The organism is Cryocola sp. 340MFSha3.1, assembly GCF_000383315.1.
Lineage (GTDB): Bacteria > Actinomycetota > Actinomycetes > Actinomycetales > Microbacteriaceae > Leifsonia.
Genome location: NZ_KB911088.1, coordinates 167,664 through 222,750, shown reverse-complemented (window position 1 = coordinate 222,750; position 55,087 = coordinate 167,664). Strand labels below are relative to the sequence as shown.

General features: G+C 68.8%; 60 protein-coding genes and 1 tRNA gene (2 of these 61 only partly in view). 28 read left to right on the top strand and 33 right to left on the bottom strand.

Annotated features, from left to right (window positions below; genetic code table 11):
* Positions 1-1,201 carry the 5' portion of an MFS transporter gene (locus tag H284_RS0112080; protein WP_020076436.1) on the bottom strand. Its footprint begins 281 nt before the window's first position, so the window shows 1,201 of its 1,482 coding nt (coding positions 1-1,201); its start codon is at positions 1,199-1,201; its stop codon lies beyond the left edge, outside the window.
* A complete protein-coding gene (locus H284_RS0112075) occupies positions 1,201-1,638 on the bottom strand; it encodes a MarR family winged helix-turn-helix transcriptional regulator (RefSeq protein WP_231371199.1) in 438 nt (145 codons plus the stop codon). The genes H284_RS0112080 and H284_RS0112075 overlap by 1 nt, the downstream gene beginning before the upstream one ends.
* Before the next feature lie 56 nt (positions 1,639-1,694).
* On the opposite strand from H284_RS0112075, the gene H284_RS0112070 reads away from it, so the two are divergent.
* Positions 1,695-2,249, top strand: a complete 555-nt coding sequence (locus tag H284_RS0112070) for a cysteine hydrolase family protein (RefSeq protein ID WP_020076435.1) — start codon at positions 1,695-1,697, stop codon at positions 2,247-2,249.
* A gap of 13 nt (positions 2,250-2,262) precedes the next feature.
* Here H284_RS0112070 and H284_RS20195 read toward each other — a convergent pair whose 3' ends face one another.
* Positions 2,263-2,610, bottom strand: a complete 348-nt coding sequence (locus tag H284_RS20195; RefSeq protein WP_231371197.1) for a hypothetical protein — start codon at positions 2,608-2,610, stop codon at positions 2,263-2,265.
* A gap of 154 nt (positions 2,611-2,764) precedes the next feature.
* Between H284_RS20195 and H284_RS0112060 the strand changes: the two genes are divergently transcribed.
* A complete protein-coding gene (locus tag H284_RS0112060; RefSeq protein ID WP_020076433.1) occupies positions 2,765-3,301 on the top strand; it encodes an MOSC domain-containing protein in 537 nt (178 codons plus the stop codon).
* Between the two features lie 210 nt (positions 3,302-3,511).
* Here the strand turns inward: H284_RS0112060 and H284_RS0112055 are convergent, their stop codons facing one another.
* Positions 3,512-4,537 carry an aldo/keto reductase gene (locus H284_RS0112055; RefSeq protein ID WP_020076432.1) on the bottom strand — a complete coding sequence of 342 codons (1,026 nt, stop codon included), beginning with the start codon at positions 4,535-4,537 and terminating at the stop codon, positions 3,512-3,514.
* Between the two features lie 157 nt (positions 4,538-4,694).
* On the opposite strand from H284_RS0112055, the gene H284_RS0112050 reads away from it, so the two are divergent.
* The gene (locus tag H284_RS0112050; RefSeq protein ID WP_020076431.1) at positions 4,695-5,318 is read left to right on the top strand and encodes a TetR/AcrR family transcriptional regulator; all 624 of its coding nucleotides are present in this window, start codon (positions 4,695-4,697) and stop codon (positions 5,316-5,318) included.
* 25 nt (positions 5,319-5,343) lie between these two features.
* Here H284_RS0112050 and H284_RS0112045 read toward each other — a convergent pair whose 3' ends face one another.
* Positions 5,344-5,724 carry a MerR family transcriptional regulator gene (locus H284_RS0112045; protein WP_020076430.1) on the bottom strand — a complete coding sequence of 127 codons (381 nt, stop codon included), beginning with the start codon at positions 5,722-5,724 and terminating at the stop codon, positions 5,344-5,346.
* 57 nt (positions 5,725-5,781) lie between these two features.
* Between H284_RS0112045 and H284_RS0112040 the strand changes: the two genes are divergently transcribed.
* The 4 genes from H284_RS0112040 (at position 5,782) to H284_RS0112025 (ending at position 10,830) form a co-directional block, all read left to right on the top strand.
* Positions 5,782-6,993: an MFS transporter gene (locus H284_RS0112040; protein ID WP_020076429.1), complete on the top strand. Its 1,212-nt coding sequence runs from the start codon at positions 5,782-5,784 to the stop codon at positions 6,991-6,993.
* 302 nt (positions 6,994-7,295) lie between these two features.
* Positions 7,296-8,294, top strand: coding sequence for a diacylglycerol/lipid kinase family protein (locus H284_RS0112035; protein ID WP_231371195.1), 999 nt, complete (start codon positions 7,296-7,298; stop codon positions 8,292-8,294).
* Positions 8,291-9,694 carry an MFS transporter gene (locus H284_RS0112030; RefSeq protein ID WP_020076427.1) on the top strand — a complete coding sequence of 468 codons (1,404 nt, stop codon included), beginning with the start codon at positions 8,291-8,293 and terminating at the stop codon, positions 9,692-9,694. Before H284_RS0112035 ends, H284_RS0112030 begins: the two co-directional genes overlap by 4 nt.
* Before the next feature lie 125 nt (positions 9,695-9,819).
* Positions 9,820-10,830, top strand: coding sequence for an aldo/keto reductase family protein (locus tag H284_RS0112025; protein ID WP_018192559.1), 1,011 nt, complete (start codon positions 9,820-9,822; stop codon positions 10,828-10,830).
* A gap of 27 nt (positions 10,831-10,857) precedes the next feature.
* Here H284_RS0112025 and H284_RS0112020 read toward each other — a convergent pair whose 3' ends face one another.
* Positions 10,858-11,640, bottom strand: a complete 783-nt coding sequence (locus H284_RS0112020) for a hypothetical protein (RefSeq protein ID WP_020076426.1) — start codon at positions 11,638-11,640, stop codon at positions 10,858-10,860.
* A gap of 236 nt (positions 11,641-11,876) precedes the next feature.
* Here H284_RS0112020 and H284_RS0112015 point away from each other — a divergent pair, with 236 nt between their 5' ends.
* The 3 genes from H284_RS0112015 (at position 11,877) to H284_RS0112005 (ending at position 15,079) form a co-directional block, all read left to right on the top strand.
* Positions 11,877-12,212, top strand: coding sequence for a DUF4190 domain-containing protein (locus tag H284_RS0112015; RefSeq protein WP_020076425.1), 336 nt, complete (start codon positions 11,877-11,879; stop codon positions 12,210-12,212).
* Positions 12,213-12,349: 137 nt separating this feature from the next.
* A complete protein-coding gene (locus H284_RS0112010) occupies positions 12,350-13,801 on the top strand; it encodes a basic amino acid/polyamine antiporter (protein WP_029042920.1) in 1,452 nt (483 codons plus the stop codon).
* A gap of 21 nt (positions 13,802-13,822) precedes the next feature.
* Positions 13,823-15,079 carry an arginine deiminase gene (locus H284_RS0112005; protein ID WP_020076423.1) on the top strand — a complete coding sequence of 419 codons (1,257 nt, stop codon included), beginning with the start codon at positions 13,823-13,825 and terminating at the stop codon, positions 15,077-15,079.
* A 7-nt stretch (positions 15,080-15,086) separates the two neighbouring features.
* On the opposite strand, the gene H284_RS0112000 is transcribed toward H284_RS0112005, so the two are convergent.
* The 4 genes from H284_RS0112000 to H284_RS0111985 form a co-directional block, all read right to left on the bottom strand.
* The gene (locus H284_RS0112000; RefSeq protein WP_020076422.1) at positions 15,087-15,662 is read right to left on the bottom strand and encodes a dihydrofolate reductase family protein; all 576 of its coding nucleotides are present in this window, start codon (positions 15,660-15,662) and stop codon (positions 15,087-15,089) included.
* A gap of 70 nt (positions 15,663-15,732) precedes the next feature.
* Positions 15,733-16,809 carry an NAD-dependent epimerase/dehydratase family protein gene (locus tag H284_RS0111995; protein WP_020076421.1) on the bottom strand — a complete coding sequence of 359 codons (1,077 nt, stop codon included), beginning with the start codon at positions 16,807-16,809 and terminating at the stop codon, positions 15,733-15,735.
* Complete coding sequence (locus H284_RS0111990; protein ID WP_020076420.1) at positions 16,806-17,648, bottom strand: MTAP family purine nucleoside phosphorylase; 843 nt, start codon at positions 17,646-17,648, stop codon at positions 16,806-16,808. Before H284_RS0111990 ends, H284_RS0111995 begins: the two co-directional genes overlap by 4 nt.
* A complete protein-coding gene (locus H284_RS0111985; protein ID WP_020076419.1) occupies positions 17,645-19,147 on the bottom strand; it encodes a glycosyltransferase 87 family protein in 1,503 nt (500 codons plus the stop codon). The genes H284_RS0111990 and H284_RS0111985 overlap by 4 nt, the downstream gene beginning before the upstream one ends.
* 112 nt (positions 19,148-19,259) lie before the next feature.
* Between H284_RS0111985 and H284_RS21200 the strand changes: the two genes are divergently transcribed.
* Genes H284_RS21200 through H284_RS0111970 form a run of 3 tightly spaced genes read left to right on the top strand, consistent with a single transcriptional unit; the run spans position 19,260 to position 20,873 of the window.
* The gene (locus tag H284_RS21200) at positions 19,260-19,835 is read left to right on the top strand and encodes a hypothetical protein (protein WP_231371194.1); all 576 of its coding nucleotides are present in this window, start codon (positions 19,260-19,262) and stop codon (positions 19,833-19,835) included.
* A complete protein-coding gene (locus tag H284_RS21195) occupies positions 19,828-20,442 on the top strand; it encodes a molybdopterin-dependent oxidoreductase (RefSeq protein ID WP_231371192.1) in 615 nt (204 codons plus the stop codon). The genes H284_RS21200 and H284_RS21195 overlap by 8 nt, the downstream gene beginning before the upstream one ends.
* Positions 20,439-20,873, top strand: a complete 435-nt coding sequence (locus tag H284_RS0111970) for a hypothetical protein (RefSeq protein WP_020076418.1) — start codon at positions 20,439-20,441, stop codon at positions 20,871-20,873. Before H284_RS21195 ends, H284_RS0111970 begins: the two co-directional genes overlap by 4 nt.
* Here the strand turns inward: H284_RS0111970 and H284_RS0111965 are convergent.
* The 3 genes from H284_RS0111965 to H284_RS0111955 are packed head-to-tail and all read right to left on the bottom strand — an operon-like array spanning position 20,833 to position 22,813.
* Positions 20,833-21,531, bottom strand: a complete 699-nt coding sequence (locus H284_RS0111965; protein WP_020076417.1) for a methyltransferase domain-containing protein — start codon at positions 21,529-21,531, stop codon at positions 20,833-20,835. The two genes, H284_RS0111970 and H284_RS0111965, sit on opposite strands and share 41 nt — an antisense overlap.
* Positions 21,528-22,106, bottom strand: coding sequence for a TIGR04282 family arsenosugar biosynthesis glycosyltransferase (locus H284_RS20185; protein WP_020076416.1), 579 nt, complete (start codon positions 22,104-22,106; stop codon positions 21,528-21,530). The genes H284_RS0111965 and H284_RS20185 overlap by 4 nt, the downstream gene beginning before the upstream one ends.
* Before the next feature lie 41 nt (positions 22,107-22,147).
* Complete coding sequence (locus H284_RS0111955; protein ID WP_020076415.1) at positions 22,148-22,813, bottom strand: glycosyltransferase family 2 protein; 666 nt, start codon at positions 22,811-22,813, stop codon at positions 22,148-22,150.
* Between the two features lie 121 nt (positions 22,814-22,934).
* Here H284_RS0111955 and H284_RS0111950 point away from each other — a divergent pair, with 121 nt between their 5' ends.
* The 5 genes from H284_RS0111950 (at position 22,935) to H284_RS0111930 (ending at position 26,985) form a co-directional block, all read left to right on the top strand.
* Positions 22,935-23,651 carry a response regulator transcription factor gene (locus H284_RS0111950; RefSeq protein WP_020076414.1) on the top strand — a complete coding sequence of 239 codons (717 nt, stop codon included), beginning with the start codon at positions 22,935-22,937 and terminating at the stop codon, positions 23,649-23,651.
* A 10-nt stretch (positions 23,652-23,661) separates the two neighbouring features.
* Complete coding sequence (locus tag H284_RS0111945; protein ID WP_020076413.1) at positions 23,662-24,813, top strand: sensor histidine kinase; 1,152 nt, start codon at positions 23,662-23,664, stop codon at positions 24,811-24,813.
* Positions 24,814-25,046: 233 nt separating this feature from the next.
* Entirely contained in the window at positions 25,047-25,502 is a 456-nt protein-coding gene (locus H284_RS0111940; RefSeq protein ID WP_020076412.1) for a hypothetical protein, read from the top strand.
* Positions 25,503-25,558: 56 nt separating this feature from the next.
* A complete protein-coding gene (locus tag H284_RS0111935) occupies positions 25,559-25,999 on the top strand; it encodes a MerR family transcriptional regulator (RefSeq protein ID WP_020076411.1) in 441 nt (146 codons plus the stop codon).
* Positions 25,996-26,985 (top strand): NAD-dependent epimerase/dehydratase family protein, encoded by a 990-nt coding sequence (locus H284_RS0111930; protein WP_020076410.1) that lies wholly within the window; start codon positions 25,996-25,998, stop codon positions 26,983-26,985. The genes H284_RS0111935 and H284_RS0111930 overlap by 4 nt, the downstream gene beginning before the upstream one ends.
* Positions 26,986-26,989: 4 nt before the next feature.
* Here the strand turns inward: H284_RS0111930 and H284_RS0111925 are convergent, their stop codons facing one another.
* Positions 26,990-27,514, bottom strand: coding sequence for a hypothetical protein (locus tag H284_RS0111925; protein WP_020076409.1), 525 nt, complete (start codon positions 27,512-27,514; stop codon positions 26,990-26,992).
* 125 nt (positions 27,515-27,639) lie between these two features.
* Here H284_RS0111925 and H284_RS0111920 point away from each other — a divergent pair, with 125 nt between their 5' ends.
* Genes H284_RS0111920 through H284_RS0111910 form a run of 3 tightly spaced genes read left to right on the top strand, consistent with a single transcriptional unit; the run spans position 27,640 to position 30,845 of the window.
* The gene (locus H284_RS0111920; RefSeq protein ID WP_018192578.1) at positions 27,640-27,981 is read left to right on the top strand and encodes a heavy-metal-associated domain-containing protein; all 342 of its coding nucleotides are present in this window, start codon (positions 27,640-27,642) and stop codon (positions 27,979-27,981) included.
* Complete coding sequence (locus H284_RS0111915) at positions 27,978-30,212, top strand: heavy metal translocating P-type ATPase (RefSeq protein ID WP_020076408.1); 2,235 nt, start codon at positions 27,978-27,980, stop codon at positions 30,210-30,212. The genes H284_RS0111920 and H284_RS0111915 overlap by 4 nt, the downstream gene beginning before the upstream one ends.
* A gap of 9 nt (positions 30,213-30,221) precedes the next feature.
* Positions 30,222-30,845 (top strand): NAD(P)H-dependent oxidoreductase, encoded by a 624-nt coding sequence (locus tag H284_RS0111910; RefSeq protein ID WP_020076407.1) that lies wholly within the window; start codon positions 30,222-30,224, stop codon positions 30,843-30,845.
* 35 nt (positions 30,846-30,880) lie between these two features.
* Here H284_RS0111910 and H284_RS0111905 read toward each other — a convergent pair whose 3' ends face one another.
* Complete coding sequence (locus H284_RS0111905) at positions 30,881-31,540, bottom strand: FMN-dependent NADH-azoreductase (RefSeq protein ID WP_020076406.1); 660 nt, start codon at positions 31,538-31,540, stop codon at positions 30,881-30,883.
* A gap of 77 nt (positions 31,541-31,617) precedes the next feature.
* On the opposite strand from H284_RS0111905, the gene H284_RS0111900 reads away from it, so the two are divergent.
* Positions 31,618-31,953: a winged helix-turn-helix transcriptional regulator gene (locus H284_RS0111900; protein WP_018192582.1), complete on the top strand. Its 336-nt coding sequence runs from the start codon at positions 31,618-31,620 to the stop codon at positions 31,951-31,953.
* A gap of 6 nt (positions 31,954-31,959) precedes the next feature.
* Here H284_RS0111900 and H284_RS0111895 read toward each other — a convergent pair whose 3' ends face one another.
* Complete coding sequence (locus tag H284_RS0111895) at positions 31,960-32,337, bottom strand: VOC family protein (protein ID WP_020076405.1); 378 nt, start codon at positions 32,335-32,337, stop codon at positions 31,960-31,962.
* Between the two features lie 75 nt (positions 32,338-32,412).
* Positions 32,413-32,775 carry a DUF4267 domain-containing protein gene (locus H284_RS0111890; protein WP_020076404.1) on the bottom strand — a complete coding sequence of 121 codons (363 nt, stop codon included), beginning with the start codon at positions 32,773-32,775 and terminating at the stop codon, positions 32,413-32,415.
* Positions 32,776-32,878: 103 nt separating this feature from the next.
* Between H284_RS0111890 and H284_RS0111885 the strand changes: the two genes are divergently transcribed.
* Entirely contained in the window at positions 32,879-33,418 is a 540-nt protein-coding gene (locus tag H284_RS0111885) for a TetR/AcrR family transcriptional regulator (RefSeq protein WP_020076403.1), read from the top strand.
* Positions 33,419-33,450: 32 nt separating this feature from the next.
* On the opposite strand, the gene H284_RS0111880 is transcribed toward H284_RS0111885, so the two are convergent.
* The 7 genes from H284_RS0111880 to H284_RS0111850 form a co-directional block, all read right to left on the bottom strand.
* Complete coding sequence (locus tag H284_RS0111880; protein WP_020076402.1) at positions 33,451-33,744, bottom strand: putative quinol monooxygenase; 294 nt, start codon at positions 33,742-33,744, stop codon at positions 33,451-33,453.
* Between the two features lie 107 nt (positions 33,745-33,851).
* Entirely contained in the window at positions 33,852-35,483 is a 1,632-nt protein-coding gene (locus H284_RS0111875) for a DUF5597 domain-containing protein (protein WP_020076401.1), read from the bottom strand.
* A 61-nt stretch (positions 35,484-35,544) separates the two neighbouring features.
* The gene (locus tag H284_RS0111870; RefSeq protein WP_020076400.1) at positions 35,545-37,044 is read right to left on the bottom strand and encodes an NAD-dependent epimerase/dehydratase family protein; all 1,500 of its coding nucleotides are present in this window, start codon (positions 37,042-37,044) and stop codon (positions 35,545-35,547) included.
* Between the two features lie 5 nt (positions 37,045-37,049).
* A complete protein-coding gene (locus H284_RS0111865) occupies positions 37,050-39,266 on the bottom strand; it encodes a glycoside hydrolase family 3 C-terminal domain-containing protein (RefSeq protein ID WP_020076399.1) in 2,217 nt (738 codons plus the stop codon).
* Positions 39,263-40,144, bottom strand: coding sequence for an alpha/beta hydrolase (locus H284_RS0111860; RefSeq protein ID WP_020076398.1), 882 nt, complete (start codon positions 40,142-40,144; stop codon positions 39,263-39,265). Before H284_RS0111860 ends, H284_RS0111865 begins: the two co-directional genes overlap by 4 nt.
* A complete protein-coding gene (locus tag H284_RS0111855) occupies positions 40,141-42,624 on the bottom strand; it encodes a glycoside hydrolase family 78 protein (protein WP_020076397.1) in 2,484 nt (827 codons plus the stop codon). Before H284_RS0111855 ends, H284_RS0111860 begins: the two co-directional genes overlap by 4 nt.
* A gap of 47 nt (positions 42,625-42,671) precedes the next feature.
* Positions 42,672-44,006: an MFS transporter gene (locus tag H284_RS0111850; protein ID WP_029042918.1), complete on the bottom strand. Its 1,335-nt coding sequence runs from the start codon at positions 44,004-44,006 to the stop codon at positions 42,672-42,674.
* Positions 44,007-44,153: 147 nt separating this feature from the next.
* Here H284_RS0111850 and H284_RS0111845 point away from each other — a divergent pair, with 147 nt between their 5' ends.
* From H284_RS0111845 to H284_RS0111825, 5 genes are all read left to right on the top strand, one after another.
* Positions 44,154-45,128 (top strand): LacI family DNA-binding transcriptional regulator, encoded by a 975-nt coding sequence (locus H284_RS0111845; protein WP_020076395.1) that lies wholly within the window; start codon positions 44,154-44,156, stop codon positions 45,126-45,128.
* Between the two features lie 13 nt (positions 45,129-45,141).
* Positions 45,142-45,876 (top strand): RNA polymerase sigma factor, encoded by a 735-nt coding sequence (locus tag H284_RS0111840; RefSeq protein ID WP_231371191.1) that lies wholly within the window; start codon positions 45,142-45,144, stop codon positions 45,874-45,876.
* 104 nt (positions 45,877-45,980) lie between these two features.
* Positions 45,981-46,484 carry a hypothetical protein gene (locus tag H284_RS0111835; protein ID WP_155885493.1) on the top strand — a complete coding sequence of 168 codons (504 nt, stop codon included), beginning with the start codon at positions 45,981-45,983 and terminating at the stop codon, positions 46,482-46,484.
* 953 nt (positions 46,485-47,437) lie between these two features.
* Positions 47,438-48,469: an ImmA/IrrE family metallo-endopeptidase gene (locus H284_RS20895; protein WP_155885492.1), complete on the top strand. Its 1,032-nt coding sequence runs from the start codon at positions 47,438-47,440 to the stop codon at positions 48,467-48,469.
* On the top strand, positions 48,462-49,142 hold the full coding sequence (locus H284_RS0111825) for a hypothetical protein (RefSeq protein ID WP_020076392.1): 681 nt from the start codon (positions 48,462-48,464) through the stop codon (positions 49,140-49,142). Before H284_RS20895 ends, H284_RS0111825 begins: the two co-directional genes overlap by 8 nt.
* On the opposite strand, the gene H284_RS0111820 is transcribed toward H284_RS0111825, so the two are convergent.
* The 9 genes from H284_RS0111820 to kdpB form a co-directional block, all read right to left on the bottom strand.
* Entirely contained in the window at positions 49,139-49,696 is a 558-nt protein-coding gene (locus H284_RS0111820; RefSeq protein ID WP_020076391.1) for a hypothetical protein, read from the bottom strand. The genes H284_RS0111825 and H284_RS0111820 overlap by 4 nt on opposite strands.
* Entirely contained in the window at positions 49,693-50,526 is an 834-nt protein-coding gene (locus H284_RS20745; protein ID WP_155885491.1) for a bis-aminopropyl spermidine synthase family protein, read from the bottom strand. The genes H284_RS0111820 and H284_RS20745 overlap by 4 nt, the downstream gene beginning before the upstream one ends.
* A 4-nt stretch (positions 50,527-50,530) precedes the next feature.
* Complete coding sequence (locus H284_RS21295) at positions 50,531-51,085, bottom strand: ATP-binding protein (RefSeq protein ID WP_196802841.1); 555 nt, start codon at positions 51,083-51,085, stop codon at positions 50,531-50,533.
* Positions 51,086-51,427: 342 nt separating this feature from the next.
* A tRNA-Ser gene (locus H284_RS0111810) sits at positions 51,428-51,516 on the bottom strand.
* A 70-nt stretch (positions 51,517-51,586) separates the two neighbouring features.
* Positions 51,587-52,267 (bottom strand): DUF2510 domain-containing protein, encoded by a 681-nt coding sequence (locus tag H284_RS20175; RefSeq protein WP_020076389.1) that lies wholly within the window; start codon positions 52,265-52,267, stop codon positions 51,587-51,589.
* A 7-nt stretch (positions 52,268-52,274) separates the two neighbouring features.
* Entirely contained in the window at positions 52,275-52,598 is a 324-nt protein-coding gene (locus H284_RS0111800) for a hypothetical protein (RefSeq protein ID WP_018192603.1), read from the bottom strand.
* A gap of 64 nt (positions 52,599-52,662) precedes the next feature.
* Positions 52,663-53,538 carry a serine hydrolase domain-containing protein gene (locus H284_RS0111795; RefSeq protein ID WP_020076388.1) on the bottom strand — a complete coding sequence of 292 codons (876 nt, stop codon included), beginning with the start codon at positions 53,536-53,538 and terminating at the stop codon, positions 52,663-52,665.
* A 4-nt stretch (positions 53,539-53,542) separates the two neighbouring features.
* The gene (gene kdpC / locus H284_RS0111790; RefSeq protein WP_020076387.1) at positions 53,543-54,160 is read right to left on the bottom strand and encodes a K(+)-transporting ATPase subunit C; all 618 of its coding nucleotides are present in this window, start codon (positions 54,158-54,160) and stop codon (positions 53,543-53,545) included.
* A 20-nt stretch (positions 54,161-54,180) separates the two neighbouring features.
* On the bottom strand, positions 54,181-55,087 hold the end of the coding sequence (gene kdpB, locus H284_RS0111785) for a potassium-transporting ATPase subunit KdpB (RefSeq protein ID WP_020076386.1). The gene runs 1,250 nt beyond the window's last position; 907 of the gene's 2,157 nt are visible here — the last part of the coding sequence; its start codon lies beyond the right edge, outside the window — the gene reads right to left on this strand; it ends in the stop codon at positions 54,181-54,183.

The window sequence follows — 55,087 nt, the reverse complement described above, 5'->3', positions numbered from 1 at the left end:
CGGCCGAGGACGCGATCCGCTCCGGCTCGGCCTGGTGGTACAGCGTGTTCTGGATCGCGAGATTGTTGAGTCCCTGCGGGATGCCGAGCACGAGCATCGTGACGACGAGGAACCAGATCGGCGTCGTCCCGCCCATGAACAGCACGAGGATGCCGGCGGCGAGCTGCGCGATCGAACCGATCAGGAGCTTCCAGAGCACCTCAGGACGACGGCCGAACGCTAGCGCGACCCCGATTCCCGCGGCGAACACGGGCAGCAGCACGAGGCCGGCCGCGGTCGGGCTGAGCGTCCGGCCCTCCTCCAGCCACTGCGTGAACCCGTAGACGAACGTGTAGGAGATCGTCGCGGTGAGCAGCGAGCGCGTGTACGTCAGCAGCAGCGGCCCGTTGCCGCCGAGCACGCGCAGATCGATGAAGGGCGCGTCCACCCGCAGCTCCCACCAGACCAGGCCAAAGCCCGCGACCAGCGCCACGGCGACCATCCACAGGTTCGCCACCGAGATGTTCTGCAGGAAGACCAGCAGGGCGAGCATCGTCACCGCGAAGAAGAGGATGCCGAGGCCGTCGATGCGGGGGCGCTGGTCGCGCGGTGGCTCCAGGCCCGTCGTGCGCGGGAGGAGGATCCAGCCCAGGATGACGCTGGCGACGCCGAGCGGAAGGTTCACGGCGAACGTGGCGCGCCATCCCCACGCTCCGATGAGCAGACCGCCGAGGGTCGGGCCGATCACCGCGACCGTCTGCGTCGTCACCGAGAGGACCGTGAGGATGACGGCGGGCGACGCGACGCCGGTGCGCTGACCCTCCGCACGGATCATGTGCATCGCCGCCGGATAGCCCGCACAGGTGCCCAGTCCCAGCACGACCCGGGCGACCACCAGCCACCAGATGCTGTCGTGGGACGCCGGGATGAGGAGGCCGATCGCGCCCGCCACCGCCACCAGCGCGCCGCCCGCGAGGAACAGCCGCTTCACGCCGTAGATGTCGACTAGCCGTCCGACCAGCGGCTGGCCGATGGCCGTGGCCAGGTAGAGGGCGGACACCAGCCACACGGTCTCGGACGCCGGCGCCCCCAGCGCGATCCCGATGGGGGCGAGCGCCACCGCGATGATGGCGGTGTTGATGGGGTTGAGGACCGCCCCGAGCATCATCGGCGCGAGCAGGCGCCGATCGAAGCGGTGGGGCGGCGGTGGCTTGAGCGCCATCAGTCGAGGATCCGTTCGAGGATGGCGGTCGCCGCCGCGAGGGTGATCAGCTCTGCCTTCGACGCCTGCTCGGACAGCGCCTGGTCGAGCCAGGCGAGGCCCGCCTCCTTCTGGCCGGCCACCTGCGCCCATCCCGCCTCGGTCAGGTCGACGATCTGCCGACGACCGTCGTTCGGGTCCTGGCTGCGGGTGACGAAACCCAGCGCCTCCAGCGCCTCCACGATCGCCGCCATCGACTGCGGACGCACCCGCTCGGCCATCGCCAGCGCGCTCACCGTCGACACGCCACCCTTGCTCAGCCGCGACAGGGCCGATGCCTGCGATGGCGTGATGGCGTCGGATGTGGCCTCGCGCAGCTTGCGAAGAAGCCGGGCGAGCACCGCCCGGAGGTCGACGGCGATCTGCTGCGGTGTCACATCCGGTTGACCTGTGCTCATATCGACAGTCTAAACTGCACAGTTGTACCTGTCTAGATTCGCCGAGAGGATCCCCGATGACCACCGCCCTGCTGCTGATGGACTTCCAGAACGGCATCGCCGGCCGCCCCGGCTTCGAGCCGACGGTCGAGGCTGCCGCCCGAGCCCTCGCCGCCGCACGCGACCACGGCATCCCGCCGGTCTTCGTCCGCGTCGCCTTCCGTTCCGGCTACCCGGAGGTCGCCGCCTCCAACCTGGCGTTCGGCGGCCGCGCGGCGAGCGCCGGCGACGCCATGCTGGTCGACAACCCTGCGACCCAGGTCGTGGACGCGCTCGCACCACGCGGCCAGGAGCCGGTCGTGGTGAAGAAGCGCGTCTCCGCCTTCGCGGGAAGCGACCTGGAGGTGCTGCTGCGCGGCCTCGGCGCCGACGAGCTCGTGCTCGCGGGCATCGCGACCAGCGGCGTCGTGCTGTCGACGCTGCGCCAGGCGGCCGACCTCGACTACCGGCTCACCGTGCTCGCCGACGCGTGCGGCGACGCCGACCCCGAGGTGCACCGCGTGCTCACCGAGAAGGTCTTCCCGCGTCAGGCCGCCGTCACCACCGTCGACGAGTGGGCCGCGGCGCTCTGAGTCGACGCGCGCCTCACTCCAGCCGGACCACCACCGGCTCGTACGACCACGGGCCCGGGCACTGACCCCACAGGCCGGCGCGCTCCGAGTGGATCGGAATCTCATGCACGGCGTCGTGGAGCACTGCATCCTGCGTCGCCACGACCACGCGGACGGTGTCGGGCTGCACAAGGTCGCTGTCGAGGTACGGCGCTCGCTGCGGCACCTCGTAGCTCGCGTCGGCACCCGCCGCCACAACCGCCGGCTCGCACTCGGCCCCGAAGCACGCGGAAACGGTCGCGTCTGGGGGCAGCACGTGCTCGAACACCACCGCGATCGGCGAGGAGTCCAGATATCCGATCGCCGGGCACGCGTCCAACACACAGCCCGACAAGGCGAGGACCGCCGCGATCCCCGCTCCGACGGAGGATGTGACTCTGCCCCGGCGTCGTCGCATGCCAGCAGGGTAGCGCGCGGGCTTCCGGGCATGCGGGACGGGGGCGGCCTCCGATCCGGACATGGGGCACGATGGGGGGATGACGACCGCACGCGTGATCTCGGTGAACAGCGACGGCGACCACCGCTTCTCGAAGCCGCCGCAGGAGTCCATCACCCTGGTCGCCGGCCTCGGTGTCGAAGGGGATGCGCACTTCGGGGCGACGGTGCAGCACCTCTCCCGCGTGCGGCGCGACCCGACGCAGCCGAACCTGCGCCAGGTCCACCTCATCCACCGCGAGCTCTTCGACGAGGTGACGGCCGACGTCGCGCCCGGTCAGCTCGGCGAGAACGTGACGACCGATGGGATCGAGCTGCTGGGCCTTCCGCGCGGCACCCGCCTGCATCTGGGCGAGGAGGCCGTCGTCGAGCTGACCGGGCTGCGCAACCCGTGCGTCCAGATCGACCGGTTCGAGCCCGGCCTGCTCAAGGAGGTCGTGGGCACCGACGCCGACGGCGCCACGGTCCGGAAGGCCGGGGTCATGGCCGTCGTCGTGACCGGCGGCGTCGTGCGGCCCGGCGACGCCATCGACGTGCGCCTTCCGGCGGAGCCGTTCGAGGCGCTCGCACCGGTCTGAGCCGCCGACTCCCGCGCTCGAAAGGGAAATGGAACCTTTTCGCCCCGTCCGGACATCTCTCTATAGGGACACGGATCAGGACGGCGAGAAGGGGCGCCCGCTGAACGTGCATCCCTGCTCCGGGGGCCCGAACTTCCGTCCACCGGACGAGGACCGGGCCGCGCACCGTACCGGGGGGTTGGTGCGCGGCCCCCTCGTGGGCACGGAGCGCTATGCCGCCGATCGCGCGGCGGCCGGACGACGGCGGAGAGACGCGTCGCCGACCTCAGGGCCGCGGTAGACCATGTCCATCGCGCCGATGCTCTCGCCGGGCGGCACGATCGCGTCGATCCGGTCGAGCACGTCGTCCGACAGTGCGACATCCACCCCGGCGAGCGTGTCCTCCAACTGCTCCATCGTGCGCGGTCCCGCGATCGCCGAGGTGACGCCCGGGTGCGCGATGACGAAGGCCATGGCCAGGTGGGTGAGCTTCACGCCGACCTCGTCGGAGAGCTGGATGAGCTCCTCGACCGCCGCCAGCCGGCGCTCGTCGCGGAAGTGACGCATCCCCGTCCGGGTCGACCGGAAGTTGTCGTTCTCGCCTCCGGCCCGGTAGCGGCCGGTGAGCGTTCCACCGGCCAGCGGGCTGTAGACGAGGGTTCCCATGCCGTAGCGCTGGGCGACCGGGAGGACCTCGCGCTCGATCTCGCGGTCGAGGATGGAGTAGTTCGGCTGCTCGGTACGGAACCGCTCGTAGCCGCGGCGCTCCGACATCCACTGCGCCTCGACGATCTCCGAGCCGCGCATCGAGGACGAGCCAATCGCCCGCACTTTGCCCTGCCGCACCAGGTCGGTGAGTGCGGAGAGGGTCTCGTCGATGTCGGTGTCCGGGTCCGGTCGGTGCAGCTGGTAGAGATCGATGCGGTCCGTCTTCAGGTTCCGGAGCGAGCGCTCGACGGCCTGCATGATCCATCGCCGGGATGCGCCGCGGTGATTGATGTCGTCGTCGACCGGTCCCCAGAACTTGGTGGCGAGCACGACGTCGTCGCGGCGGCCGGCGATGGCCTCGCCGACGACCTCCTCGGAGTCGCCGTAGCGGTCCGCGGTGTCGATGAAGTTGATGCCGGCGTCGAGCGCGCGGTGGATGACGCGGACACCGTCCGCACGGTCGGGGTTTCCGAGCGACCCGAGCATCATCGCGCCGAGCGCGTACGGGCTGACCTTGATGCCGGTGCGGCCGAGAGTTCGATACTGCATTGCTTCTGCTCCAGATGTGATGAGGCCGTGGCACGGCCGTCTGCCGTGCTCTAGAATCCGAAGAAGCGGAACGTCACTCCGGATACGTCGAACTGTACCGGAACAGCGTTCCACTTACAACACCCGTCGTTCCAGCCTGCCCACCGGAGGAGTCGCCATGGCCGCCAGCACCCGCACCTCGGCGACCTCGGACGCCGTCGCGCCCGCGGCGAACCGGCCGAAGCGCTCCGACGCCCGCCAGAACGTCACCGCGCTGACCGAGGCCGCCAAGGCGGTCTTCGCCGAGTCCGGAGTGGAGGCACCCGTGCGCGCCATCGCCGACCGCGCGGGCGTCGGCGTCGGGACGCTCTACCGGCACTTCCCCCTGCGATCGGACCTCATCTCCGCGGTCTTCCGCGCCGAGATCGACGCCTGCGCCGACGCAGCGACCGAGATCGAGGCGACCTACCCGCCGGGCGAGGCGCTGGATCGCTGGATCATGCGCTACACGCAGTTCGTCGGCACGAAGCGCGGCCTCGCCGCAGCGCTCCACTCCGGCGACCCCGCCTACGAGCCGCTGGCCGACTATTTCTCCACACACCTCGCCCCGACGCTCGATCGCCTCCTCGCCGCGGCGCGGGCGGCCGGCGACATCGAGCAGGAGGTGGATGCGGCCGAGCTGCTCGGCGCCGTCGCCAACCTCTGCCACGGCACCGGCCCGAAGGGCGGGGTCTCGCCGCGAGCCGACCGCATGGTGCGCATCCTGCTGGCCGGGCTGCGGGCCCCTGCCGACGAGGTCTGAGCGGTCCGACGCGGCCGCCGATCCGTCAGGCCGGTTGGGCGAGGAGTTCCGGATAGCCGGCCGTCGTGAGCCACTCCCGCATCGTTTCGCGGCTCTGGGAGAGGCAGCGCAACCGCTCCTCGACGCGCGCGAGTTCCTCCGCGACCTCTCCGGCGACCGTCCGGGTGCACTGAGCGGCGGACACGGTTCCCCGCACGCCCTCCATGTCGAGGAGCATGCGGATGAGCCGGGTCGTCATCCCCGAGGCGAGCAGGCCGCGGATCCGCAGGACGGTGTCGACCTCCTCTTCGGCGTAGTCCCGATATCCGTTGGGCGACCGCGTCGACTCGAGGAGCCCCTGCTCCTCGTAGTAGCGCAGGAGACGGGTGACGACACCCGTGCGCCGGGAGAGCTCACCGATTCTCATGCCGTTCCTCCCCATCCTCTTGACCTTCTCATCGATGTCAATGTTTACGGTACGAGCATGACAGCATCCCCGGCAAGCATCGCCTCGTCTCCGACCGCCCGCACGCGGACGCCGCTTCTGCTCGGCCTCGGCCTCGCCCTGTTCGCCTCCGTCAGCACCGAACTCCTCCCTCCCGCGCTCATCCTCGGGATGTCCTCGACCCTCGGCGTCGACGCATCAGCCGTGGGCGCGCTGGTCGCGGTGTGGGCCGTGACGATCGTCATCGGCACGGTGCCCGCCATGCAGGTCACCCGGCACCTTCCCCGCAAGCCGCTTCTGGTCGTTTCGCTCGCCGTGCTCGCGGTCGCGACCGTCGTCGTCGCCGTCGTCCCCGTCTTCGCCGTCGTGGTCGTGGCACGTCTCGTCTCGGCGCTCGCGGCCGCCGTGTCGTGGTCGGTCGTCTTCGCGTACGTTCCGATGCTGACGCCGCCGGAACGGCTGGGCCGGGCCATGGCCGTCGTCCTCGGTGGCGGAACCCTCGCATCCGTCCTCGGGGTCCCGGCGGGCGCCGCCCTGGCCGCGGCGGGTGCGTGGCAATGGGCTTTCCTGGGCGCGGCCGGCCTCGTGATCGTCTCCGCCCTCGTGCTCGCCATGGGCCTTCCCCGGCTGCCGGGAGCAGCTACGGGAGGGACGCGGACCCGCTCCCTCGATCGCTCGGCGATCCCGGTGGCCGCGCTCCTCTCGGCAGGCGCGCTCCTGTTGACGGGGTACATGACCCTGTACGCGTACATCGTGCCGGTGCTGGGCGCTGCCCGGATCGGTCCGGACGGTGTCGGTACCGTGCTGCTCATGGCCGGCCTCGCCGGCGCCGTCGCACTCCTCCTCGGCGGAGCGCTGAGCGACCGGTATCCGGCGACCGCACTGCTTGCCCTGGTCGCCGCCGTCCCTGCTGGCATCCTGCTGATCACCGTCGCGCCGGCATCCGGACTCCCTCAGCCGCTGGCGACGGCGGGCACCGCGCTCGTCGGGTTCGGGATCGGCGGCCTGCCTCCTGTCCTTCAGGCACGGATGGCGAGGACGGCGTCTGCGACGTTCCGCTCGACGGCGACCGGCCTCTTCGTCGTCGTCCTGAACATCGGGATCGCCGCCGGCTCCGCGATGGGCGGCGTTCTCATCGCGACCTCAGGGCGCGGCAGCGTAGCGCCCGTCGCGCTTCTGCTGGCGGGAGCCGCGGTGGTGGCATTCGCCGCTCTGGTCGCACGTCCCGCTCACGGGCGAACTTTCCCCTAGTGTTCCGGCGACATCGGTGCGACCATATGAGGGTTCGCCCCAGACCCCGGCGATGCTGTCCCCGAATTCCTTCGGCGCGTCATCCGGGTCGGGCCCGGGTGACCGTCGTTCGGGTACACCGCCATCCGGGTCCCGCCGCGGCAGGCGTATCAACAGTGGGATGCGACGCACCCGAGCTGTCGCAGACCGGGGAGTCGCGCGACTCCCGCGAGACGGGGGCCCGGTGACCCGACGCCGGGCTCCCGTCGACGCGTGCGGCCGACGATCGCTTCCCGGCGCCCGCTTCCGCGTACGGTGGTCGAGTGAGCTCTGACCTGATCCCGTCGATGCCGGCTCGGCGGGCGGCGGTCGTGTTCAACCCGAGCAAGGTCCAGGTCGCCGCCCTACGCACCGCCGTCGCCACCGAGGAGTCCGCCGGCGCCTGGGCGGAGTCGGCGTGGTTCGAGACCAGCGCGGCCGACGACGGGCGCGCCGCCGTCCTGGATGCGGCCGCATCCGAGCCAGAGCTGATCGTCGTCGCGGGCGGCGACGGAACGCTCCGAGCGGCCGCGGAGGCCCTGGCGGGCACGGGCATCCCGATCGGCCTCATCCCCTCGGGCACCGGCAACCTGTTCGCCCGCGAGCTGGGCCTGCCGCTGAACAACCTGCGCGCGGCCGTCACCGTCGCCTTCACCGGCCGCGACCGTCCGGTCGATCTGGGTCTCGCGACGCTCGAACGACCGGACGGCGCGTCGGTCGAGAGCGCGTTCCTCGTCATGGCCGGGATCGGGCTGGACGCCCAGATGGCCGCGAAGACCAATCAGGAGCTCAAGAAGCGGATCGGCTGGCTCGCGTACTCGGACCCGATCGCCCGCAGCATCCTCGGCAACCGGCAGTTCGACCTCACCTTCCGCCTGGACGACGAGCCGGAGGTATCGACCCGCGCTCACACCGTCATCGTCGGGAACTCGGGCAGCCTCACGGCTGGTCTGCTGCTGATTCCCGCCGCGACCATCGACGACGGGATGCTGGACGCCGTCATCCTGCGGCCCGGGCGCGGCGCGGGCTGGACGAACATCGGCTACCGCCTCACCTTCAACCGCCTGCTGCACCGGACCGGTTTCGGCCGGTTCGTCGGCCGCCTGACGCCCGAGCCGCGGGCGATCCGCTACGCGCAGGCCCGCAAGCTGCAGGTGCGGTTCGAGGAACCGCAGGAGATCCAGCTCGACGGCGACCCCAACGGCTCGGTGATCGCGGCGACGCTGACCGTGACGCATCATGCGCTGACCATGCGGGCGCGGGCCGAGGCACGCGGGCGATGACCAGACCGTCGGCCTCCTTCCATCGCGGACTCGCACTCCTCGTCGCCGCCACGTTCTTCATGGAGAACCTGGACGGCACGATCATCCAGACCGCCGCGCCCACGATGGCGCGCGAGTTCGGGGTCGCCCCCGCCGAGCTGAGCATCGCGATGGTCGCCTACCTGCTCGCGGTCGCCGCGGGCATCCCGGCCACCGGATGGCTCTCCGTGCGCATCGGGATCCGGCCGGTGCTGCTCACCGCGATCGTCGTCTTCACGGTCGCGTCGGTGCTCTGCGCCTTCGCGCCGACCCTGACCCTGCTGACGCTCGCCCGCGTCCTGCAGGGGATCGGCGGCGCGCTCATGGTCCCGGTCGGACGGCTGGCCGTCCTGAGCGGGACGGAACCGCGCGACCTCCTGGATGCGATCGCCTACCTCACCTGGCCCGCGCTGATCGCGCCCGTGATCGCACCCGCGCTGGGCGGCATCCTCACCGACACCGTCGGCTGGCGCTGGATCTTCCTCATCAACGTGCCCCTCGGGATCGCGGCCGTCGTCGCCGGGCTGCGCCTCATCCCGCACTCCGAGCCGCAGCGGGGAACACCGTTCGATGTGCGCGGGTACCTGGCGATCGCGTTCGCCCTCATCCTGCTGACCGCCGGGGCGGAAGCGCTCAGCGCTGACGATCCCGCCCTCGAGATCGTGGGCGCGGTGGCGATCGTCGGCTCCGCCGGTGTCGTGTGGGCGAACATCGTCGCGTCTCGACAGCGCACGGACACCCTCTTCGACTGGAGTGTGCTGCGGCGGACGACCTTCCGCGCCGGCAACCTCAGCGGCGGCGTGTACCGGATGATCATCACAGGTGCGCCGTTCTTGTTCACCCTCCTGTTCCAGCTCGCGTACGGCTGGAGCGCGACCGTCGCCGGGCTCATGGTCATCGCCGTCTTCGTCGGCAACCTCGGCATCAAGCCCTTCACGACGCCGTTGATCCGGCGGTTCGGCTTCCGCCGCATCCTCATCTGGTCGAACGGGCTCGGGATGCTGGTGCTCCTCGCCTTCGTGGCGATCGGTCCCGACGCCCCGGTTCCCGTGCTGATCCTGCTGCTGATCGTGAGCGGGGTGTTCCGCTCGGTCGGGTTCAGTGCGTACAACACGCTCCAGTTCGCCGACATCGAGCCGGAGGAGACCACGAACGCGAACACCCTGGCGTCCGCGTTGCAGCAGGTCGCGGTGGCGCTCGGCCTCGCGGTCGTTGCGGTGTTCGTGCGCGCATCGACAGCGGTGTCGGAGGGTGTGACGGGGTCGCCGCTGCCCGGCTACCACTGGGCGTTCGCGCTGGCGGCGGCGCTGCTCGTGCTTCCGCTGGTCGGGGCGTTGCGCCTCCCGCACGACGCGGGCGCCCGGGCGATCGTGCGGCGCTGACGGGCGCCACTCCGGCATTCATCGACCGGCGGACTCAATCCGAGAAGATTCTCCTGTTGGATTCGCAGAACGGATGCGGCCTAGCATCGCGATGACCACGCTTCAGCGGTGCGAAAGGAACGACAGTGCAGTTCAGATACCTGGGAAACTCCGGCTTCAAGATCTCCGAGATCACCTACGGAAACTGGTTGACCCACGGCTCGCAGGTGGAGAACGACACGGCCGCCGCCTGCGTGCGCGCCGCCCTCGACTCCGGCATCTCGACCTTCGACACGGCCGACGTCTACGCCAACACGATGGCCGAGACCGTCCTCGGCGAGGCCCTCAAGGGCGAGCGCCGCCAGTCGCTGGAGATCTTCACCAAGGTGTTCGGCCCGACCGGCCCGAAGGGGCACAACGACGTCGGTCTCTCGCGCAAGCACATCCTCGAGTCGATCGACGGGTCTCTGCAGCGCCTCCAGACGGATTACGTGGACCTCTACCAGGCGCACCGCTACGACGTCGAGACGCCGCTGGAGGAGACGATGCAGGCGTTCGCCGACGTCGTCCGCGCCGGCAAGGCCCTCTACATCGGCGTCAGCGAGTGGACGGCCGACCAGTTGCGCGCCGGCCACGCGCTGGCCAAGGAGCTGAACATCCAGCTGATCTCGAACCAGCCGGAGTACTCGGCGCTGTGGCGGGTCATCGAGGCGGAGGTCGTGCCGACCTCCAAGGAGCTCGGCATCTCGCAGGTCGTCTGGTCGCCGGTCGCGCAGGGCGTGCTGAGCGGCAAGTACCGCCCGGGTGCGCCGCTGCCCGAGGGCAGCCGCGCCACCGACGAGAAGGGCGGCGCGGGGGCGGTCAAGCGCTGGCTGACGGATGACGTGCTGACCCGCGTGCAGGAGCTCACGCCGATCGCGCAGGAGCTCGACCTCACGCCGGCGCAGCTCGCGGTCGCCTGGGTGCTGCAGAACGACAACGTGGCCACGGCGATCATCGGCGCCTCCCGCCCGGAGCAGGTCGTCGAGAACGTCAAGGCCTCCGGCGTGACGATCCCCGCCGAACTGCTCGCCCGCATCGACGAGGTGCTCGGCGGAGCGGTCGAGCGCGACCCGTCGCACACGGCGACGCGGTCGCCGAAGACCCGGGAGGCCTGAGCCGCGGGGGCGGCCGCGGCGCACGCGCTAGCGATACGCGACGCTGAGGTTCAGCCTCGTGTCACGCAGCAGCGTCGTGTCGCCGCGGCGCAACTGCGGGTTCAGGTAGAACAACTGGTCCTGGGTGATCCCGAAGCGACCCGCGACCGCCTGCGAGTTGTCGTCGCCCCAGACGGCGTAGGCGGCGGGTCGCCCGTCGTACAGGCTCACGGTTCCGCGGGCGTACGGCCGGGGTCCGGAATCCTTCACGGTGAGGCCGGGGTAGAAGTCCGGGATGGACCAGGTGATCGGCGCTGCCGCTTCGACCGTGCCGTTTATTACCAGCTCGACGCTGTTGAAGTACGACAGATTGCCACGGTCTGTCCGCCCGCTCGAATCGAACGGCAAGACCTGGTCGCCGCTGGTCGCCTCGAGCACCCCGACGGGGTCGTCGTGCGCAGGCACGGTCGGCGCTCCGGCCGTCGCCCCGAACCGGTCGACACTGAGCGCGACGGTCGCTCCCTGCGCGGTCGTGCTGAACCCGCTGAGCACGACCTGGAACCGCAGGTCAGGTGCGACGCTGACCGTCACGTCCCCGGTTGCGTGCCCGTCGACATCGCCGAGCCTGCCCGTGCCCATCACGGTCCCCGCCGGCGGAAGGTACTGGAATTCGTCGGCGAGCCCGGTGTCGGCGGTCGGAGTCGGCATCGGGGTGGGGCTCGTCACCGCGACGGGATGCGCGGTGCGCGTCGGCGCGTCCTGGGCGGCCGCGACAGTGCATCCCACCGTCAGACCGCCGAGGAGCGCAAGGGCCGCCCCGGCCGCCGGCATCCTCTGACGGATTCCCCGCCGCATCCCCCGCACCACAGTGACACGCTGTCGGATGCGCCGGGCGAACGCAATGGCCGACCCGCCCATCCGGCGACTGGCTGAGAGCATTCGCAGACGTCGATCCGAGCGGAAAGACACGGGCGAAGCGCCGCGTGGCTACGCTGTCCACGCCTGTCAGGCTCACACCACCGAGTACGCGTCCCCCGGGGCGCCATCACGAGAAGGATTTGTCGCCCATGACCGACGACACCCCGTCGTTCCCGCCCGACGGCACGTCACGCGACGCTGAGCCGACGCTGCCCCCGCACTTCCCTGGCGCGCTACCGGCGGTCCCTGCGCCCGGACGGCTGCCCTTCAGCAAGCCGGCTATCTGGGGCTTCGTCATCTCCTGCGTCAGCCTGTTCGTCTTCGGCTTCATCGGAGCCCTTGGCGCCGTCATCTCCGCACGCGGTTTCCGCGCCGCCCGGCAGGGGATCGCCCGTGGCCGCGGGCTCGCGATCGCCGGCATGATCATCGGGACGGTCGGCTTCCTCTACTATGCGGTCGTTTTCATCCTGACGCGCTTCCCGTAGCGCCCGGAGGCTCCCCTCCCCGATTTCGGTCCTTGCCAGCCAGCGGCCCGGCGAGTTGAATGTGCGCGTCGAACCGTGTGGCGGGGAACGTGCTCACCTCCCCGCTGGACGACGCAGCGCACCCCTGGGGAGGGTCGGTGACGAGAACAGACGAGACAGCACCGCGGGAGGCCGCACCCGCCGCGAAGCTGTCCATGTTGACGATGACCGGGATGGTCGTCGGGTCGATGGTCGGAGCGGGCGTGTTCTCGCTCCCGCGTCGGTTCGCCCAGGAGACCGGGGTCGCCGGCTCGTTGATCGCCTGGTCGATCGCGGGCGTCGGGATGCTGATGCTCGCGTTCGTCTTCCAGATGCTCGCCAACCGGAAACCGGAGCTCGACGCCGGCGTGTACGCGTACGCGAAAGCCGGGTTCGGCCAGTTCCTCGGCTTCTTCTCGGCGATCGGCTACTGGGCGAGCGCCGGGATGGGACTCGTCTTCTATTGGGTCTTCATCATGTCCACCATCGGCGCGGTCGCCCCGGCGCTGGGTGACGGCGACACTCTCCTCGCGATCGGGATCTCGTCGCTCGGGCTGTGGGGGTTCTTCTTCCTCATCCGCCGCGGCATCAAGGAAGCGGCGGTCATCAACCGCATCGTGACCGTGGCCAAGCTCGTTCCGATCGTCGTCTTCATCCTGCTCTGCCTGTTCGTGCTCAAACCGCAGGTGTTCGCCGAGAACTGGGGAGGGGCCGACTACGCCGGGTCGCTGTTCGATCAGGTGACCGGCACCATGCTGGTGACCGTCTTCGTCTTCCTCGGCGTGGAGGGGGCGAGCGTCTACTCCCGTCACGCGAAGCGGCGCGCCGACGTCGGCAAGGCGACGATCCTCGGGTTCCTCAGCGTCTTCGCCACCTTCGCGTCGGTGACCCTCGTGTCGTACGGCGTGCTGCCGATGGGCGAGATCGCGCAGCTGCGGCAGCCGTCGATGGCCGGCGTGCTGGCCGCCGCCGTGGGGCCGTGGGGTGCCTGGTTCGTGAGCATCGGACTCGTCGTCTCGGTGCTGGGCGCCTACCTGGCCTGGTCGCTCATGGCGGCGGAGGTGCTGTTCGTCGCCGCCAAGGATAACGACATGCCGCGCTTCCTGTCGCGCTCGAACGCGGCCGACGTGCCCGTCCCCGCCCTGCTGATGACGGCGATCTTCGTGCAGGTGATCCTGGTGATCACCTACTTCTCGCACGACGCCTTCAACCTGGCGCTCGATCTCACCAGCGCGCTGACGCTCATCCCCTTCTTCCTGGTCGCCTGCTACGCGATGAAGCTGGTCATCACGAGGGAGACGTACGGCGACGCCCCGCGCGGCTGGGGGCGCGAGACGACCATCGCCGTCCTCGCGACCCTCTACACGGCGTACCTCATCTTCGCGGCGGGCGTGACCTTCGTGCTGCTCTCGTTCATCATCTACGCGCCGGCGACGGTGCTGTTCGTCATGGCGCGCCGCGAGCAGGGGCGACGCGTCTTCACCGGTCGGGAGCTGATCATCCTGGCCGTCGCGGTCATCGGCGCGGTCACCGGCATCGTCGCCCTCGCCGCCGGCTGGATCAGCATCTGAGGTCTCATCCAAGGAGGAACGATGACGGATTCATCCCCAGCGCCCACGTACGGCGTCCATTCCGAGGTCGGCCGGCTGCGGAAGGTGCTCGTCTGCTCGCCCGGGCTCGCCCACCACCGGCTGACGCCGAGCAACGCCGACGACCTCCTCTTCGACGACGTGATGTGGGTGGACAACGCCATCCGGGATCACGCCGCATTCGTCGCCGACCTGCGCTCGAACGACGTCGACGTGGTGGAACTCCACGACCTCCTCGCCGAGACGGTCAGCGACCCGGACGCGAAGTCCTGGCTGCTCGATCGCAAGATCGTCGCAGGCGAGGTCGGTCTCGGCCTCATCGAGGGGACGCGCGCGTACCTCGACTCGCTCGCTCCCTCCGAACTCGCCCGCTACCTGATCGGCGGACTGGCCACCTCCGACCTTCCCAACGACTACCGGACGGACTACGTCGCCCTCGCCCGGGAGTCCACCGGCGTCCGCGAGTACCTGATGCCTCCCCTGCCGAACACGCTGTACACCCGCGACACCACCTGCTGGATCTACGGCGGAGTGACGCTCAACCCCCTGTACTGGCCGGCCCGTCACGACGAGACACTGCTCATGAAGGCCGTCTACGGCTTCCACCCGGACTTCCGCGACGCCACCGTCTGGTGGGGCGACCCGGAGGCGGACTGGGGCCAGGCGACCCTCGAAGGCGGCGACGTCATGCCGGTCGGCAACGGCGTCGTCCTGATCGGGATGAGCGAGCGGACGTCGCGGCACGCGATCACGCAGGCGGCCGCAGCACTCTTCGCGCAGGGCGCCGCGACCCAGGTCATCGTCGCCGGGATGCCGAAACTCCGCGCGGCCATGCACCTGGACACCGTGTTCACCTTCGCGGACCGCGACATCGTCACCCTTTACCCGAAGATCATGGATGCCGTTCACACGTTCACCCTCGTCCCGGAAGACGCCGCCCCCGGACTCCGGGTGATCGACCACGGCGACCGCGCCTTCGTGGACGTCGTCGCGGAGGCGCTCGGCCTTCCCCGGTTGCACGTCATCGAGACCGCCGGAGACAACTACGAATCGGAACGCCAGCAGTGGGACAGCGGCAACAACGCCGTCGCCCTGCGCCCGGGCGTCGTCTACGCGTACGACCGGAACACCGCCACCAACGCGCTGCTACGCGACGCGGGTGTCGAGGTCATCCCGATCGTCGGAGCGGAGCTCGGCCGGGGACGCGGCGGCGGCCACTGCATGACGTGCCCGATCATCCGCGATCCGGTGGAGTTCTGACGCGGCGCTAACGGACCACGCGGTACTGCAGGTGCGTCGCCGCCGGAGTGAGCTGCGCCCCGACGCGCTCCAGCGCGATCGCCGCGTCGAGCGGCCCGAAGAGCGGGGTGCCGCCGCCGAGGAGCATCGGCATCACGTGGAGGTGCAGCTCGTCGACGAGGCCGAAGGGGAGTGCCTGCTGCATCACGGTGGCGCCGAAGAGGTGCACGTCTTTGTCGGCCGCGACCTGCCGGGCCTGCCGGATGGCGTCGGGAACGCCGTCGGAGACGAATGTGAACACCGCGGGATACGGCCGGTCCGGTGGGTGGTGCGTGAGCACGAAGACCGGCACCTCACCCATCGGGCCGGCGTCGCCCCATCCCCCGTCGCCCTCGTTCTTCTCGAACGACGTCCGCCCCATGACGATGGCGCCGACGCTGCCGATGACGCTCTGCAGCACCGCGCGGTCCTCGTCCGAGGCCGTCGGCCGCAACCAGGCGTGCAGGCCGTCCGCTCCGTCGCCGAAGGGATTCTCGCGACTGTCGTTCGGGCCGGTGACGTAGCCGTCGAGCGAGACGGACATGTCGCAGATCGTGCGCCCCATGGTGGCCTCCTCGCCAGGTCCGACCAATCAAGCACTCGGCGTCACGACACGTCAAGACGCGGACCCGCACTCAGACGGAAGCCCCGGCGCGTGGCCGCATCGACGCCGAGGCGAACGCTCGCACCGCATCCCGCCACGGCTGCCGCGCGCGCCAGCCGAGCTCTGCGGCGATGCGGTCGGACGACGCCGTGATGTGGCGCACATCCTCGAGCCGGAACTCACCGGTCACGACGGGAGCCGGGCCCGCCATCGCCTCCGCCAGCGCCCGGGCGAACTCCCCGATCGTGCGGACCACGCCGCTGCCGACGTTGTAGGCGCGCACATCGCCGTCCGGTCGCCCGGCCAGAGCTTCGACAGCACGGATGTTCGCCTCGGCCACATCACGCGCGTCCACGAAGTCGCGGCGCTGGCGACCGTCCTCGAAGACCACCGGCGCACGGCCCTCCTCCAGCCGCGAGCGGAACAGGGAGGCGACCCCCGCGTACGGCGTGCCGATCGGCATCCGCGCGCCGAACACGTTGTGATAGCGCAGGGCGACAGCACGCCCGCCGGTCGACCGAGCCCAGGAGCGGACGAGGTGCTCCTGGGCCAGCTTGCTCAGCGCATACACGTTGCGGGGCTCCGTCGGGTGGTCTTCGCCGATCAGCACGGGCCGCAGCGCCCGCCCGGCCCGGTCCAGCGGATCGAACCGGCCGGCACGGAGGTCGTCGACCGCTCGCGCGGGCGGCTGAACCACGCGGTCCCCGTCCTGGTACAGCCCCTCGCCGTAGACGACCATCGAGGACGCCAGCACGAGCCGGGTCGTCCCCGCCTCGGCCGTCGACGCGAGCAGCCGCGCCGTGACGCCGACGTTGGAGTCGACGTAGTCCGGGGCGTCGGCGAAGTCCACGCCGAGCCCCACCTTCGCCGCCTGGTGGCACACGGCATCCACCGAGCGCAGCAGTGTCGGCGGAATCGCGCCGGCGTCGCACACGAGCAGGTCCGTGTCGCCGCGCAGGGCGAGGAACCAGTCGGGGATGTCGGCGCTCGCGTGCACGTCCGGTCGCAGGGAGTCGACGACGGTCACCCGCCAGCCGCGAGCGAGCGCGGACTCCACCACGTGCGACCCGATGAACCCCAGCCCTCCCGTCACGAGCAGGTGCGTCACCGGGCGCCTCCGACCGCCACCGGCGCCGACAGCACGCGGCGGATCGCCTCCGCGGGGATGAGGGCGCGTGGCCGGTATTCGTCGGGCACCGCGCCGATGGTCGCCGCGATCGCGGCTCGGATGCGCGGCTCCGCCTGCGCCATCCGCTCGAGCACCAGGGCGGCATCCGCCGCGTCGGCGGTCTCCCCGGCGGCGGTGCCCGCATCCGTGTCGGTGACGAACGCGATGGTGACGAGGCCCAGGCCGAGCTCCGCCGCGAGCACGGCTTCGGGATACTGCGTCATGTTCACGATGTCGGCGCCCGCCGCCCGGAACCACGCGGACTCCGCCCGTGTCGAGAAGCGCGGGCCCTGGATGACGACCGAGGTCCCCTCCGGGATCGCGTCCTCGCCGAGACTCGCGAGCGCATTCACCGCCGCCGCCCTGAGGACCGGGTCGAACGGGTCGGCCGCCGCGAGGTGCTGCACGTCATCCTGATCGAAGAACGAGTCGGGACGCCCCGCCGTCCGGTCGATCAGCTGGTCCGGGACGACGAACAGGCCGGGTCGCGCGCGGTCGGACAGCCCGCCCACCGCGGACGAGGTGACGACCGCGCGGACGCCGAGCACGGCCAGTGCCCAGATGTTCGCACGGTAGGGGATGCGGTGGGGCGCGAGCGCGTGGTCCTCGCCGTGCCGCGCCAAGAACGCGACACGGCGTCCGGCGGCCTCGCCGATGCGGACCGGTCCGGACGGCGGCCCGTACGGGGTCTCCACGACGACGGTCTCCACGTCGGCGTCGGCGTCGAACAGCCGGTAGAGGCCGGAGCCTCCGATCACGGCGATGTCGGCTTCGGTCATGATGTCTCCTCTCGGGCAGGGGCGGTCGATGCGGGCGCGCGTTCGGCGGGGTTCGAGATCTCGGTCCGGGTCGTACGCGCGGGGTTGGGGATGCGACGCTCGGCGCGAGCACGGCGCCAGCGCACCACGGTGGCCGTCGCGACCACCGCTGCGGCCGCCGCCACCACGAGCGTCCCGAGCGGATGACCCGGCACCAGGGTCCGCAGGGTCAGCGCGATCGGTACGACCAGCCACTCCCACCGCTTGCTCAGGGCGATGAACGGGATGAGCACGAGCGCGTACCAGGGGTAGCTCGGGCTCGTGATCAGCAGCACAACGCCGACGGACACCGTTTGCGCATGCCACGGCGCACGGGGATCCGACATACGCCAGGCGAGGAACAGCGCGGCCAGGATGAGCAGCGCCGCCGCACCCGTCGCCCACAGGCCCGGAAGGAACGGAGACAGCAGCGCGAACCGCGAGCCGCTGTCGTAACCCTCCTCGTCCAAGTAGCCGGGGAGGTACCCGATGACCGCCCAGCCCGTGACGGCGACGTAGGGGATGTAGCTGACGGCGAAGGTTGCCGCGGCAGCCAGCGCCGTGGTGATCGGTCGGCGGCGCGCGAGAGCCGGCGCAGCAATCGCCGGGACGAACTTGGCCGCGGCGGCCAGCCCGATCAACACCCCGGCGAGCGCCGCACGACGTCGACTCCCGTCCGGGCCGAGGCGCCGAGCCGACCAGTGGGCCGGCGAGACGGCCGATGTCGCGGCGAAGGTCGCGGCGACGATGAAGAGCACGCCGAGCGCATCCACGTGCGAGTTGGTCACGGCCTCCGAAGCGACGAACGGCGACCAGCCCCACAGGGCGGCCCAGCGGGCATCGAGGCCGCGAGCGCGCATCCCCCACATCAGCAGCACCGTCGTTCCGAGGCTGAGCAGCAACCCGCCCACCTGAAGCGGCGCGTACTTGGCGCCGACCGGTACCACCGAGCGCACAGCCGCGAAGTACGCCTCCGCCGCGGGCGGGTAGATCGTCGGCACCTGCGGCCGGTTGAGCGCGGTGCAGAGCACGTCGCCGTCCGGCACCGACGTCGTCTGCTGGATGCGGAGCCCCTCGCAGTGCAGCGCGCCGTCCGTTCCCCGCACAGGCTCAGGGAACAGCCACGCGACGCGGTACCGGTCGAGCGCATCGGCGGCCGGCACATGCGCGTAGGGGGAGAGCCCCGCATCCTGCACGATGCCGTCCCAGGCGTAGCGTGCGGAGTCGGTGCTGAGGTTGGGCGGCCCGGCCAGCGCCGCGCAGCCGAGCGCCGCCGACCCGGCGAGCACGAGCACGAGCGCCGCGCGTCCCCGGATGCGGAGGAGCACGAGGAACGCCGCCGCCGCAAGCAGCCAAGCCGCCCCCGCCGCCACACCCAACGCGACCTTCGCCCCGGGCGCGAACCCGCCGAGGGTCGCCGTCGACAGCGCGGTGACGGCCGCCAGGGCAGCGAGCAGCACGGAGACGATGGCGATCTTCACGTTGTCGAGTGTGACCGGCCCGGCGGTGCCGCACAGCGCGATCGGGCGTCCCGTTCGGGGATCGTAATATTTGCCGGGCGTGCGGCCTCGGGCCTCCGATCAGAATCGGACCATGTCCGTCACCGAACGTGTCTCGAGCGCCCTCGCCGAGCGGATGGCCGGCGCCCGCGGCGTGCTCGCCGCACCCGCCCGCAGCGCGCGGACGACGGTCGTGATCGGCCGCCTCCTCGCCACCGCGTTCCTGGTCTGCTTCCTCACCGGCCTCTACAGCCACCTGCTGCAGGAGCCCCTGCCGGGGATGCGGTTCCCGACCTGGCCGGGCGTCTACGCCTTCACCCAGGGCCTTCACGTCTCCGTCGGCATCGCGATCTTCCCGCTCCTGCTCGGCAAGCTGTGGACCGTCTACCCGCGGTTGTTCCTGTGGCCGCCGGCGCGGTCGGCGCGGGAGCTGCTGGAGCGCGCATCCATCGCGCTGCTGGTCTCGAGCGCCCTGCTCGAGCCGGCGATCGGGCTGGTCAACACGTACCAGTGGTACCCGTGGCCGTTCCCGTTCCGGCAGACGCATTACGCCCTGGCCTGGGTGATCGTCGGTTCGCTGGCGATCCATATCGGCGTGAAGCTGCCGACGATCGTCCGCTTCTGGCGCCGCCGCAGCACAGCGACCGACCGGAGCGTCACCGATGACTGAGCCGCAGATGGTCACGCGCCGCGCGCTTCTCGGCACGATCGCCGCCACCGGCATCGCGGCGGTCGGCCTCACCGCCGGTCAGTCGTTCGGATGGCTGGCGCCGCTGAACGCCTTCGCACCGCGCGTCCAGGGTTACGGCCCGCAGCAGGTGCCCGTGAACACCACGGCGAAGGCAGCGGGAGTGGTGGATGCGGCCCAAGCCGCGGACTGGACCCTGACCGTCCGTCACGGCGACCGCACCGAGGTGCTCGACCGCGCCCGGCTCAGCGGCCTCCCGCAGGCGCGCGCCACCCTGCCGATCGCCTGCGTCGAGGGCTGGAGCACGACGGCGCAGTGGGAGGGGGTGCGGATGCGCGACCTGCTCGCGCTTGTCGGCGCGCCCGCCGCGTCCACCGTCCTGGTCACCAGCCTGCAACCGCGCGGCGCCTACCGCATGACGACGATGGGGCCCGAGTTCGCCGAGGACCCGAGCACGCTCGTGGCCCTGTCGCTGAACGGGCGGACCCTCGATCTCGACCACGGCTACCCGGCGCGGGTGATCGCGCCGGGCCGTCCTGGCGTCCTGCAGACCAAATGGCTGAGTTCGATCGAGGCGATGCCGGGATGATGCGGACGCGGGTGGCCATCGGCGCGCTGGGAGCGGCCCTGATCAGTGTCGGCGGGGTGTTCCTCGTCCTGGATCTGCAGCCCGTCCAGATCGCCGGACTGGTGCTGTGGCTCGCCGCCGTCGTGGTGCTGCACGACGCGGTGCTGGTTCCGGTCGTCACGGTGGTCGATCTCCTGCTTCGGCGCGCGTCCCGCCGTCTGCCGACGGCCGTGGTGGCGGTCGTCGAGGCCGGCTTCGCGGTCGGCGCCCTGCTCACCGCGATGGTCGTGCCCGAACTGATCGCCCAGGCTCGAGGGCCGCGTAACGCGACCGTGCTGCCCGGCGACTACGGCCTCCGGCTCGCCGTGCTGTGGATCGCGATCGTGCTCGTCGTCGTCATCGCCTCGGGCGTCATCGTGCGGCGAGCACGAAGGTCCGGCCGCCGCTCCTGACGGTCGCGGTCTGCATGTCGAGCCGGTCGAGCAGGCGGGTGGCGGCTCGCTCCCCCACCTCGGCCCACGGGAACCACCCGCTTCGGGCGCCGACGGGATGCACGAGCTGCGCCGCGAAGCGCGCGCTGCGGTCCCCGTCCGCGTGGGTCTCCACGAGCATCCGCCCGCCGGGGCGCAGCAGCTCGGAAGCGCGGGCAAGCAGAGCGGCGGGGTCCCCTCCGATGCCGATGTTCCCGTCCAGGAGCAGGACCGCTCCCCAGGTCCCCTCCGCCGGGAGCGTCTCGAAGACGGATCGGCGCAGCACCGGCAGCCCCCTGGCCCGTGCGTGCCCGACCGCCACCGCCGAGATGTCGACCCCCAGCGCGAGTCTGCCCGACTCGATGGCCGCCCGGACCATCCGGGCGGGCCCGCATCCGACGTCGAGTACGGGCCCGGACGTGAGGGCGAGCACTCGGCGTTCCGCTGCGGTCGCGGGCGCGAGGTAGGCGGAGACGTCCAGGGGTGCCGCGTCATCGTCGGCACCGTCGCTGACGACGGTCAGGAATCCGCCGCCCGCACGGAGGGCGAGATCGTAGGGTTCGGCGCCGCCCCCGCCGAAGTCGGCCGGAGTCTCCCAGGCCGACGGGAGCTCGGTCGCCGGTTCCAGGGCCGCGCTCACGCATTCACCCCGCTCGGGCGCAGAGCAGTCAGCACCCGCGCGACCGCCGGCGACCGTCGTGCGGCGATCGGCACGTCCGCCGCGGTGTCGATGTCGGTGAGCGGTGGCAGCAGCCGGACGCGCAACCCGGCGGCGCGCAGCCGCTCGAACTGGTGGGCTCCCGTCCGGTCCGTCGACATCGGCACGCCGCGGATCAGAACGCCGTCCGGCCTCCGCATCGCCAGAGCCCAGAAGCCGCCGTCGGTCGCCGGGCCGAACCAGGCATCGACCTCGGGGTCGTCGGCGAACACCCCGCCGAGGATCGCCGGCTCGACGTGCGGCGTGTCCATCCCGAGCAGCAGTAGCGGTTCGTCGATCGTGTCGAACAGCGCGGCGATGCGCTCGTCGAGCCCGCCGCCGGACTGCGGGATCACCTCCCACCCGGCAGCCCCCGGCGGCAGGGCGTCGCCGTCGAAGTACAGGATGCGGCGAGCGGCCGGCAGCCCCGCGGCGACCTCGAGGGTGTCGGCCAGGGCAGCGGCGGCGATGGACGCCGCCTCCTCAGCCGAGAATTCGGGCTGCAGCCGGGTCTTCACCCTGCCCGGCACGCATTCTTTCGCGATAACGGCGACGGCGGTCATCGCGCCGACTCCGCCAGCTGCCGACGCACATCCCGCACCGCCGTCAGGTAGCCGCGGACCGAGCCGGTCACCTTGGATCTCCCGACGCGTGGGAGGTAGTCCACGGTGACCTGCTGAAGACGCCATCCCTGCCGGTGCGCGCGCAGCACCAGTTCCACCGGGTAGCCGCTGCGCCGATCCGTGACGCCCAGTTCCAGCAGGGGCACCCGGTAAGCCGCCCGCACAGGGCCGAGATCGTAGAGGGGAACGCCGGTGCGCGAGCGGATCAGCCGTGCGAGCACCCGGTTCGCGACGCGGGCGGCGAACGGCCAGGCCGAGCGGCTCGTCGCCCGCCGGTGCCCGATCGTCAGATCGGCCGCACCGGAGTCGACCGGCCGGACCACAGCGTCGAACTGACGAGGGTCGATGGTTCCGTCGCCGTCGCACACCACCACCAGTTCGGAGGTGGCCGCTTCGAGGCCGGCCTTCACCGCGGCGCCGTAGCCGCGCCGCGGCTCGTCCACGACGCGCGCTCCGCCCCGGCGCGCGACCTCGGCGGTGGCATCCGTCGACCCGTTGTCGACCACGATGGCGCGGTAGCGCGGAGGCAGCGCCGCCAGCAGGGCCGGCAGGGCCTCCTCCTCGTTCAGGCACGGGAACACGACGTCGATGGGTTCGATCACGATTCGACGCTATGCAGCGCCGCCTCCGCCCGGCCGGTCAGAATCTTACGAAACACGGACGGTCAGGCCGGTGTCCCCGTGACCCGTCCCGACCCGCAGCCCACCGACCTATGCTGAGCGCATGACCACCCCGCTGTCGGAAGCCGCGGCGCGCGACCTGCGCGACCGCCGCGTGCTCGTGGTGGAGGACGACCCCACCGTGCGGGAGGTCGCCAGCGGCTATCTCCGCTCCGCGGGCCTCATCGTCGACGAGGCCGTCGACGGCTTCCGCGCGCTCGACCTCGCCGAGCGCACGCCGCCGGATCTGGTGGTGCTCGACCGCATGCTGCCCGGAATCGACGGGCTCGAGGTCGCTCGTCGACTTCGCAGCCGACGGCCTGTGCCGATCATCCTCCTCACCGCCCTGGGCTCCACCGACGACCGCATCCAGGGTTTGGAGGCCGGGGCCGACGACTACCTCGCCAAGCCCTTCTCGCCGCGCGAGCTGGTGCTGCGCGCGCAGTCCATCCTCCGCCGGAGCGTCGGGGCGCTCACCCCGGAGGCGCCGTTCCGCCTCGGCGACTTCTCCATCGATCCGTCGAACCGTACGGTCGCCAAGGCGGAGAACGAGCTCACCCTGACCGCCCGGGAGTTCGACCTCCTCGCGTTCTTCCTCAAGCATCCGAATCAGGTGTTCAGCCGGGAGCAGCTGCTCAAAGAGGTGTGGCGCTGGGACTTCGGCGACCTCTCGACGGTCACCGTCCATGTGCGCCGGCTGCGCGAGAAGATCGAGGACGACCCCACCAAGCCGCGTCACCTGACCACCGTCTGGGCGGTGGGCTACCGGATGAGCGTCTGAGGGTGTCCGGATGATCGCCCTCGGAGACCTCGCCGTGATCGTCGGCACCAGCCTCATCGTTGCCGTCGTGATCTCCGCCATCGCCGTGATGGTGCTGCATCTGCTGCGCCGCGCCTCCATCCTGATCCGGCTCGGCGTCGTCGTGCTCGCGGCGGTCGCGTCGATCGTCGGCGGCACGGTCGCCATCGCCCGGGCGATGTACATCTCGTCGCACGACTTCGTCGTTCTCGCCTGGGTCATCGGCGTGGCCGCGGTGGCGAGCCTGGGTGTAGCCGCTGTGCTCGGGATGGGGCTGGTGCGCACCAGCCGCACGCTCCGCGTCGCCGCGCGGGCGGTCGGCGACGGCCAGGTGGTGCCCGCGGAACGGCAGGACAGCAGCGAGTTCAGCGCCCTCTCGCGCGAACTCGCCGACGTCTCCCGACGCCTCGCGGAGTCACGCGAAGAGGTGCGGATGCTCGACGAATCCCGGCGAGAACTCGTCGCCCGGATCTCGCACGACCTGCGTACGCCCCTCGCCGCGATGCAGGCCATGGCGGAGGCGCTCGAGGACGGCATCGCCGCCGATCCGGAGCGGTACTACCGCCAGCTCCGTAGTCAGACCGACACGCTCAGTCACATGGTCGACGACCTGTTCGAGCTGTCCAAGATCCAGTCCGGAGCCCTGCGGCTGGACCTCGGACCGCTGTCGATGTACGACCTCGTCAGCGACGCCGTCGCCGACCTCGCTCCCCTCGCGGCGACCCGGTCGGTGTCGTTGAACGAATCGCAGGACGGCGACCTCACCGTGTGGGGAGATGCGCGGGAGCTCTCGCGTGTCATCCACAACCTGCTCGTGAACGCCATCGAGCACTCGCCCGCCGGTTCGGCCATCCACGTGTCGGTCCGGGAGGGAGCGCATTCGTCCGTCGTCCTCAGCGTCGTGGATGAGGGCGGCGGCATCCCTGAGGAGCACCTGCCGAAGGTCTTCGACGCCGGCTGGCGCGGCAGCGCGGCGCGATCGCCCCGCAGCGGAGTCGTGTCCGGCGGGGCCGGGCTCGGCCTGGCGATCGTGCACGGCATCGTCACCGCGCACGACGGGGATGTCTCCGTGCGGAACACGGTCGGCGGCTGCCGTTTCGACGTCCGGCTACCACGTTTCCAGCCCCGCATGGCCGGAAGCTGAGCGCTTTCACAGGGGGACAAATGACCCCCGTTTTGGTGTCCGCGCTATGGAGGACATCGGAGTAGTTTTGGGCTACCGGTGAACCCGAATCACCGGCCGCGAACGCACGAGGCTCCCAACCCGACAACCCGGTGGCCCACGCGAGCGCCTTCATAACGCGTCCCGAAACCGTGTGTGACCCGACATCACGCCGGCCCGTTCGAGGCGCCGTAACGGAAAGTACCCGAACTTCCATGTTGCGCAATATCAGCTCCACCGTTCCCAGCCGCCTTCTCACACGCCTGACCACGCTCACCAGCGGGCAGTGGATCGCCGTCACCTCGCGCCCGGTCCCGAACCGCGCGGACAGCGTGACGGTCGACTCGCCGCTCGAGGAGACGATCTCGGCGATCTTCACCGCGCTGCCGGTCAGCGACGCCACCGACACTCCGCTGGTCGGTTGGCTCGGCGACCCGGCCAATGATGCCGGGCTCGACGCCTTCTTCACCGTCCAGGGGCTCGCCCGCGACATCGAGCGCCGCCCGCTCGAGATGGGTCGCCTGCAGGACCTGCCGGACGACCCGTGGCAGAACGTCGCCGCCGTCGTCACGGTCCCTGCAGCGACGGAGTTCGTCTTCTTCGTCTGCGTCGGCCACGGCGAGCAGACCCCGGTGACGCTCTTCGGCGCACGTCAGCACCTGGCCGCCTGACCCGGTCGTGACGGAGCGCTTGACTTCAAGCGCTTGAGGTCTGTTCTGATGGGGACATGACCACGTTGACCATCCAGGACGTCTCCCGTCAGAGCGGGCTGAGCGAGCCGACCCTTCGGTACTACGAAGAGGTCGGCCTGCTCGGCCCGATCGCGCGCGACGAGCGCAGTGGACACCGGCGGTACGCCGAGGGCGACCTCGACGCCGCCCAGGTGCTCGCCTGCCTGCGCGCCATGGGCGTCGGGATCGAGGATATGCGCACGTACCAGGCGAACCGCCGGCGCGGACGCGAGGCGGCGGCCGAGCAGCGCGACATCCTGCTTCGGCACGCCGACCGCGTCGAGGAGCAGATCGCGACGCTCCGCGTGCACCTCGACTACCTGAGGGTGAAGGCCGCCCTGTGGGATGCGCGGGATCAGGCGGACTCCGCTGCCGAGGCTCAGGCGTACGCCGAGCTCGAATCCATCCTTCCCCGACTCGAGGAGACCTTCCGATGACATCCCCCGCTCCGACCATCCTCGTCACCGGCGGCACCGGCTACCTCGCCACACGGCTGCTGGCCGACCTGCTCGCATCCGGCGCCGCCGTCCGCACCACCGTCCGCTCGCTCGACCGCGCGGACGAGGTCCGCGACGCCGTCCGCCGTGCGGGAGTGGACGACGGTGCCCTCTCGTTCGTCGCCGCCTCGCTCACCGAGGACGACGGCTGGGCCGACGCTCTCGCCGGTATCGAGGAGGTGCACCACACGGCGTCGCCGATGATCCAGTCCTCCGTGCCCGACGAGGTCGTCGTCCCCGCCCGTGATGGCGCGTTGCGCGTGCTGCGCGCCGCGCGGGACGCCGGCGCGCGCCGCGTCGTGCTCACCTCATCGTTCGCCGCCGTCGGGTACTCGCCGAAGCCGGTCCGCGACTACGACGAGAGCGACTGGACCGACCCCTCCACCGCCGGCCTCCCCGCCTACCCGCTGTCGAAGACGGTCGCCGAACGCGCCGCCTGGGACTTCGTCGAGCGGGAGGGCCGCGACCTCGAGCTGGTCGCCGTCAATCCGACGTGGATCGCCGGCCCGACCCTGACCTCCTCCGCGCGGTCGTCGCTCGCCTTCTTCACCGGGATGCTCGACGGCACGATCACGGTGGTTCCGCGGCAGCGCTTCGGGATGGCGGATGTGCGGGACGTCTCGGCGGCCCACCTCGCCGCCATGTCCACCCCGGGCGCCGCGGGCAACCGCTACCTGGTGCTGGCGGATGGACCGACGATGACCTTCCTCGACGTCGCGAACGTGCTGCGGGAGCGTCTCGGCGACCTCGCCGCCCAGGCGCCCACCGAGGAGCAGCCCGGCGACGAGCCCGCACCTCTCGTCATCCACAATGAGCGCGCCAAGCGGGAGCTTGGCCTCCGGCCACGCCCCGCCGTCGAGACGATCGTCGAGACGGCCGAGAGCCTGCGCGATCTCGGGCTGCTGGCCGATCGGCAGCGGGGCTGATCCCTCAGCGCGCGCACTCCTGGGATTGCTCGGTGATGATCCACTCCATGCCGGGCCGGTGCATCACGACGGTTCCGCAGTCTCCGGAGGCGCCGTAGGTGACGAACAGCGTGGCGTCGGTGGCGGTCTCGTGCTGAACGGCGATGTCGACGCTCGCATCCTGTCCCGCCGCCTTGTACAGCTGGGCGGTGGCCGCGATCATCTCCTCGCACGCGGACACGTTGACTCCCGCGTTCGCGTTGAGCTCTGCGATCATGCGCTGCACGAGCTGGGGCGCCAGTCCCGCACAGGCCGTGCCGACGTCCGGGACGCGCGACGCCGCGAGCCACGCCGAGAAACTCTCGGCCGCTCCCTTTACCGGCTCCTGCCCGCTGTCAGGATTGCGGCTCGGGCTCGCGCTCGTGGCGGGCTGTGAGACGGACGCACTCGGCTTGGGCGAGCCGGCACCCGTCGTGCACGCGGTGGTCGCGGTAAGGGCGAGCGCGACGATTCCGATGGCCGCCAGGACACGAGAGCTCCGATGAGTCACTCCTCGATCCTGGCAGAGAAGCAATTTGTCCGGTACCCGACCCGGGTATAACCTATACCCATAGGGGGTATCTCGACCCGGCCGCGCCGAGAAGGCCCCGACCACGAATCGAAGGAGACACCATCATGCGCAGCAGCACGTCCACGCACGGCGACCTCGGCCTCACCGACAAGAACAGCGCCTGCACCTGTAGCGCGGACGCGCACGGACACGCGGACGCGGTTGTCGCATCCACGGCGGCCGCCTCGGCCTCCTCCGTCGACTACCTGGTCGCCGGGATGACCTGCTCGCACTGCGTCGCCAGCGTCACCGAAGAGCTCGAAGCGCTCGACGGCGTCGAGGCCGTCCGTGTCGATCTGAACGCGGGCGGAACCTCCACGGTCACCGTCTCCTCGGCCGCGCCTCTCGACACGGACGCTGTCCGCGCTGCGATCGACGAGGCGGGATACTCGCTGGTCTCGGCATGAGCGGCGGAGCCGTCGAACTCGAGATCGGCGGGATGACGTGCGCCTCCTGCGCCACCCGGATCGAGCGCAAGCTCAACCGGATCGAGGGCGTCGAGGCCACCGTCAACTACGCCACTGAGAAAGCCCGGATCACCGCCGACGGCGTGGACACCTCCACTCTGATCGCCGCCGTCGAAGCAGCCGGATACACCGCCGCCGTCCCCGCACCACCTCAGGTCGAGGACACAGTGGCCGCATCCCCCGCCGACCGGGAGACGGAAGAGCTGCGGCGGCGCCTCCTCATCTCGACCGCGTTGACCGTGCCCGTGGCCGTGCTGTCGATGGTGCCGGCGCTGCAGTTCACGAACTGGCAGTGGCTGGCGCTGACCCTCGCCGCACCCGTGGCGGTCTGGGGTGCGTGGCCGTTCCACCGCGCCGCGTGGGTGAACGCGCGCCACGGCGCTGCGACGATGGACACGCTGATCAGTGTCGGCGTCATCGCCGCCTTCGGGTGGTCGCTCTACGCGCTGTTCTTCGGCATGGCCGGCCAACCCGGCATGCACATGACCTTCCAGTTGATCGCCGAACCGGGTTCCGGCGCGAGCGAGATCTACCTGGAGGTCGCCTCGGCCGTCACCGTCTTCATCCTCGCGGGCCGTTATGTCGAGGCCCGCGCCAAGCGCAAGTCCGGCGCGGCCCTTCGTGCCTTGCTGGAGCTCGGCGCCAAGGACGCGTCCCTGCTCGCCGAAGGAGTCGAGACCCGGGTGCCCGTTTCATCCCTCACGGTCGGCGATCGTTTCGTGGTCCGGCCGGGCGAGAAGGTGGCGACGGATGGCCGGGTGGTCGAGGGGTCCTCCGCGATCGATCTGAGCATGCTCACCGGTGAGTCCGTCCCGGTCGAGGTCTCTCCCACCGATCACGTCACCGGCGCAACGGTGAATGTCGGCGGACGTCTGGTGGTCGAGGTGACGGCGGTCGGCGCGGATACCGAACTGGCTCGTCTCGGCCGCCTGGTGGAGGAGGCCCAGACCGGAAAGGCGGAGGCACAGCGGCTGGCCGATCGGGTCGCCACGATCTTCGTCCCCGTCGTGATCGGCCTTGCTCTGCTCGCGCTCGCCCTCTGGCTGGTGCTCGGCGCCGGTGTCGAGGCCGCCTTCACCGCTGCGGTCGCGACCCTGATCATCGCCTGCCCGTGCGCACTGGGCCTGGCGACCCCGACCGCCCTGCTGGTCGGGACCGGTCGCGGCGCGCAGCTCGGCCTGCTGATCCGCGGTCCCCAGGTGCTGGAGCAGACCCGCCGCATCGACACCATCGTGCTGGACAAGACCGGCACCATCACGACCGGCCGGATGAGCCTCACCGACGTGTACGTGGCCGCGGGCGAAGAGGAGGGCACCGTCCTCGCAGTCGCCGCCGCCGCCGAAGACGGCTCGGAGCATCCCGTCGCCCGGGCGATCGTCGAGGGCGCGCGCGACCGGCGGATCCCGCTGCTCGGGGCGGAGTCGTTCCGTTCCGAGCACGGCCTCGGCGTGGAGGCCGCCGTCGAAGGGCGCCACGTCACCGTCGGCCGGGCATCCTGGCTGGCGGACGCGTGGGCTCTCGATCTGCCCGGAGAGCTGCTCGACCGGATCCGCGATGCGGAGGGCGAGGCCGAGACCGCCGTGGCGGTCGCGTGGGACGGCGCGGTGCGCGGCGTCGTGGTCGTCAGCGACACGATCAAGGAGTCGAGCGCGGCGGCGATCGCCGAGTTCCGCCGGCTCGGGCTGACCCCGGTGCTGCTGACCGGCGACAACGCGGGCTCCGCGAACGCGGTGGCGGAACGCGTCGGAATCGTGGATGTGCGCTCCGGTGTCACACCGCAGGGAAAGCTGGATGCCATCCGGCAGCTGCAGCGGGATGGTCATGTCGTCGCGATGGCCGGCGACGGGGTCAACGACGCCGCCGCACTGGCAGCCGCCGACCTGGGGATCGCCATGGGAACCGGCACCGACGCGGCGATCGCCGCCGGCGACATCACGGTGATGAGCGGAGATCTGCTCGCCGTCGGCGACGCCATCCGGCTCGCCCGCCGCACGCTCGGCACGATCAAGGGCAACCTGTTCTGGGCGTTCGCATACAACGTGGCCGCGATCCCGGTCGCGATGCTCGGCCTCCTGAACCCGCTTCTCGCCGGGGCCGCGATGGCGCTCTCCAGCGTCTTCGTCGTCACCAACAGCCTGCGACTGAGGCGATTCCGAGCGGCGAACCGGTGATGATGGAGTGTGAAGACCCTCATCGTCACCGCACATCCCGAGCCTGATTCTCTGACCAACCAGATCGCCCGCCGACTCGCGAGCATGTTGGACCCGTCACCGGTCGAGGTCGTCGATCTGGCCGCCGAGGGCTTCGACCCTCGCTTCACCGTTGCCGACCGTCGCACGTATCTGACGGGAGGACACGTCACGCCCGACGTGGCCGCGGAGCAGCGGAGAGTGGATGGGGCGGACCATCTGGTCCTCGTGTTCCCCGTCTACTGGTGGTCGATGCCGGCCCAGCTGAAGGGATGGATCGACCGCGTCTTCGTCAACGGATGGGCGTTCACCATCGACCCCGAGCACGGCATCCGGCGCAATCTCTGCCGCCTCACCATCCACCTGATCCCGGTCGCCGGCGACGACGCCGGAGTGTACGAGCGCCACGGCTACGAGCAGGCCCTCCGAACGCAGATCGAGCACGGCATCATCGACTACTGCGGCAGCCGCCGAGGAGCGACCGCGTTCGTGTACGAGTCGGAGCGGGAGGATGCGGCTGCGCGTGAACGGATCATCCAGGATGCGGTGAGCGCCGTCCGGCGGGCGATCGAGCCTCAGGACGACGTCCTGGCGAATGGGAACGGCGGCCGATGATCAGCCGCCGTTCTCGAATCTCGTTCGGGTGAGCTCTATCCGGCGAGCGTGGCCCCGGCGCTCTGTGCGATGTGGCGGCCCGAGTGCACGGCTTCCTCTTCGGCGGCCTGCTTCAGCTCCGCCGCCACGTCGGCGAACGCGTCGAGCGCAGGGTTGACGCCGACGAGTGTGAAGGGCCGCTGAACGACGCGGAGGTCGAGTCCCCAGACGTCCTCGAGGACGCGACGAAGCCACGCGGTGGAGTGGTCCCATCCCTCTTTGGGAGTTCCGGGCGCGTAGTTGCCGCCCAGGACGGTGACGAGAGTGGCCGGCTTGCCACGCAGTGCCGTGCCCGTCGGGTTGGTCCGGGGATCCGTGTACACCAGGTCGAACCAGGTCTTGAAATGCTGCGAGACACCGTAGTTGTAGAGGGGAACGGCGAACACCAGTGCGTCAGCGCTGACCAGCTCGTCGGCCAGCTGGGTCGCGAGGCTGTGTGCTGCGCGCTGACGATCCGTGCGATCCGACTCCGCGATGGCGCCCGAGGTCACGACGTCGGGCCACGCCGTCGCAGGGATCGGATCTGCGGCGAGGTCGCGGCGGACGACCCGGGAATCGGGATGCGTGGACAGCCATTCGGATTCGACCAGGTCGGCGAGCGAACGGCTCGCAGAGGTGGCCGGTGTGATGCTGGCGTCCAGTCGGTACAGCTCCATGCTTCTCCCATCAGTTGTCATAGTCGCTCTTAAAAACATAGCGACTATGCGAACTGTAGCATGCGTACAATTGGGACATGGACGCGCCCGAGCACGATGTCATCCGCTGTGATGCTGCCGTCACCCTCGCGTTCTCCGTCCTCGGCAAGCGGTGGAACGGGATGATCGTGTCGGCTCTCGGCAGCGGCGCCTCCACCTTCCGCGGAGTGAGTCACGCCGTGCCCGGAATCAGTGACGCCGTGCTCTCCGACCGCCTCGCAGACCTGGCCGAAGCCGGTCTCGTCGTGCGCACGGTCACGCCCGGCCCGCCCGTGACCGTCTCGTACGGCCTCACCGACAGCGGCAGCCGTCTGCTCCCGATCCTCGATCAGCTCGGCGAATGGGCCGTCGGCAACCTCACCGCGCGCCCCTGATCGTCGTCACAGGGCCTTCTCGCCGGCGTCGACGACGCAGAAGCGATTCCCGTCAGGGTCTGCCAGCACCACATAGTCCGCATTGTCCTCGTAATCCCAGTCGACCTCCCGCGCACCGAGCCCGATCAGCCGCTGAACCTCCGCAGCCTGATCGGACGCGTAGAGGTCGAGGTGATGCCGCGGACTCGGATTCGCGTCGCTGCCGACCTGCTTGATCGCGAGCTGGGGACCCGTCGCGCGGTCTGCGCGACCGTCCGCCGGCCCCAGCAGCGCCCAATCGTCGTCAGGCTCCCGGATCGGCCTGTAGTCGAGCGCCGCACACCAGAACTCCACGGCTCGCGGCACATCCCGGGCACCCCACACGATCGAGCCGATCCGGATCACATCCCCACCCTCCGCTCGCACTCGGCAGACCGCAAGGGGCGCGTCGGCTGGAGGTTCGGCTGACGTTGGGGCCGGCTAGCCGAGGGCGAGGATGAGCCCGACGACGACCAGCACCAGCGCTGTGGCACCGTGCACGCTGAGTGCCTGCCGGACGGTCCCCCCGTTGGAGACGACGATGACGGCGTCGCCGATCGGGGTGATCGCTGCGGCGACGAGTGCCCAGCCGAAGACTGCCGGGCCGGCCACCGCGAGGATCACAAGGGGCACGACGCCCGAGGTGATGTCGCGCACCCCCTTAATGCTGGTCAGGGCGCGCGGTCTCCCTTCCGGAACGCCGAAACCGGCGAGGGCGACCTGGGGCGCCAGCAGGAAGCGAACCCCGATGAAGAGGATGAAAGCGCAGCCGAGGATGGCCACGATGAGGGCGGCGATTGTCATGGGGAACCTTTCGGACGTGATATCTAGCACCGTTCCCTAACGACGCTAGCCTACGTCGCATTCATTTTCTAGCGCAGATAGCTAACGCTGGTAGACTTCACGCATGTCTCCTCGACCAGCGCCCGACCTCGACCTCCGGCGCGAGCAGATCGTCCAAGCGGCGAGCGCCATCGCGGAGTCAGAAGGGTGGGGTGCCATCACGATCCGCCGGCTTGCGGCGCAGATCGGTCTCTCCCAGCCGGTTCTGTACTCGGCTTTCCCCGACGGCCGTCAAGCCGTCATCGATGCCGTCGCGATCGCCGGGTTCGATGCGATCGCCGCTGCTCTCGAGGCGGTCGAACCGGAACCGATGGCCCGGTTGCGGGCCTATCTCGATTTCGCCCTGGACCACCCGCACCTCTACGAAGCAATGTTCACGATGCCGTCGGGGCTGACGTTCGGTCCCGACAACAGCATCCCATCGCTTCAACGCGCGTTCGCCGCCATTCAGCAAGCGTTCCCGGGCGCGGACGGCGCGCGTGCCGAGGTCGCGTGGGCGACCGTCCACGGCCTCGCCACGCTCCAGCTCAGCCACCGGCTTCCCGAGGCGACCCTCGACGCGCGACTCGAGTACGCCAGACGCATGCTGGCAACTCCGGCCTGACACGGGGGCGCCTGAGCGACTTCAGCCGAGCATCAGAGCGAAACGACGTCGGTGAACCGTGTCAGCACTGGCGGTGCGGCCAAGTAGTCACCTAATCCCGAAGCGCCGGGGCCAGCGCGCCAGGCACGGTAGGCGTCATCATGCTCGAGCGATTCCCAGTGCTCGACCGCCACCACGTGTGCGGGGTCAGTGACGTCCGTGACGACGTGCACACCGAGGCATCCGTCGAAAGCGCGCGTGTCCGCGAGGATGTCGAGCAGCGCGGACGGCCCGTCCTCAAGGTGGTCGGCCGCAAAACGCAGGTCCAGGAGGGAGGTGACAGTCATGCGGGCGACGCTAGCACCAGGTCGAGGTTCCAGCGTTTGGAATGCGCGGAGCACTGTCTCGACCGGCCGCTGTTGTGGGGTTCTTCTGTCGGCCGCCCGTCGCCCGTTCAGTATTCGTAAGCACTGATCCTGGTCACTGCGGCCTCGGGGATGCGCGTGGGGATCGCGCGGCCGGGCAGCAGGGAGGAGCCGGGGGGTGGGAATGGAATCAGCGTGCCGCCGGCCGTCTCGTCGCCATTGAGCTGCCGAGCCACGGTCAACTGGCCATCCGCGTGATCGTAATGGGTCGCTGAGAGGAAAGAGACCTTCCGACCGTTCCGCGGCTCGAGGGTGATCCAGAAACCCCGGCCGATGATGTACGCGCCGTCGCCGTCTTCGATGGCAATGCCATACCCGGGATAGATCGGGGTCACCATCCCCCATTCGTCGCGCGAGTGCACCTGGATGGTGAAACGATCGAATGCGAGAGTCGCCGCGGGGTTCTCGTCGTTCAGCACGAATCCATGAATTCGGGCGTCAGGGTTCCGTCGGATCAGGGTCGCCGCCGCCGAGAGCAGGGCGTAGCCGTCCTTGACCACTGCGGCGTCGGCGTCCTCCGCCGTGTAGGCGTCAACGCCGAAGAGCGATACCCCCACCGCGCGGTGCCCACCGACGGCGGAGAACATCTGGGCCACGCCCTCAGCGTCGGCCCGCAGTTCCGGCACGAACAGGCGGTCGCGGCGGGAGCGGTACGCGGCGAAGACGGGCTCGGCATCCTTCACGTAAGCGTCCACTGCGAGGAAGTGCAATGACGGCGCCAACGCCTCCCAGATCGCGGCGACCGGCATCACCGGCCCGCCGCTCGGGTACTGTCCCGGTCGCTTCCCACCCGCGAGCGCCACCGGGCCATCGAGCACGCTGTCGGCGTCCAGCCAGGCGTTCACGAACAGGGGGACGTCGTATTCTGCCGTCCCCGCTGCGGCGACGACCTCGGTGTATGCAGCGAAGGCTGCGGCCATGAAGGCCTCGTCCACGCGGTCACCCGGAGGAAAGAGCTCCGCCCAGGTACCCTCCCGACGAGCGCCCACATCACGCCATTCGGCATGGATCGGAGCGTTCTCGTCACCGGCGATCGCCTCGACGACCGCAGCAGGCACCGGCGCTGCGAATGCGCGCTCCGCGAGCAACCCGCGATCCCGGCTGTCGCCCAGCAGTCCGATCTCGTTCTCCACCTGGACGGCGATCACGGTCCTATCGGCGTCCACCTCGCGGATATGGCGCAGCAACGCCGCGAACGCGCGCGCGTCGGCGTCGCGCGCTGCCACGCCGAACGGCGTGACCTGCTCGACCTTCGACCCATCCGACAGTTCGCTTCGCGGGAACCGTTCCAGGTCGGTCTTGACCCACGCGGGCACATAGGTCGAGACAGCGTTCTTCCACGATCCGAACCACAGCGGGATGAGCCGAAGGCCCCGCTCGCGCGCCGCGCCGATCATCCGGTCGAGAAGCGTGAAGTCGAACGTGCCCTCCGTCGGCTCGAGCAGCTCCCACGCCACCGGTGCCAGCACGGTGTTGGCGCCGAGTCCCTGTACCGCCGTGAACGAGGCCTCAATGGCGGGGATGCTGCTCGAACTCGAGTTATGCACCTCTGCTCCGATGACCGGGAACGGCTCACCGTCGACGGCGAGGTAGCCGCCAGCCCACGACTCGGTTGCGGATGGTGTTCGAGCATCTTCCGGACTCGATGTTTCGATCGTCATGAAGGACTTCCTAGAAGGTCAGCGGTTGGGGCAGATGCGGAGGACGACGGCTCCCCGAGGTTCACTGCGACGGCTGCGCGAACCCAGCGGATCTCGTTGAGGCGGAGTAGAGCTGGGCGAGAAACGGGTTGCGCTCGGCCTGACGCTCGTAGCCGGCACTGTCGCGAGTGCATTCGGGGCACCAGTGGCCGCCGCTCAGGATCAGGAACGGACTGGCCGCGAAGATGTGGCCGAACGCGCAGCTCCATATCAGCGGCTCGCGCGGACGCCCGTCCTGAACGACCGGTGAGACGAGTTCCCCGCCGCGGAACTCGGCGGCGTGGACGTAGTCGGCACGAGCCCACTCACCGGGCGCAATGTCCTCGTCGAAGCCGTGGTCCAGATACGACGGAGTACGCGATGGCTCCGGGGCGGTGAACGTCGTCCAATCGCCGATGGCCTTCCACTCCTCCAGTGATCCGAAGTGGGCGCGGATCGCCGCCTCGTCGTGGTGAGCGATGGCGTGCATCGTCCCGCGGGGTTTCCGCGTGAGCGGGCGCATGACGAGGTTCTTCACGATCCACCCGGGAACACGGCCGGCCGACCTGACTGAGTCAGGCAGCGTCGCGACGGCGCGCGCGAGCGTCTGCTCGAAGGTGTCCCGCCGGAACGGCACGAGGTCGTTGAGCCGGTCGCTGTCGGTGTACCAGTGGCCGTGGAAGTTGCGGGTGGCGAACCAGTTGCGGTTGTACCACCCGCGCGCGTCGCTCACGCCGAGTGCGCCGCTGATCGATGTCTGGAGTTGCCAGTTCGTCAGCCTCCACTCCTCGCCGCCGCCGATGTTGTAGATGCCGCCCCAGAATTCTCCGGGCAGGTCGCGCTCGGCGATACCGGCGAGTAGGCGCGCCGAGTCCTCGGCCGTCGCCCACTCCATGACGCCACCCAGGGTGGAGTGGGTCATGATCGGGTCACGCAGGGCGAGCATCCCGGGGTGGAAGATGCCGGTCTGGCGCAGCCACGCCCACTTCGGCAGCCGCGACTCGACCAGCAGCTTCTCCGCGACCACCTTGGTCTGCCCATACTCGTCGAACTGCGAAACGCGGATGGGGTCGCCGACCCGGCCCCAGTGGATCGGCGGGGTCCGGTCGCCGGTCTCGGCGACCGAACCGATGCCTACGACTCCGACCGATTCAGGGTCGGGCAGAGCCGCGACCGCGCGGATGATGTTCTGCATGCTGCCGATGTTCACGCGCTGCGCGAGCTCCGGGTGCTGGTCGGCGAGCGGCGAGACGACGGCGCCGACGTGCAGGATCAGGTCGACATCGCGGATGGCGCGCTGCACATCAGCGGGGTTGAGCAGATCGCCCCAGAAGACCTCGAGGTTCTCCATGTCGGCGAACTCGTCGAGAACCGCCCTGTCCTGCGGTGTGTCGAGCGCAAACGCGACGACCACCATTCGGTCGCCGCGCTCCCGGAACTCGCGGAGCGCGGCGCGGCCCCAGTTGCCGGTCGCCCCGGTGAGGAGGACGCGCGTCCTCGTCAGCTCTGGGAACCGTCCCTCCGATTCGTGAGTTGTGCGCACGCCGACTAGACCTCGGCCGGCTGTCGGCTCAGAGCGATCAGCAAGTCCAGGGTCTCCTCGGGCAGACCGACTCCGGGGAACCGTGCGAACTGGTCCATCGGCATGGAGTCGACCATCCGCAGCATGTCCGCTCCCGACTCGGCCGCCTCCCGCTGCTCAGGGGTGGCGTTCGCGAGCATCCCTTCCATGAGCGCCGGCCCGACGACCGGGTGGGCGAAGAACTCCTTCACCGTCGAGGTGCGAGTCAGCTCCTGCGGCGCTTCCGTATCGCCCTCCAGCTCGACGTCGACGCGCGCGACGATGTCTGATGCGGAGCGGCCGATCTCGACCCCGTAGCTGCCGGGCTCCACCCACCAGCGGTGGCCTCGGGCGTCCCAGAACCGGAACGCCGTCCGATCCAGTTCGAGCGCGATCCTCGTCGACTCTCCCGGCTTCAGCGTCACCTTCGCGAACGTGCCGAGCTCCCGGGCGGGTCGCCGGACACGCGATGCGGGCGGTGCGACGTACACCTGCACGACCTCCGCACCGGCGACTGCGCCCGTGTTCGTCACGGTGACGTGGGCCACGGCGCGATCGGCCCCGGACGCTTCGACGCTCAGATCGCTGACGTCGAATGTGGTGTACGAGAGGCCGTGGCCGAACGGGTAGCGTGCGCCCTGCCCGGAGGTCACGTGCGCCCGGTAGCCGACGAAGACGCCCTCGCCGTACCGCACGGCTTCCTGCTCGCCGGGGAAGGTGAAGTACGACGGTGTGTCAGCGAGCGACACGGGGATGGTCTCCGCGAGGCGTCCCGACGGGTTGGTGGCGCCGGTGAGCACGTCGGTGATCGCCCCGCCGATCGCCTGTCCGAGTGCCCAGCCCTCGACGATGGCGTCGACGGAGTCGTGCCACGGTTCGAGGGTGACCACTCCGCCGTTCGCGAGAACCACGACGGTCCGCGGTGCGACCGCGGCGACGGCTTGGATGAGTTCCACCTGTCCTTCCGGCAGGTGCAGATCCACACGGTCGAAGCCCTCCGACTGCTCGCTCTCCCAGAGCCCGGCGAAGACGATCGCGACGTCCGCATCCCCGGCGACGCTCCGTGCATCCTGCAGCAGCGCCTCGTCGGTGCCGGTGGAGGTGTAACCAGTGGAGAATGCGACCTCGCCGAACACGGTTCGCAGTTCCTCGAGCGGGATGTCGACCCGTGTCGGGTTCACATGGGAGGATCCTCCGCCCTGGAACTGCGGATCGACGGCCAGCGCCCCCAGGACGGCCAGCTTGGTCTCCGGTTTGAGCGGAAGCGTGCCGTTCTCGTTTCGGAGGAGGACGACGGACTCGGCTGCAGCCCGTCGCGCAAGCTGGTGATGAGCGTCGATATCGAAAGACGCACCTCGCTCCGCCGTCCGCTCGATCAGCTGCCGGAGCCTCTGGATGCTGACATCGATGACGTCCTCGCTCAGCCTGCCTTCGCTCACGGCGGCGACGATGTCCCCGGTTCCCGCGCCGTTGCTGGAGGGCATCTCCAGATCGAGCCCGGCGGCGAGTGCGACGACGCGGTCCTTGATCGCGCCCCAGTCGGAGACCACGAGACCGTCGAAGCCCCACTCGTCGCGCAGCAGGTCGGTCAGCAACCAGCGGTTCTCGGAGGAATAGACACCGTTGATGGCGTTGTACGAGCTCATCACCGTCCACGGCGTCGCCTGCGTCACGATCCGCTCGAAGACCGCCAAGTAGAGTTCGCGGAGAGTGCGCTCATCCACTTCGGCGCTGACGCGCATGCGGTCGGTCTCTTGGTTGTTGACGGCGAAGTGCTTGAGAGAGGCTGCGACGCCCTGGCTCTGGACACCTTTCACCCACTCGGCGCCCAGTACGCCGGCGAGCAACGGATCCTCGGAGAGATACTCGAAGTTGCGGCCGCCGAGAGGTGAACGCTTGAGGTTGACCGCGGGGCCCAGGAGCACCTGCACGTCGAGAGCGCGCGCTTCTCGCCCGAGCGCGACGCCGACCTCGCGGACGAGCTGCGGGTTCCAGCTGGAGGCGATCGCCGATCCCGTCGGGAAACACGTCGCCGGTTCACTGTCGTACACGCCGAGGTGGTCGCCGGTCCGTCCCTGCCTGCGCACACCGTGCGGTCCGTCACTCAGGACGATCGCGGGTAGGCCTGCCGCGGCGGCGGAGCGGGTGAAGTCCTGGCCGCCGAGCGCTGACGCGCGTTCCTCGATGCTGTAGTGGTCGCTCATTGGATTGCTCCTCTGGTTGTCTGTGTGGCGGGTTGCTGAGTGGGATGCGCGGTACGGGTGAGCCAGCCGCTGATCGTTGCCATTCCGGTGGCGAAGTAGCCGGATCCCGGTCGGTTGAGAAAGCCGTGTGGCGCCTCTGCGACGATCTCGTAATCGACCGGGACCTGGAAGCGGTCGAGCTCGGCGGCGAAGGCTCCACCGGAAGCGCGGAGCGAGTCGCGGTCGGCGTCCACGAGAAGGGTCGGTGGGAATCCGCTCAGGTCGTGCCCACCGGGGAATGCGGTGGCATCGGCCAATGCTTCTGGCCTTCCCGCGTAATTGCGGTTCATGCGCTCGACCGTTTGAGGTCGGAACTGAGCGATCGCGTGTCGTCCTCGGATCCTGGCTCGGAGCTCATCCTGGATGGGCGGCAGGTGGGCGTGGAAGGCGCCATAGGCCAAGACCAAAGCAGCCGGACCCGGCCTCTTCTCGCGGACGAGCCGGAGCGTGGCCGCGGCAGCCAGGCACGCGCCCGCGCTTGCTCCGCCGAGAATGACCCGTCCATCCATCGCCTCGGAACGGATCTGGTCGACAGTATCCAGAACGTCCTCCAGCGGGATCGGGAATCGTATCCCGTCCAAGACCCCAGGCTTCGTCTTTCGGATGGGACTCCAGCGGGGAACTCGTCGGTAGTCGACGGCGACGACCGGTCGCCCGGTCGCCGCGAGCGCGAGAGCCGGCGCGTGCGACTCCGGCTGATCGAGGCCACCGTACGAGAACGCTCCCCCGTGCAGCCACACCAACGGGTCGGCTCCCGCTAGCGGGGTCTGGGGTCGGTAGCGGCGGATCGGTATCGGGCCGTGGCGACCGTTGACGACGTCGTCTTCGATTGCGGTCACGCCGGCACACTCGCCTCGGTGACGGCGTTCTCGAGGTCCTCCCGGAGCTCGGGGGCGGCGCCGGGGATGTATTGCAGAAGAAGCTCCAGCGTCATGCCGGCGGCCTCCGGCGCGTTGCCGTCGATCGGGATCCCGGGCAGATGTTTGGCGAAGACTTCGGTCAGGCTCCGCCACACGATCGGGTCCGCGGCGAGGACGTTGAGCGCGGTGTCCATCGAGTAGTCGGGGCGCTCGGCCCCGGGCGCGCTGTATCGCCACGTGTGCGTGCCCGCTTCGACGGTGACCTCCGCCGCCTCCGGATGCAGCGGCAGCCGCACGAGCGCTTCCGTTCCGCTGGGAACGGTCAGGTCGACCGTCATGACCCCCTCTTCGATACGCCATGTCACAGCCACCTGGCCGTGCACGGTGTCGTGCCGAGCGGAGACACGGGTGAGGCCGCCGCCGGGCTGCGGTGCGATCAGGATGCGTCGGTAGCCGGGCTCCATGGCCTGGATGCCGCTGACGACCCGATGCAGCCACGAGCACACCGCGCCGAGTGCGTAGTGATTCAGGGAGGTCATCCCCGACGGGTTGATCGTGCCGTCCGGGCGGATGGAGTCCCACCGCTCCCAGATCGTGGTTGCACCCATGGTGACCGGGTAGAGGAAGGAGGGGCAGCGGGTCTCAGTGAGCAGCGCGTACGCGTCCGCGAGGTGTCCGGTGCTGGAGAGCGCGTCGGTGACCATGGGCGTTCCGGCGAACCCGGTCGAGATGGTGAAGCCTGTCTTGGCGACCAACCGGGCGAGCTCGTCGCCGGCGTGCTGACGCTGGTCCTCATCGAGCAGGCCGAAGCAGATCGCCAGCGCATACGCTGTCGCGGTCTCGTTCGTCACGCGGCCAGCGGCCGTCACGTACTCGCGTCGGAAGGCGGCGCGAACGCGGTCGGCTAGAGCGGCGAAATGGCGCGCGTCGTCGTCCTCCCCGAGGATCGCAGCCGTCTGGGCCATCTCCCGGGTGGTCTTTGCGAGGTACGCGGAGGCGACCAGGTGGCGGTCGGTCTTCCCGCCGGCCGGGTTGTCCATCGGCGCGTCGGGATCGAGCCAGTCGCCGTACTGGAAGCCGCTGGACCACAAGCCGTTCTCGTCGAGCAGCGCCTCGACGCTGCGGATGAATGCCGTCATCGACGGATAGGCACGGCGAAGAATGCCGTCGTCGCCGTACTCCTGATACAGAGTCCACGGGAGGCTCACCGCGACGTCGCTCCACAGGGCGGTCGGCGGTGACGGTGTGGAGAGGATGTCCGGCACGACCCACGGCACGTACCCCTTTTCCGCCTGTTCGGCGGCCAGGTCGTCCAGCCAGGAGCCGACGACGGTGCGCACGTCGTAGAGATACGCGGCGGTCGGCGCAAATGCGTTCAGGTCCCCGGTCCATCCCAGCCGCTCGTCGCGCTGCGGGCAGTCGGTGGGGACGCCGACGAAGTTGTCACGCATCGACCAGACGGCGTTCTCATGCATGCGGTTGACCAGCTCATTGGAGGTTTCGAACCAGCCCGTCCGGCGCATGTCGCTGTGCACGACGATCGCCCGCAGATCCTCGCCTCGAAGCTCTCCCGGCCACCCGTCGACCTCGGCATAACGGAAGCCGTGGAAGGTGAACCGGGGCTCGAAGGTCTCGGGTCCGTCGCCTGCGGCGGTGAAGGAATCCGTCGCCTTGGCCGTCCGCAACGTCTCGGTGTCGAGTTCACCGTCGGTCAGGGTCTCCGCGTGCCGCAGCGTGATCGTGTCGCCTTCCGACGCTCTCACCGTGAAGCGGACCCAACCGGAGATGTTCTGCCCGAAGTCCACGATCGTCCGGCCGGACGGGCTCGTCGTGATCTCGACCGGGGCGAGCTGCTCCACACGACGGATCGGGTCAGCGGTGCGGCCGAACAGCGCTTCCGACGGCCATTCGAACAGCTCCACTGTCGACCACCCGGAGTCGTCGAATCCCGGCTCGGACCACCCGTTCGGTTCGAGCCGGGCATCCACTGTTTCTCCGTCGTAGATCGACGACGAGAGAATCGCGCCGGTGGAAGAACGGAAGTCCTCGTCGGTGACGACGAGCTGCGCTCCGTCAGCGTACTCGAGCGTGAGTTCGGCCCAGAGGGCGGGGCTTTCGCTGTAGTGGTTGCGCTTGTTCTCCCAACCGAGCCGTCCCAGCGCCCAGCCGTCGCCGACGATCGCACCCAGGACGTTCTCACCGGGGACGATGATCTCCGTCACGTCGTGGGTGCTTACGGCGAGCCTGTTCCGGTAGGACGTCCACCCCGGCGCCAGGACTTCGTCTCCGACGCGGGTGCCGTTCACCCACGGCTCGACCAGCCCGACCGCGGTGATGCGCAGAGTCGCAGCGATCAAGCCGTCCGGCGAAGTGAAGCTTCGACGGAAGTAGGGAGCGGGGTCGCCCTCCTTCCCGGTGGGGAAGGCCGGCGTGATGAACTGAGCGGTTGAGTGGGGCACGGATCCAATACCTGTCTGTGAGAAAGCGTCCGAAGGATGAGGCGGGGTCAGCGAACGGACCGGATGCGGAGGACAGCGGTTCCGCCGAGCAATACGCAGGCGGCAGCGACGATGAACAGCAGCGTGTAGTTCTTGCCGCCGGCGGCGGCTCCGATCGCGAGGAAGAGCGGTGCGATCAGGGGGGCGACGGACTGAGGGAGGGATGTGGCGAACCCGACGATGCCCATGTATCGGCCGGCGTCCGTCTCACGCTCCGGGAGGACGTCGAGCAGGAGCGCCTGATCAACGGCCGCGAACCCACCGAGACCGAGCGAGACGATGAGGGAGCCGACGATCAGCACAGGCAGCTCGGTGGAGAACGCCATCGTGAGCATCCCGACCGCCATCAATGCCCCGGAGAGGACGACGAACGGCTTGCGCCGCTTGATCTTGTCGGAGAGGAATCCGCCGCCGATAGCGCCGATCGTCGTCGCCAGCACACCGATACCCCCGGCGGCCGCGATGACCCCGCCGACCTTGTCGACGGAGACGCCCATACGGGAGGCGAAGAAGAACGCGGTGAATGTGGTGTTGAGGGTGAGGCCGAAGTAGAACAGGAACCTGCCCAGCCAGTTCCAGGAGAAGTCCGGGAATTTCCGCGGGTTGAAGACGTACTTCGCCAGCAGCGTCTTGGCGGTGAGCCGATCTCCGAAACGCAGGCCCCGGCTGTCGTCCTCATGGACGAAGAGCACGAACAGCAGAACCGAGACGACTCCGACCAGTCCGGGGATCAGGAACAGCAGGAGCGGGTTGCCGGACAGCCCGCCGGCGATGATGACGCCGAACACGGGAGCGATCTGCGTGGCCAGTCCTCCTAGGCCGGCGACCTTGCCACGCTGCGACTCGGGGAGGCGGTCCGCCTGCGAGTTCGTCAGGCCGCTGAGAGCCTGTCCCCAGCCGAGCTGGGCCAGGATCCACCCGAGACCGAGGACCAGGATGGATGGCGCCAGCGCCATCACCAGGAGGGAGACCACGCCGAGGAGCGTGCCGACGATGATGAACGGGCGTCGGCGACCCAGCCGGGTGCGGGTGCGGTCGCTCGCGACTCCGAGCAGCGGGCCGGTGAGCATGACGGCGAAAGCACCGATGCCGGTGATGTATCCGAGGTACTCGTCGTGCCCAGGAGCCAAGGCGTCCACTCGGATCGCGAGCGAAATCGCAAGTGGTGTGATGAAGGCCATGAACACGCCGAATTGGGCGATCACGAGCAACCAGATGTAGCGGGCGCCGACCTTCGGGAGTTCCGTCGGGGGCGCCGCGGCCTCCGCCGCGATCACCGCCGGGTCAACGGCTGCAGCGGGGAGCGGGGGTGCAGCGACGGGGACCTCATCCGAACTGTTCATTAAGACTCCGTTGTCATGAGAAGGAAGAAGATTACTAGCACGAGCTAGTGGAGCAACTATAAACATGTCCAACTAGCACGTGCAAGTGCGAGATAGAGTCAGGACATCGAAGGAGAGTCTGTGACGAATTCGGAAACCCTCAGGCGCGTGACCGCCGCTGATGTCGCGCGCGCGCTGGGCATCTCCCGCGCCACGGTCGGCTTCGTCCTCAACAACACTCCCGGTCAGACGATCTCCCCCGCGACCCGCGAGCGCGTGCTCGCCGAGGCGAAGCGTCTCGGGTACCGACCGCACACGGCCGCACGCGCACTCCGGAGCGGTCAGAGCCGCATCGTGCTGCTGATCCTCCCCGACTGGCCGATGGACTACAGCGTGCGCACGCATCTGGATGAGGCCTCGCTGGTTCTCGATCGCGCCGGGTACTCGCTGGTCACCATGACACCCCACCCCGGCGGGCAGGCCCAACCGCTGTGGGAGACGCTGCGCCCCGACGTGGTACTCGGGATGGCGCCCCTCCCCCGCAAGACGGTCTCGGAGATCCGCGACAGTGGCGTGCAGCACGTGATCGCAGCCGTTCTCGAAGACGAAGCAGGAGCCGCCGCGGACGACCTGCGATACATCGAAGGGCCGCGCATCCAGGTCGAGCACCTCCTCGAGCGGGGCCGCACCACGCTTGCATTCGCCGGCTCGGCAGACCCGCGCATCGCGGACCTCGTGCGCACTCGCCGTGCCCTGGCGGGTAGGACGCTGCTGGAACGGACCGGCAGCGGCTTCGCTGCGGATGCGGACATCGACTCGACCAACGCGCCCGAGGTCGTCGAGGGGTGGTTGGCGCAAGGAATCGATGGCGTCGTCGCCTACAACGACGACATCGCCGCACTTGTCACCGGCGCCGTTCTCCGCTCCGGACGCACTGTGCCGGGCGACGTCGCAGTGATCGGCCACGACGACAGCCCTCTGGCGTCGCTCTTCGTCCCCAGCCTGACGAGCGTGCGGATCGACACGGCGGGACTCGGCCGCTACGTCGCGGAATTGGCGCTGAGCGCCGTGACCGAAACCGCGAAGCCCGAGGCCGGACCCGAGACAGAGGCACAGCTGGTCATCCGCGAGTCGACCGCGTAACGGTGAGCGGCCGGTGCCTCGCGCACTGACCGACTATTCGGCACCCCACCGAACCCCACGGTCGACCAGCGCTCCCGAATGCGCGGTCGCACTTGACGACCTGAGACGAGCGCGTGGGTCGCGGGAACCGTTTCGCGGGTTCGGACATTATCGAGATGTGAGAAGCGATGACATCGATGAGCCGGCCCTGCTGGCACGCGCTCGAGCGGGCGATCCGGACGCATTCGGCGACCTGTTCGACCTGCACCGCGACCGCGTATTCCGTCATGCCCTGCGTTTGACGCCGTCGGTGCACGACGCCGAGGACGTCACCGGGATGGTGTTCTTGGAGGCGTGGCGGCGGCGCGAGGTGATGCGCGATGTCGACGGCTCGGTCATCGGGTGGCTCCTGGTGACCGCGAACAACGTCGGCCGGAACTTCTCCCGTTCACGGCGCCGGTACCAACACGTTCTCACCGTTCTGCCCAAGCAGGAGAACGCGCCGGATCACAGTGACGCGGTCGACGACCGGCTGGATTCCGACCCACGGCGGAGCGCTCTGCGGTCGGCGCTTCCGCGCTTGTCGCGGAGAGACCAGGACGTGCTCTCGTTGTGCGTCATCGAGGAACTCAGCACAGCCGAGGCCGCAGCGGTATTGCAGGTCCCTCCCGGCACCGTGAAGTCACGCCTCTCGCGGGCCAAAGCCCGGCTGGCTGGTCTGCTCCATGAAACGACCCCGCTTGTCTCGATGGAAGGAGACTTCCGATGAATGACGACATCCGCTTCGACAGTGGCCGAAGTGCGGCCTGGAGGAACGCCATCGTGGAGGCCGCACGCGCGGACCGAGCCGGGCGAACCAGTACGCGCAAGCGCGTGGCGCTGATCGTCGGTCTGGTCATCGCGGCGCTTCTGGTTTCCGGTGGCGGTGTCGCTTACGCGCTGAACGCCCACCTGCTCACGCCCACCACGGCGCCGATGGTTTACACCGCGACTCCGGAGGTTCGAAACACGGAGCCTCCGTCCGTCACCCCCGCTCCAACACCGACACCGACGCCGACACCGACGGAGACGTCGGCACCGTCGACCGCCGACTACACCGTGCTGGGCTTCGACGCCGTTCAGCTTCGAGACATGTGTCAGGAAGCAGTTCGAACCAAGTACTCGAGTTGGGAGCAGACGAGCCCTGGTGTCACCGAGTTCGGGCCCCTCACTCCTGACACCCTGAGAGACGCTCAGGAGGACGGCGCTGGTCACGTAGCGATCTTCGCGTCCTCGGTCGGTAACAATGCGGGCGGCCAGCCCCAAGTGTGGATTTGCGAGTTCGAGGGCGACCCGACGAACCCGGAGCTCATCAACGCCTCGTTCCCGGACAGATGACGAACCGCTGAAGCCGCCACGCCATCCCCGAGACCCGGCTGCGCTCGGGCAGCTAACCGAAGGGGGGCGGAATGGTCGTTCTTTCAGAACGGTGAGTGGAACGTCTACGGCTTCACACGTGACATCTACGGTTAGGGCGTCCTTCGCAGCGGTGGTCGACGACGGTTACCAATCGCCAAGGGTTGCAGCGCCCGCCAGATGCGATGCTTCCGAGAACAGGCTTCGCCTTATACGCAAGAGTTCCGAGTAACCACGTGAAGCGGCCGCTCGGACGTCCTCGTACGGAAGGCAAACGCTCGTATCCAACGTGACGAGGTATGGGGCAACGAGAGTCGCGGAGAAGCCAAGGTCGTACGTAGGACCCGCCGGCGGCAATGCTGGATCCTCGATGACGATGGATGTCACTTGGGAATGGCCGATCGCCGCACCCGATCCTAGGTTACGAAGCTGCCCGTGGCGTATGCCAAGCCCTCCGCCCTCTTGGATGGGCTCGGCAAGGGAACACACGAGGGCGAAGTGCTTGCGACGTCCGCTTCCGTCCACACGACTTGTGACGACTGAAAACTCCGGGACTCGGAATGATTCTCCGCGGATTCCGACTCCTGAGTTCCAGAAGGCGATATTCCGGGGACGTTCGTCCTGAGCTGCCGCTTGGCTTTTCATGGCCGAGAAGATAACCGTTGGGTTCCTCGAGAAGGAGAGCAATCGAACGAGTGAGGGTCGAACACTCGACCCAATGCCCCATAGAAAGATGCCCCCGTTGGCCGCTCGTTCCGCTTCCTTACGAGCGAGGATTCCGCCAGGGCTCTCTCCCGACTCGGCGGCGTACTTTGACCAGCAAAATACCGAGTCGCGCGTGATTGTTGCGCTAACGTCAGAAGCGCGCTCGCCACCCTCATCGCCTAGGTCTTGATCCTGCACAAGAGGAAGTTACACGACACCACCGCCACCGGTTGAATCCACCACTTGGAGGATCCGTCATCGCTGCCTTTGCTTCACCCGAAGAGCTTCGTCGGAGGCTTCGTCAGGCCGGCGTCTCTTTCGAGCTAATAGAAGCAGCTTGGCCGCAGTGGTGGTCTGACGAAGCGTCCGATTCAATTGCCGCTTCAGCCGAACTGCGATTCACCCTAGCTCGGAGACTGGGGCTATCTCCCTCGTCGCTGCTGGAAGAAGACCCTGTCTTCGTCTGGCACGACACCACTAGATTCAAGGGCTTCTCAGCATCCACATCAGAAGAAGCCGTTCTGGGATCCTTCGCTCTATCGGTCGGCCGCCTGGCCGCAGCAGGCAGCGCAGAGCCATACCAACGACTAGCTTCCGCGAAGCAGATCCGCGCGGCAATACTCAACGAATTCCAGGCCGTTACTCTCTACAGTCTCATTGCCCTGTGCTGGGGAGTGGGCATCCCGGTCGTGCACCTTCGCGTGTTCCCCCTCGACGCGAAACGGATGGACGCGATGAGTGTCATCGCCGGCAAGCGTCCTGTGATTCTCCTCGGTCGCGATACGCACTTCCCAGCCCAACTGGCATTCATCCTCGCTCACGAACTCGCGCACGTGGTTCTCGACCACTTCGAGGGCGAGGCTGCGGTCGTCGACTTCGGGGATCCCATATCTCACGACTTCGGTGCCGAAGATCCCGATGAAATGGCTGCCAACGCATTTGCGCTTGAGGTCCTCACCGGGAATCCGAACTTCGACGTACAAGTTGACCGGCAGAATTTCAACGGCGCTCAATTGGCGAAATCTGTTCGAAGCGCCTCGGAGCAGTTCGCGATAGAGCCTGCCACCATCGCCCTTGCTGTGGGTTATCGAACGAATCGATGGGAGCAGGTCTACGCAGCAATCAATATTCTCGGCGACCGTGTAGACGACTTGCCGTCTGTCGTCAACAGAATCGCATTCCAACAACTCCAATGGAACAAGCTGGGCGAGGAGAACTCCTACTATTTGCGGCGCCTGCTCGGGGAGTCGGGCGATGCTTGAACTCGCGATCGACAACGACGTCCTGATCAAGACGAGTCAATACGGTCGCGCGACAGACCTAATCCATCTCGCCTGCGAGGACCCGTGTTCGAACAGCACAGGTGTGTTAGGCAGCGCCCCGTTCGTGTGTGTGGCGCGCATCAAGAAGCTGATCGCAATGGGCACTGCCCGAGCCGAAGCGATCGATGACCTTAAAGAGCTCTTGTCCCGGGCAGAGTTGCTAGAGCCCGATGACCACGAAATTGCCCTCGCCGCCGAGATCGAGGAAGTGGCATTAGCAAATGATCTGGCTATCGACGGCGGCGAAAGCTTGCTCCTGGCAGTCGCCTGCTTGCGCGGGAGTTCAGTATTGACGGGAGACAAACGAGCAATCGGTGGCGTCGAAGACGCAATGGACCACCTCCCAGCACTTGCGGCTATTAAATTCCGCACCGCGTGTCTCGAACAGGCGATAGCTACGCTCGCGGCTCGCCATGGCGTCCTGGTCATTCGAGCAAACGTCTGCGACAGCCCTGACGCTGACGTCGCATTGACCAATGCCTTCGAGTGTCGGCGACCGTCCGTGCCGGACGATTACGCCCCGGATGGACTCCACAGCTACATCGAGGAGGTACGCCGAGTTGCTCCCCGTGTGCTCATGCCCGGCGATGTCATCAGCCTGGCTGGTGCTTAGTCCCTCAAGAGCACGGCGTAAGGCTGAACAAGGTCGGCAGAGAGGGAGATCCGTACGGGCGCATTCACAGTAGATCCCGCTTCCTGGTCCAGCAAGGTTAGACATGCCTTGTCCACGTGGCCTCGCAGGTACTGGTTGCCGCGCTTCCCCTGCTGCGGGCCCACCGGCACCACCGTTGCGGCGAGATCTAAGGTGAAATCAACGTCGTCCAAGGTCGAAAGACACAACGCATATTTCGAACCGAGCACGTTGATCCCAGCCGGGACATCACGCCACGTAACGCCTCCGTCCTCGGAGAACTGCCTTGCACGTCGCGGGTCAGCGAAGTGGTTAGATTTGATCTCCTGCATGACCAACCGAATTGGGGCGGTCGCGTCCTCGGCGAAGTCTTGCACGCGACTCGGATGACAGGAATTCCCTCCATAGCCCCACATCGAGAGCCCCTCATCTTCGATTTCTTTACGCTTCCTCGCCAGGATGTCCTCGAGGGTCTCGCCCGCGTGCACCCCGACCTTCATGAAGATGAAATCGTCGCCAGGTACTAGGTCGCTCATGTCGATCGCTCCTCGAAAAGTTCAAATCTGTAGTCTTCCTGCCGCTCAGTGCCACGTGCCCGACCCGATATATCCCGCACATAGTGCACGTGTGGACGCCGGTCCCTTCCGTAGAAGTGAGCAAGTCCCCCCTTATCGCGGGCTTCGCTGCGGGTGTCTCGTGCGTTGCCAGGAACGGCCGACACTATTAGGTTGCATGAGCGAAGATCTGGCGCATCGTCTAGGTGATACGAATGAAGGCGGGGTGTCATCCGGCTTACATAAAATCCAGAGTCGGTTGCAAACTTTTGAACCGCGTGCAGCACCTGCTTTGGCCAGTCCAGGTCAAGGTCATCGGCGATAACGATGAGGCCATCACCGCCGTAACCGATCAATTCAAAGCCGCGCTCGACAAACAGATTGACGCTTTCTCCGCCGTTGCTGGCACCCCACGGTGGGTTCGTATAGAAGCAGTCAAACGCCGTTACCGCGGGCACGGCGTCGAGGCAGTTGTAAAGCTCAGCATCGAGGTTGTGGATGTTCTCCGCGCTAGCGAATCGCTTGACGGCGTTTACGATTCGCTCGTCGAAATCGAAGACGGTGATCATGCTGGGGCCCTCTTCCAAGATTCCGCGCGCTACCAGGTACGACACGCAAACACTGATCGCATCGCCATCCCCCACAAAGGCGAGCCTCTTGCCGGCGGCCCACCTTGCCACGAACTCGCTTTGCATGACCATGTCACCTGTCTTCATGTAGATCTGATCAAACTCGCGAAGTGGCAGCGGTCGATTCTGAACGACATCCGATACCGCGTTGATGGCGGCTCTCAGGTCGACTTCGCTGGCCATGCTCCTAAGCACCCACAAACTTCGCGATTGTTGCTACGACATCCTCAACTGGGAGATTCGCCTCCAAAAATGCTGCAGGGACGCCAGCCGTGTGCGAATAGGCAACCGCGAACGACGATTGCAAAGCCGAGTGCTGATCGAATTGGTCGGGGGTCAACAGAGGCCGCCCACCACTCTCTCGTGCAATTCGATCGTGAATCACAGCACCGGGAACCAAGAGACAGACGACGTGCGTGAACCTCATGGCTCGCAGGGTCGGCGGGTCGAATGGAATCGCCCGAAAGCCATAGAGTTCCCGCGTAACGACGTGCGAATCAACCACCACATCGCCGGACATGTCTCCGATTGCCTCTCGAACATGTTCATCCGCTCGAACAACGTCCTCCGGCGATATGACTGCAGCGGATCGTCGCCGAAGTTCCTCTTGACTAGAAACACCCAGATTCTTCGTTAGGAGATCCCCGTACGAAACGTACTGACCTCCGACCAATTCGGCTAGAGCGCGCCCCGCTGTGGACTTCCCGCTCCCGGGTGCGCCCGTAAGATACAGCCTGAACACTGCGCCCCCTGATTGCAGTTCTGAACTTTCGTCCACGCTACTGGGAGTTGAGAAGTCGTCAATATCCCCCGTTCGCGTGACGCTTCCGCGGTGGAACTGGGCATTCGGTGATCCCGGTGGAGGGGACGGGCGACCGTCGCGAGCGAGCACCGGATCCCGCAGCTCGTCCGGGACAGCACTCCGTGACGCGGAACTCGAACGGACGACCTTCACCACCTGCGCCAAATGCGCGGTGTCTCGCTATCGGCTCCGTCCCAAACGAATGTGGGAAGGACATGGGCGAGCCAGCATGTTCGTTGCGAAAACCCCCGAAATCACTGGGATTCCGGGGGTTTCGATCGGCGGAGACGGAGGGATTTGAACCCTCGGTCCCCTTACGGGGACTCCACCTTAGCAGGGTGGTGCACTAGGCCTGACTATGCGACGTCTCCAGCGCGACCGCGAACGGACGCACGACAGCCATCATAACGGACGCCGCGGGCGTGCCCGGACACGGTTCCCTCAGGCGCCGACGGTGACGTGTTGCGCCACGGTGCCGAGGATCTCGCTGACGAGCAGGATCGACCAGACCATCGCCAGGACCATCGTGACGACGTACGCCGCGATCGCCACCCAGAGGGGCGCCAGCCCGCGGCCGTCGGCGACCTTGCGCACGATGACGCTGCGGCCGATCGGGTAGACGATCCCGAGGAACGACCACGCCCAGTGGAAGGGTCGCTCCATGCCGCGGCGGACGAGCTCGCGGTAGTCCAGCCAGGAGAAGACGATCGTCGCTGCCGAGATCAGCCAGCTCACACCCATGACCACGAAATACAGCGGGCCGCCGAGCAGGGCGAACGGGTCCGTCAGCACCACACCGGAACCATCGGGCGCGGTACGGAACATGGCCTGCGGGTGCAACAGGAACAACAGCAGTCCGGTCACCACCGGCGCGACCGCGACCAGCCAGATCCACACCGTGTACACCGGGGTGCCCGGCGCGAGCGGGCGGCGCGGCGGAGGCCCGTACGGGGACGGAGGCCCGTACGGGGACGGCGCCCCGTATGGGGACGGCGCCACGTACGGAGACGGCACTGCCGGCGCGAGCTGGTCGCCCCAGCGGCAGCCGTCCCACCAGCGCAGCGCGCCGGACCCGTGCGGGTCCGGGTACCAGCCTGCGGCGGGAGGGACCGGGTCGGTCATCGTCGGATCAGGAGTCGTGGCCGACGGCGGGCTCGCCGACGAACTGGTGCGACTCGCTGGCGAGCTCCGGCCAGTCCTCGGTGTCGGCGATCCGCACCCAGGAGCCCTTGGCCTCGCTGCGGCCGGCGGGGACGGCGGAGGCGACGTCACGGCCGACCAGGTCGGCGGCGCGGCCGGTGGGGAGGTCGACCACGAGGTCCGTGCCGTCCAGGTAGGCGAACAGGCGGCCGTGCACGTGGAGCCCGGTGGCGGTCACCGACACGTCCAGGTCGGGGTCCTCCAGCAGCTGTGCCGCAAGCAGCTCGAACGACGGTACGGGGCTGTCGGTCATACGAATCCTCTCCCTCTGCGCTCCGGGTGGGGCACGTTCGAAACACTACCCGGTTGGTGGAGGGTCAACCGAGGAGCGCCTCGTGCGCGACCTCGAGCAGCCGGCCGGTCCGGAACTCCTCGTGAGCCGTCACCGTGAGCACAGCGCCGTGCGCGTCGTCAACGACGACGTACTGCCCGTACCGTCCATCGAATCGCCACAGGCCCGACGGGCCCTCCCAGGTCGCGATCCCGTAGTGAGCGGAGGTGCCGTCGCTGCCGGTGTCGCGCCAGTCGGCGTGCATCCCGTCCATCCAGGCGGCGCTCACGATCCTCGATCCGCGCCACTCGCCGCGGTCGCGCAGAACGCGGCCGATGCGGGCCAGCTCCTCGGTGCGCAGCTGGAGGCCGCTGCCCGCGACGATCCAGCCCAGCGGGCACCGCATCCACTGCGGGTTGTCGATTCCCAGAGGATCGAACAGCCGCGGGAGCAGCCAGTCGCGCACATCGCCCACGGCAGCGCCGAGCATCCGCATGGCCACGTAGGTGCTCGCGTCCGAGTAGAGGAAGTGCTCCCCCGGACCGCGGGTCGGGAGGCGGAGCATCTCCTGCGCCAGGTCGGCGCCGGGCACCGGCTGGTCGCCGAACCATTGGAAGTCGATGCCGCTCGACATGGTCAGCAGGTGGCGGAGCGTCACCGCTCCCACCCCGTCGCCGAGCTCCAGTCCGGGGAGCGCCTCCGCGACGGTCGTGTCGAGGGTCAACACGCCTTCATCGACCGCGATGCCCGCGGCCAGCGCGCTGACCCCCTTCGACACGGAGTACACATTCACCCGGTCGTCGCTGCGCCAGCGGTGCTGCGCCTCGTCGTCACCCACCAGGGCGTGGGCGCCGTACGCGCCCAGCCCTTCCCGATCGACGGTGCGGACGAAGCGGTCCAGGAGCTGGTCGGCGGCAGTCATACCCTCATTCTGACGGCGCCATCGCCTCGAGAGCGATGTTCAACTGGAGGACGTTGACGGTCGGCTCCCCCAGGTAGCCCAGGTCGCGCTGCTGGACGTTCTTCTCGACGAGGGCACGCACCCGGTCCGCGCTGATGCCTCGGGCCTTCGCCACCGCATCCACCTGGAGCAGCGCGTACGCCGGCGAGATGTGCGGGTCCAATCCCGAACCGGATGCGGTCAGCGCGTCGGGCGGGATCTGGCCGGCGCTCACGCCGTCCACCTTCTCGATGACCTTCGCCCGCTCGTCGACCGACTTCACGAGGTCCGGGTTGTTCGGTCCGAGGTTGCTGCCGCTGGACGCGCCGCCGTCGTACCCGTCGCCCGCCGCAGAAGGCCGGGACTGGAACCACCCGGGCAGCGGGTTCCCCTTCTTGTCGGTGAAGGACTGACCGATCAGGCTCGACCCGACCACCTTCCCGTGCGCGGTGACGGTCGAGCCGTTCGCCTGCGCGGGAAGGGTGAGCTGGCCGATCCCCGTGACCACCAGCGGGTAGGCGACGCCGAGGACGACGGTGAAGATGAGCAGTGCCCGGAGGGCGACCCAGTACTGGCGCCCGGTTCCCCGTGTCGAAGCATTCATGATGAGTTCCGTTCTGATTTCTAGAATCCGGGGATCAGGCTGACGACCAGGTCGATCAGCTTGATGCCGATGAAGGGGGCGATGATGCCGCCGAGGCCGTAGATCAGGAGGTTGCTGCGCAGCAGGGCCGAGGCCGAGGCGGCCCGGTAACGGACACCGCGCAGTGCGAGCGGGATCAGGATCACGATGATGATCGCGTTGAAGATCACCGCCGACAGGATCGCCGACGACGACGAGTGCAGCTGCATGATGTTGATCGCCTGCAGCCCGGGGAACACCCCGACGAACATCGCCGGGATGATCGCGAAGTACTTCGCGACGTCGTTCGCGATCGAGAACGTGGTGAGCGCACCGCGGGTGATGAGCAGCTGCTTGCCGATGCGGACGATGTCGATCAGCTTGGTGGGGTCGGAGTCGAGGTCGACCATGTTGCCCGCCTCCTTCGCCGCCGAGGTGCCCGTGTTCATCGCGACGCCGACATCCGCCTGCGCGAGCGCCGGGGCGTCGTTCGTGCCGTCGCCGGTCATGGCGACGAGGTTGCCGCCCTCCTGCTCTTTGCGGATGAGGGCGAGCTTGTCCTCCGGGGTCGCCTCCGCCAGGAAGTCGTCGACCCCGGCTTCGGCGGCGATCGCGCGGGCGGTCACCGGGTTGTCGCCCGTGATCATCACGGTGCGGATGCCCATCCGGCGCATGTCCGCGAACCGCTCGGTGAGCCCCGCTTTGACGATGTCCTTCAGATAGATCACGCCGAGGACGGTGGCCTCGCCCGTCGCCGACTTCGTGGCGACCGCCAGCGGGGTGCCGCCGGCTTCGGAGATGTGCAGCACCTTCTCGTCGAGATCGCTGAGGATCGAGGAGGCGACGGGAGTGGACTCCTGCGCCCACGCGACGACCATCGACGCCGCCCCCTTGCGCACCTGCGACCCG

What these genes read in the sequence shown, in the direction of transcription:
- H284_RS0112075 (WP_231371199.1), bottom strand. Translation starts at nt 1,638, where the DNA reads ATGAGCACAGGTCAACCGGATGTGACACCGCAGCAGATCGCCGTCGAC.
- H284_RS0112070 (WP_020076435.1), top strand. Translation starts at nt 1,695, where the DNA reads ATGACCACCGCCCTGCTGCTGATGGACTTCCAGAACGGCATCGCCGGC.
- H284_RS0112060 (WP_020076433.1), top strand. Translation starts at nt 2,765, where the DNA reads ATGACGACCGCACGCGTGATCTCGGTGAACAGCGACGGCGACCACCGC.
- H284_RS0112055 (WP_020076432.1), bottom strand. Translation starts at nt 4,537, where the DNA reads ATGCAGTATCGAACTCTCGGCCGCACCGGCATCAAGGTCAGCCCGTAC.
- H284_RS0112050 (WP_020076431.1), top strand. Translation starts at nt 4,695, where the DNA reads ATGGCCGCCAGCACCCGCACCTCGGCGACCTCGGACGCCGTCGCGCCC.
- H284_RS0112045 (WP_020076430.1), bottom strand. Translation starts at nt 5,724, where the DNA reads ATGAGAATCGGTGAGCTCTCCCGGCGCACGGGTGTCGTCACCCGTCTC.
- H284_RS0112040 (WP_020076429.1), top strand. Translation starts at nt 5,782, where the DNA reads ATGACAGCATCCCCGGCAAGCATCGCCTCGTCTCCGACCGCCCGCACG.
- H284_RS0112030 (WP_020076427.1), top strand. Translation starts at nt 8,291, where the DNA reads ATGACCAGACCGTCGGCCTCCTTCCATCGCGGACTCGCACTCCTCGTC.
- H284_RS0112020 (WP_020076426.1), bottom strand. Translation starts at nt 11,640, where the DNA reads ATGCCGGCGGCCGGGGCGGCCCTTGCGCTCCTCGGCGGTCTGACGGTG.
- H284_RS0112015 (WP_020076425.1), top strand. Translation starts at nt 11,877, where the DNA reads ATGACCGACGACACCCCGTCGTTCCCGCCCGACGGCACGTCACGCGAC.
- H284_RS0112005 (WP_020076423.1), top strand. Translation starts at nt 13,823, where the DNA reads ATGACGGATTCATCCCCAGCGCCCACGTACGGCGTCCATTCCGAGGTC.
- H284_RS0112000 (WP_020076422.1), bottom strand. Translation starts at nt 15,662, where the DNA reads ATGGGGCGCACGATCTGCGACATGTCCGTCTCGCTCGACGGCTACGTC.
- H284_RS0111990 (WP_020076420.1), bottom strand. Translation starts at nt 17,648, where the DNA reads ATGACCGAAGCCGACATCGCCGTGATCGGAGGCTCCGGCCTCTACCGG.
- H284_RS21200 (WP_231371194.1), top strand. Translation starts at nt 19,260, where the DNA reads ATGTCCGTCACCGAACGTGTCTCGAGCGCCCTCGCCGAGCGGATGGCC.
- H284_RS21195 (WP_231371192.1), top strand. Translation starts at nt 19,828, where the DNA reads ATGACTGAGCCGCAGATGGTCACGCGCCGCGCGCTTCTCGGCACGATC.
- H284_RS0111970 (WP_020076418.1), top strand. Translation starts at nt 20,439, where the DNA reads ATGATGCGGACGCGGGTGGCCATCGGCGCGCTGGGAGCGGCCCTGATC.
- H284_RS0111950 (WP_020076414.1), top strand. Translation starts at nt 22,935, where the DNA reads ATGACCACCCCGCTGTCGGAAGCCGCGGCGCGCGACCTGCGCGACCGC.
- H284_RS0111945 (WP_020076413.1), top strand. Translation starts at nt 23,662, where the DNA reads ATGATCGCCCTCGGAGACCTCGCCGTGATCGTCGGCACCAGCCTCATC.
- H284_RS0111940 (WP_020076412.1), top strand. Translation starts at nt 25,047, where the DNA reads ATGTTGCGCAATATCAGCTCCACCGTTCCCAGCCGCCTTCTCACACGC.
- H284_RS0111935 (WP_020076411.1), top strand. Translation starts at nt 25,559, where the DNA reads ATGACCACGTTGACCATCCAGGACGTCTCCCGTCAGAGCGGGCTGAGC.
- H284_RS0111930 (WP_020076410.1), top strand. Translation starts at nt 25,996, where the DNA reads ATGACATCCCCCGCTCCGACCATCCTCGTCACCGGCGGCACCGGCTAC.
- H284_RS0111920 (WP_018192578.1), top strand. Translation starts at nt 27,640, where the DNA reads ATGCGCAGCAGCACGTCCACGCACGGCGACCTCGGCCTCACCGACAAG.
- H284_RS0111915 (WP_020076408.1), top strand. Translation starts at nt 27,978, where the DNA reads ATGAGCGGCGGAGCCGTCGAACTCGAGATCGGCGGGATGACGTGCGCC.
- H284_RS0111905 (WP_020076406.1), bottom strand. Translation starts at nt 31,540, where the DNA reads ATGGAGCTGTACCGACTGGACGCCAGCATCACACCGGCCACCTCTGCG.
- H284_RS0111900 (WP_018192582.1), top strand. Translation starts at nt 31,618, where the DNA reads ATGGACGCGCCCGAGCACGATGTCATCCGCTGTGATGCTGCCGTCACC.
- H284_RS0111890 (WP_020076404.1), bottom strand. Translation starts at nt 32,775, where the DNA reads ATGACAATCGCCGCCCTCATCGTGGCCATCCTCGGCTGCGCTTTCATC.
- H284_RS0111885 (WP_020076403.1), top strand. Translation starts at nt 32,879, where the DNA reads ATGTCTCCTCGACCAGCGCCCGACCTCGACCTCCGGCGCGAGCAGATC.
- H284_RS0111880 (WP_020076402.1), bottom strand. Translation starts at nt 33,744, where the DNA reads ATGACTGTCACCTCCCTCCTGGACCTGCGTTTTGCGGCCGACCACCTT.
- H284_RS0111875 (WP_020076401.1), bottom strand. Translation starts at nt 35,483, where the DNA reads ATGACGATCGAAACATCGAGTCCGGAAGATGCTCGAACACCATCCGCA.
- H284_RS0111865 (WP_020076399.1), bottom strand. Translation starts at nt 39,266, where the DNA reads ATGAGCGACCACTACAGCATCGAGGAACGCGCGTCAGCGCTCGGCGGC.
- H284_RS0111850 (WP_029042918.1), bottom strand. Translation starts at nt 44,006, where the DNA reads ATGAACAGTTCGGATGAGGTCCCCGTCGCTGCACCCCCGCTCCCCGCT.
- H284_RS0111825 (WP_020076392.1), top strand. Translation starts at nt 48,462, where the DNA reads ATGCTTGAACTCGCGATCGACAACGACGTCCTGATCAAGACGAGTCAA.
- H284_RS0111820 (WP_020076391.1), bottom strand. Translation starts at nt 49,696, where the DNA reads ATGAGCGACCTAGTACCTGGCGACGATTTCATCTTCATGAAGGTCGGG.
- H284_RS20745 (WP_155885491.1), bottom strand. Translation starts at nt 50,526, where the DNA reads ATGGCCAGCGAAGTCGACCTGAGAGCCGCCATCAACGCGGTATCGGAT.
- H284_RS20175 (WP_020076389.1), bottom strand. Translation starts at nt 52,267, where the DNA reads ATGACCGACCCGGTCCCTCCCGCCGCAGGCTGGTACCCGGACCCGCAC.
- H284_RS0111800 (WP_018192603.1), bottom strand. Translation starts at nt 52,598, where the DNA reads ATGACCGACAGCCCCGTACCGTCGTTCGAGCTGCTTGCGGCACAGCTG.
- H284_RS0111795 (WP_020076388.1), bottom strand. Translation starts at nt 53,538, where the DNA reads ATGACTGCCGCCGACCAGCTCCTGGACCGCTTCGTCCGCACCGTCGAT.
- kdpC (WP_020076387.1), bottom strand. Translation starts at nt 54,160, where the DNA reads ATGAATGCTTCGACACGGGGAACCGGGCGCCAGTACTGGGTCGCCCTC.